Raw genomic sequence first — 57,347 nt, 5'->3', positions numbered from 1 at the left:
CCGCCAGCTCGCGCAGTCCCTTCGCGACCAGCGCCGCAGCCTGGGCCTGGCTCCACTGGCGGCCGCCGGCCTCGTCGACGAGCGTGGCCGCGAGGGCCAGCTCGACGGCGTCCAGCGGATCGGTCCCGGAGTACAGCGTCGCCAGCTCCGCGCCCGCCGTCGTGCCGGACGACAGCGCCGTCACCACGGGGAGCGACTTCTTGCGGTTCTGCAGGTCCGAGTACACCGGCTTGCCCGTCTCGGCGGGGTCGCCCCAGATCCCGAGCAGGTCGTCGACGTGCTGGAACGCCAGCCCGATCGACCGGCCGAACTCGCCGAACCGCGGCACCGCCTCGGGCCGGCCGGCGAGCAGCGCGCCCAGCTCGCAGGACGCGCCGATCAGGGCCGCCGTCTTGCCGCCGGCCATGAGGACGCACTCCGCCGGCGTGACGTCGTCGCGCTGCTCGAAGTCGAGATCGGCCGCCTGGCCTTCCAGCAGTTCGAGGACACCCTGGGACAGCACTCTCGCGCCCTCGGGCGTCAGCTGTTCGAACGCCACGCTCAGCAGCGCGTCCCCGGCGAGCACCGCGGGCCCGGTGCCGAAGACCGTCCACGCGGTCGGCCGGTGCCGCCGGGTGGTGTCGCCGTCCATGACGTCGTCGTGCAGCAGTGAAAAGTTGTGCACGAGCTCGACCGCGACGGCCGCGGGCACGGCGTCCGCGGGGACGCCGCCCGCGGCCTCCGCGCACAGCAGGACGAGCGCCGGCCGCAGCGCCTTGCCGCCGTCCGCGGACGACGGCGCGCCCTCGGCGTCTTCCCAGCCGAAGTGGTAGCCGGCGATCCGCCGCATCGCCTCGGGCAGCCGCTCGGCCGCGGCACGCAAAGCCGGGTCGACCAGGCTCTTGCTCCACGCGAGGACGTCGGCGAGCGGGCGGGCGGCGGTCCGGGAGTCCATGGTCGTCATGAGCGGCCGATCTCGACGTCGTCGAGGACGCCGAGCGCGTCCGGGACGAGCACGGCGGCGGAGTGGTAGGCACTGACCAGGTAGGACGTCACGGCGCGGTCGCTGATGCCCATGAACCGGACGTTGAGGCCGGGCTGGTACTCGTCGGGCAGGGACTGCGGGCGCAGGCCGATGACGCCGGCGTCGTCCTCGCCGGTGCGCATGGCCAGGATCGACGTCGTGCCGGTGTCGGTGACGGGGATCTTGTCGCACGGCAGGATCGGGACACCACGCCAGGCCTGGACGCGCTTTCCGTCGAGGAGAGCCGGGGCCGGGTAGACGCGTGCCCGGGTGCATTCGCGCCCGAACGCGGCGATGGCGCGCGGGTGGGCGAGGAAGAACTTCGTCTTGCGGCGCCGGCAGAGCAGGTCGTCCAGGTCCAACGGCGTCGGTGGCCCGCTGCGGGTGGTGAGGCGGTGCTTGAGGTCGACGTTATGCAGCAGCCCGAACTCGGTGTTGTTGACCAGTTCGTGTTCTTGCCGTTCCCGCAACGCTTCCACGGTGAGCCGGAGCTGTTGCTCGAGCTGGTTCATGGGGTTGTTGTAGAGGTCGGTGACGCGGTTGTGGACGCGCAGGACGGTTTGGGCGACGGCGAGGTCGTACTCGCGGGGTGAGGGGTCGTAGTCGACGTAGGTGCCCGACAACATCGGCTCGCCGTCGTGGCCGGCCGACAGGTCGATGCTCGCCTCACCGGCCTTGTTCTGCGGCTTCCGCGGCCGGCCGATCGCCTCGGCGACGTGGGTCCGCAGCGACTCCGACCGGCCGTTGAGCCGTGCGTACGCGGAGGCGGGCAGCACCAGCGCGATGACGCGGGTCGCGGCGCGGGCGGTGAACGTCCACCTCGCGTCGTCGCGGGCGAGGACTTCGGCGCCGAAGTGGTCCCCGTCGGTCGCGGTGCCGAGGGTGACTTCGTCGCCGTACTCGCCGCGGCCGTGCTGCGTCACTTTGCCGTGGGCGATGAGGATCAGCGTGTCGAGCGGCTCGCCGGCCGTGGTGATGGTGGCGCCGGCTTCGTACTCGCGTTGTTCGAAGGCCTCGGCGAGGGCGCTCAACGCCGTCTCGTCGCCGAAGCCGCGCAAGAGTTCGAGTTCGGTGAGTTCGGCCGGCACGACCTGGACGCGGGCGCCCGTGGTGTAGAAGCTGACTTTGCCGTCGCCGATGGTGTAGGTGAGGCGGCGGTTGACGCGGTAGCTGCCCGCCGGGACGTCGACCCAGGGGAGCTGGGAGAGCAGCCAGCGGGTGGTGATGCCGCGCATCTGCGGCAGCGTCTTGGTCGTCGTGGTGAGCGTCCGCGCGGCCTTGACACCCAGGGACAACGGCGGTGACGACGGTTCTTCGGTGACGGTCAAGGGTTCACGCGCCGATCGGGTTCGGGTGCTTCGGGGGGACGGGCGCCCGCGGGCTTGCGCACGACCCGGGCCGCGGCGGTGCCGAGCCCGGTCGGCCCGAAGGCCGACGGCGGCAGGCCGGGCCCGGGGCGCGGCGGTTCCGCGTCGGGCTTGCGGGGCGGGGTCGCGGGCTCCGGCATCACGCCTCCCGGCCGAGTTCGGCGCTTTCCAGCACGGCCAGCGCGTCCGGGACCAGCACGGCCGCGGAGTAGTAGGCCGACACCAGATACGACATGATCGCCTGCTCGGACACGCCCATGAACCGCACGTTGAGCCCGGGCTGGTACTCGTCCGGCAGCCCGGTCTGGTGCAGCCCGACCACGCCTTGGGCCTGTTCGCCGGTGCGCATCAGCAGGATGGAGCTGGTGCGGGTGTCGGTCACGGGGATCTTGTTGCAGGGCAGGATCGGGACGCCGCGCCAGGCGGGGACGTGGTGGCCGCCGACGTCGACGGCGTCGGGGTAGACGCCGGCTTTGGTGCATTCCCGGCCGAACGCGGCGATGGTCTTGGGGTGGGCGAGGAAGAACCCGGGGTCCTTCCACACCAGCGCGAGCAGTTCGTCGAGGTCGTCGGGGGTGGGTGGGCCGGTGCGGGTGGGGATGCGCTGGGCGAAGTCGGCGTTGTGCAGGAGCCCGAAGTCGGTGTTGTTGATCAGTTCGTGTTCTTGGCGTTCCCGTAGCGCTTCGACGGTCAGCCGGAGCTGTTGTTCGATCTGGTTCATCGGCTGGTTGTAGAGGTCGGCGACGCGGGAGTGAACCCGCAGGACGGTCTGGGCGACCGAGAGTTCGTATTCGCGGGGTCGGGCGTCGTAGTCGGCGAAGGTGCCGGGGAGTGCGGGTTCGCCGTCGTGGCCGGAGGCGAGGGCGATTTCGGCTTCGCCGTGGTCGTTGCGGGCACTCGAGCCGCCGGCGGTGAACGCGTCGAGGTGGGCTTGGAGGGTTTCCGAGCGGGACAGCACGTCCTCGAACACCGGCCTGGGCAGGGCGAGGACGGTGCAGGTGGTGACGGCTTTGGCGGTGTATTCCCAGATCGCGTCGCTGCGGATGAGGGTGGTTTCGCCGAAGTAGTCGCCGTCGGCGAGGGTGCCCAGGACGGTCTGGTCGCCGTAGGCGCCGGTGCCGACTTTGGTGATCTTGCCGTGGGCGATGAGGAACACCTGGTCGGCCCGGGACCCGAACTCGACGAGGGCGTCGCCGGGCTGGTACTCGTGCTGGGAGAAGCGGGAGGCCAGTTCGGCGAGGACCTCCTCGTCGTCGTAGCCGCGTAGCGGCGCCAGCTCGCCCAGCTCCGGCGGGATCACCCGCACCTCGGCGCCGGTGGTGGTGAAGGTGACCCGGCCGTCGCCGACGGCGTAGGAGAGGCGGCGGTTGACGCGGTAGGCGCCGCCGGAAACCTCTACCCAGGGCAGCAGCTTGAGCAGCCAGCGGGAGGAGATGCCCTGCATCTGCGGGACCGACTTGGTCGTCGTGGCCAAGGTGCGGGCCGCGGCCCGTCCGAGGCTCAGCGGTGCCTGGTCGGAGTCCACCGGGTCGGTGACAGTCACAGAGAACCACCCAATCATTCGGAAGCCGGGAATACCCAAGCTGGCAACGAAGAATCAACATAGCAACGGCGTCCGGCCGCACAATGACACGATCGGGTCGGCGGGACGATCACCTGATTGGTTTCCGGCTATTTCGGGCAGCATCTCCCGTTGGATGGCCGCCGGTCATCACCCGCCGTTCCGGGCCGTCACCCGGTCGGGAACATCCGGGCTCGTAAGGGGAATCCGTCGTCGCAGTGGGGAGCGGTGCGGGCTGCCCCGGGTCCGGTGAACTGCGCCGAACCGGCTATGGTCGCGGCCTGGGTGAGGCCACTCGGATGAATCGAACAATTCTCGGTTGTCCGCCCGGAAATGGGTGACTAACTTGAGCGATCCGGCGGTGCATCCGCCCGGCGGGAAAGGACGTGGATGAACATCTTCGTGGCCGGCGGTCTCTGGGTGGCCGGCGCGGCCCTCGTCGGGGGCGTGATCGCGTATCTCGTCCGCCGCTTCGGCTGGGACGAGGGACGGCCGGACAACAACGACGCCGCGGGCCAGGTGTTCACCATCGTCGGCGGGCTGCACGCGGTGCTGGTGGCGTTCGTGCTCATCTCGCTGTTCGACTCGGTCGGCGCCGCGAGCCAGGACGCGCAGACCGAGGCGGACAGCCTGGTCGCGGTGACGTGGGCGGCCGACGCGCTGCCGGCCGAGACGAAGGACCGGGTGCACCAGCTCGCCATCGCCTACGCGCAGACCGTCGCCCAGCAGGAGTGGCCGCGGCTGTCCGACGGCGGCGAGATCCCCGCCACGGGCTGGACGCAGCTGGACCAGATGCGCCAGGCCGTCGCGGCCGCCGACGTCGACGGCGACTGGCAGATCGACCGCAAGACCGAGGCGAGCAACCAGCTCTGGTCGGTCTACCAGGCCCGTACGCAGCGGCTGAACAACGCCACCGGCGGCGGGGTCGGGGCGGTCGTCTGGTTCGCGCTGATCCTCGGCAGCCTGATCACCGCGATCCTGCTGCCCAACCTCTTCGGCGGCACGCGGCTGGCCGCGCACGTCATCATCGTCTCCACCCTGGCCGGCACGATCACGTTGCTGCTGTTCGCGATCCACCAGCTGCAGAACCCGTTCAGCGGGGGCGCGAAGATCCCGCCGGAGGCGTTCACCGGCGCGCTGGCAAGGCTGGCTTGACCGGCAGGCGGGCCCGCTGGGCGGCGATGCTCGGCGTGGCCGCGGCGGTCTCGGCCGTGCTGGCGGCGACGGGCTGGCTCGCGCCCGCGTCCACCCGCCACCCGGCGGCGGCCCCGGCCCCGGACGGCTGCACGATCCTGCAGGCGGAGAACGAACGCTACGGCGCGCCGACGACGTTGCGGCTGCTGTCCCTGCCCGACGGAGCGACGAAGCGCCTGACCCAGGCGGGGTACTGGATCAACGCGATGGGCTACTCGGCTTCGCAGGGCGTCGTCTACGGCGTCGCCGACGGAACGCGCCGCGGCCGGTACGAGCACGGTGCGCACGCGGTGCGGATCGACGCGTCGGGGTCGGTGACGGACCTCGGCGTGGTCGGCCGGGCGGGCGCGCGGCGTCCGGTGTGGAGCCAGGTCACCGGGGCGACGGCGGGCGCGATCGCCGGGAACCGCTGGTACGTGCGGCAGAACAGCGATCTGTACACAGTGGACATCGACCCGGCTTCCGCGGACTACGTGCGGGTGGTGCACCGGACGGCGTTGCGGCCGGTGTCGCTCGCGGTGGGGGTCGACGACTTCGCGTACGACTCGTCGTCCGGCCTGCTCTACGGGGTCTCGGCGTCTTCGCGTGGGGACAGTTCGGTGGTGACGCTGGATCCGTCGACGGGGAAGGTCATGGTGGTGCCGGGGCTGCGGTTCCCGCCCGGGGGCGCGTACGGGTCGGTGGTGCTCGGGCCGGGGACGATCTACGCGACGGCGAACCGGGACGCGCGCCGGAGCGTGACTTACCGGCTGGCCCGGGACGGTTCGGGCCCGGCGGTCGAGGTGTCGACCGGGCCGGCGCTGGTGAGCGGGGACGCGGCCGGGTGTTTCGCCGAGGCCGCTCCGCCGCCGCCCCCGCCGAACCCGCCCACGACGATCTCGGAGTCCCCGACCTCGGCTCCTCCTTCTCCGCCGCCGAACTCGCCACCGCCCAATTCACCGCCGCCCAATCCGACGCCACCTCCTTCGACGACGCCGACCACGCCGACGACGCCGGCGCCGGAGCCCCCACCGCCGTCGCAGCCGCCGCCGGTGGAGCAGCCGGCGGCGGTGGTCTCGACCCCGACGCCCACCCCGACCTCGGTCGTCACGCCGACGCCGAGGGCCGTGGAGCCGGTACCGCCACCGTCGAAGCGGCACGCGCAGCCGACGGAGAAACCGGAGCCGGTGGTCGAGGGCACAGCGGTGAAGACGCAGGAGAAACGCCGTTGGGGTCTGACGGCGTTGATCCTGGTCCTGGGCGGCGGAGCCGCGGTCGGCCACGTCCGCCGGCACCGCTGACGTGGTGCGGCAAACCCACTGGCCCGACCGTTAACGCCCCGGCCTTCTCGAAGCCGGCCGATGTCCACTTCGGCCACGAAGACTCCTCCTCCGGCGCCGTCTACGCGCCGGAGGAGGAGAAACGGGATGAAGCGGGTAACGATCGCCCTGGTCGCCGGGGTGCTGGCGCTGCCACTGGCCGCCGGTCCGGCGGAGGCGCACGACCACGGGCCGCGGGCGAAGGACGACCACCTCCGCACCCACACCGGGCGGACCCTGACCGCCGGCCTGCTCGGCAACGACCGCGCCACCGCCGTCGTCCGGCACACCGCCGCCGCGCACGGGACCGTCGACGTCGCCGCCGACGGCACGCTCCGGTACACCCCCGCGCCCGGCTTCACCGGCCGGGATTCCTTCACCTACACCGTTTCCGACGCGGTGAAGCTCTACCCGACCACACTCAAGCCCCTCGCCACCATCGGCGGCGTGCCGATCAAGGGCGGCGCGTACGGCTCCGCGCTCACCCCCGTGCCCGGCGGGAAGAACGAGTTCTACGGCCTCACCGACCGCGGCCCGAACGTCGACGCCCCCGACGGCGGCAAGATCGAGCCGCTGCCCGCGTTCACCCCCGCGATCGGGAAGTTCCGGCTCCGCGACGGCAAGGCCGTGCTGGAAAAGGCCATCCCGCTGCGCGCCCAGGACGGCACGCCCTACAACGGCCAGGTCAGCCCGCTCGCGGACACCGGCGAAAAGATCGTCGACCTCAACGGGAACGTCCTGCCGAAGTCGGCGAACGGCTACGACTCCGAAGGCCTGGTCGCGCAGAAGGACGGCACCTTCTGGGTCTCCGACGAGTACGGCCCCTTCATCACCCACTTCGGCCGCGACGGCCGGGCGATCGAGCGCCTCTCGCCGTTCGACGGCTCGCTGCCCGCCGAGCTGAAGTACCGCGTGCCCAACAAGGGTATGGAAGGCCTCGCGCTGACCCCGGACGGCCGGGCGCTCGTCGGCGTCATGCAGTCGGCGCTGCAGCAGCCGGACCTGACGAAGAAGCCGGGCAACGTCACCACGCTGCGGATCGTCACCGTCGACCTGCGCACCCGCGCCACGCACGAGTACCTCTACCTGCTCGACGACCCGGACACCACCGGCACCGCGGTCAGCGAGATCACCGCGCTCTCGGCGACGCGTTTCCTGGTCGACGAGCGCGACGGCAAGATGGAGCCGGGCGCGTACAAGAAGCTGTTCGAGATCGACCTGACCGGCGCCACCGACGTCGGCCCGCGGGCCGCTGGGTACGACGCCGTCAAGGGCGGCCTGCTCGTCGGCGGGAAGAGCATCGACGCCTACGTCGGCAAGGACACCACGGCCGACGCGACGAAGGACCTCGCCGCCGCCGGGATCAGGCCGGTGAGCAAGAAGCTGTACCTGGACCTGGGCGCGCTCGTGAGCGGGCTCGACCCGAGCGGTGGCTTCTTCGGGCACGACAAGGTCGAAGGGGTCGCGACGACCGACGGTGGCCGGACCCTCGTGATCAGCAACGACAACGACTTCGGCATCGACGGCGTGACGAACGCGGCCCCGCCGTACGCGCTGCACCCGAAGACGCTGCCGGACGGCCGCCAGGACGACGGCGAGTACCTCGCGGTCGACACGGCGAAGCTCCCGGCGGCGACGAGCACCGCGACGGTCACGATCGACGTGCGGTAGCCGTCAGTACTTGAACTGGTCGACGTTGTCGGCGGTGATGAGCAGCGGATCGCCCAGCAGGACGGTCTTCGACGCGGCGTCGTACTTCACCGCCGGCAACTCCAGGCTCACCTTGTTGACGGCCTGGAGTGGCTTGCCGTCGGCGATCTGCTTCGCCGTCCACGCGGTCAGCCAGCCGAGCGATTCGACGTTCCACAGCACCGACTGGGAGCACGAGCCGTCGAGCAGGAACGGCTTGATCGACTGCGGCGTCCCGACGCCGACGGTGAACACCTGGCCGATCTTCTGCTGCTCGCGGACGGCCTTCGCGACGCCGGGCGCGGACGTCGTGCACTCGCCGACCATGCCGTCGAGGTCGGGGTGGCGAGCCATCAGCTCCTTGGCGAGGTTCGTCGCGTTGTCCTGGTCTTCGCCCGCGTACACGGTCTCGACGATCTGCGCCTTCGGGTAGTGCGCGGCCGTGTAGGCCTTCTGGACCGAGATCCAGGTGTTGAGGTTTGCCGCGGCCGGGCCGCACGAGACGATCGCGTACTTGCCCGCGTCGCCGGTCCGTTTCATCAGCGCGTCGGTGAGGGCGGCGCCGATGCCCTCGGCGCTGGCCTGGTTGACGAACACCTCGCGCTGCGTGCCGGGCGCGTCGGTGTCCGAGGTGAGCACGTGGATGCCCTTCGCCCGCGCCTCGGCGATGGCCGGGGCGAGCGCGGCGGGGTCGTTCGGCGCGACGACGATGACGTCGACCTTCTTCGCGATCAGGTCACGCACGATGCCGACCTGTTCGGCGGGGTCGACGGTCTTCGGACCGACCGTCGACCACTGCACGCCCAGCTGCTTCGCCGCCTCGAGGCCGCCGGTGTTCATCGCCTGGAAGTACGGGATGTCGGCGACCTTGGGCACGAACGCGATCCGCGTCGCCGCCGGCGCGGGGCCGCCGCCGCTGCCCAGCTGCTCCGAGCAGCCCCCGAGCGCGAGCGCCGCACCCAGGAGCAGCGTCGCGACCAGCCGGGACTTCTTCGTCGGCCCTCGCATCCCCACCCAATCCTCAGGACTTCCGAACGGTCTGCGCGCGGTGGAGACCAAGGGGGAAGGTAGGGCCCCGCGTAACTGTGGTCAACGGGATGTGCGCAAAGGGTTACGGAAGCGAGTTCTACCTGGTGGGTTTCTGGCGGGGATTCGCCTGGTCGGCGGCTTTGGACACGATGAGTGACGACAAATCATCGAAGTGTCACCCGGCGCTGTGTTTGTGGCACGCGAGACAGGCACCTTGATACCCCATGGGGGTATAGTGACGGCATGAGCGAACAGCACGGAGCTTCGTGGACGACAGCGATCCAGGCGACCCTGCACTGCCTGACCGGCTGTGCGATCGGCGAGGTGCTCGGCATGATCCTCGGCACGGCGTTCGGCTGGCACAACGCGGCGACCGTCGTCCTGTCGATCGTCCTCGCGTTCGTCTTCGGCTACGGCCTGACCATGCGGGGCGTCCTGAAGTCGGGGCTGAGCCCGGCGGCGGCGTTCAAGGTCGCGCTGGCCGCGGACACCGTGTCGATCGCCGTCATGGAGCTGATCGACAACACCGTCGTCGTGGCGATCCCGGGGGCGATGGACGCCGGCCTGGCCAGCGTCCTGTTCTGGCTGGCGCTGGCGGTTTCGCTGGCCATCGCGTTCGTGGTCACGGTGCCGGTGAACAAGTGGATGATCGGGCGCGGCCTCGGCCACGCGAAGGTGCACGCGCACCACCAGCACTGACGCGTCCGGGGAGGTGGCGGCCTCCCCGGCGGGTCAGACGCTGGACAGGTCGACGGCGCGGTCGACCTTCCGCCGGTCGAGCACCCGCAGGATGCCTTCCAGCAGGTAGTAGTCGGCGTAGGGGAGTGACACCTCGATGCCGTCCTCGGCCGGCCGGTTGCGGGTGCAGCGCGCGACGCTCGCCTCGGCCCGGGTGGACTTCGTCGTCAGGCACGTCTGCGAGATCGCCGAGAGGATCCGCAGGGCGCTGTCCCGGTACTGCGAGCGGTGCGTGATCTCCGCGAGGTCGAGCAGGCCACAGGCCATGATCACCCCGGCGGAGGCGTCCTTGACGTCGTTCGGTGCCTGCGGCGCGAGGTAGTCCCACACCGGCACGTGGTCGGACGTCAGGTGCGACAGCGCGAATTCCGCGAGGCGCCGGGCCGTGGTCAGGAACTCCTTGTCACCGGTGCGGCGGTAGATCGTCGTGAACCCGTAGACGCCCCACGCCTGCCCGCGCGACCAGCACGACGTGGGGCTGTAGCCCTGCACCGTGTTGGGCCCGATCGGCGCGCCGGTGACCGGGTCGAAGTCGAAGACGTGCGGGGTCGACCCGTCCGGGCGGACGAAGTTCTTCTGCGCGGTCTTCGCGTGGGCCACGGCGATTTCGAGGTACTGCGGATCCCCGGTCTGCTTGCTCGCGAAGGCCAGCAGGTCGAGGTTCATCATCGTGTCCATGATGACGCGGCCCGCGTCCTTCGGGTCGGTCAGCGAACCCCAGGCGCGGATGAACTTCCCCGCCGGGTTGTAGCGCTTGCTCAGCGACGACGCGGCCTGCACCGCGCCCGCCTTCCACTTGTCGTCGCCGGTGAGCCGCCACGCGGTCACCCACGACGGGTAGAAGAGGAACCCGAGGTCGTGCGTGCCGGTGTCGTTCTGGCGCGGCGCGAGTTTCTCCGCGGACGCCAGTGCGAGGGTCTTGAATTGCTCGTCGCCGCTGTGCAGCCAGGCCAGCCACAACTGGCCGGGCCAGAATCCGCCGACCCAGTCGCCATTCTGCGAATAGGTCCATTTCTCGAACTTCGTGCCGACCGGAAACGCGGTGACGCCGGGGGCCACCGCACGGAGCTTGGCCACTGCGTAATCGGCCGCTTGGCGGAGCGTCCGGGTGACCGATGCCTGGTCGGAGGCATCGAGGGAGGCCGCGGAAGCGGCCGTGGAGGTGGTGGCCGTCGCCGCCACCGCGGCACCGGCCGCGGTGGTCAGCAGGGTTCTCCGGGTAACGCTCACAGGTGCCCGCCATTCCGTGTGGGGAAATGCTCCAGGTGCCCGGAAGTTTTTCACAATCGCCACCGCGTGTACAGCGGGCGGACAGTTGTTCAGGAACGTGAATGATGGACCGGTGAGTGGGATATCCGAAAGGGCGAAGGCCCGGCGGGGGACGCCGGGCCTTCGCTTCTCTCGCGGGGGTGAGGGCAGTCAACCACGCGATACTCGGGGCTCGATCGAGCCGCGGTTCAGCACAGGGGCGCGACCGGTTCGTCGGAGCCGGTCTGCAGGTAGGTGTCCGAGACGTAGTTGTTCGGGCCGATCCGGTCCCAGATGGTGCTGGTGCCGAACGTGCCGGTGACGCTGTCGCCCAGGACGTAGCACTCGATGTTGACCTTGGCGTAGTTCGCCGCGAGGCCCTTGACGGCGGCCGACGTGCTGGCGCTCGCCCGGACGTTCATCGGGTCGCCCGCGGTCTTCACCGTGCCGGTCGGGCCGGTGCCGGTCCACAGGTAGGTGACGTTCACGTAGCCGTTGTCCGACATACCGAGACCGTCCCAGAAGACGCCGTCGGCGAGGTCGATGCCGGCCGGGTTCTGCACCGTGCGGCCGGAGTCGTCCTTCTTGCCGTTGTAGCCCTGCAGGTACGCGGCCTGCGCTTCGGGCGTGCCCTGCGGCAGGTCCTTGAACTCCGAGCGGACCGACGCCGGGTTCCAGTAGTCGTCGCGCTCGTTCCACGGGCCGATCTCCCACACCGGCGCGTACTCGCACTTGCTGCCGTCGGTGCGGCACACCTTGGCGGTGTAGTTGCCGGTTCCCTTGGGGGACACGGACTTGCCGGACGGGAACGAGACGAAGTGGTCGTGGCTGACGATCTTGTGGCCGTTGGCGGTGGTGCCGCCGACGAGTCCTTCGCGGGTGCCGTACACCTTGTAGGTCAGCGCGGTCGTGGCGGCCAGCGCGTTCACCTGCGGGACGCTGTCGGCGCTGAGCGAGAGGCCCCGCACGGCCGGCCGGATGCCGTCGGTGTCGCTGTGCAGGCTGATGCGCGCCTGCACAGCGCTGACGGTGGTCCTGAACGCGGTACCGGCGGGCGTCCACTCGGTCCAGGCGTCCGCCCCGGTGCGGCCGCGGACGTCGACCTCGACCGCGGTGCCCTTCGGGGTGTCGGCGGAAAGTTGTGCGCTGACGCGGTTCGCCGGGGCGCCGAGGGCGTGCTCGGCGGTGACCAAGCTGCCTTCGCTGCCGGCGAAGACCTGCGCGGTTCTGTGCCACGCGGCGTCGGCCAGGGTCAGGGTTCCGCCCGCGCCGGTGACGTTGACGTCGTCGTAGTCCACAGTGGACAGCTGTTCCTGCCAGTTCGCGCCGCTCGTGGTCGCGGCCTGGGCGGGTGCTCCGGCCAGCGCCGTCACCGCCCCGGCGGCCAGAACCGCCGCGGTCACGCGGCCGGCTTTCTTGATCCGGATCATCCCCGGTTCTCCTCTCGCACTCTCGTTCACTCGAACGTGGCGAAAGACTGACGGGGCGGCGTACATGATCCGTACAAGCAGAGCGCCGGGTGGTTGTGCGGCGAGCGCCCCAATGTGGCCTTCGGTGCGCTCAACGCACCCAAGGCGGCCTTCGGTGCGTTGAACGCAACCAAGGCCACATTGGGGCGCGTACGTCAGGCCGAAACGATGTGCGGCGGCTTCTCCACCGAGGCCGCAGGCTCCGGCGGCCGCGACGAAAGCTCGCGCCAGATTGCCAGCGCCCGCTCCGAATAGTCGCGAGACCGCTCCGGCTGCGACAACGCCCGGTGCAGCTCACCGAGCAGCTGCGACACCTCGGCCTCCGACCGCCGGTCCCCGTTCCGCCGGTGCACCGAAAGCGAGTTCACCAGCAGCAGTTGCGCGTGCGCGAAGTCGCCACTGTGGAGGCACAGCTCCCCGAGGTTCTGGTTCGCGTACCCGACACAGTGGTCGTCGCCGAGGTCGGTGAAGATCGCGATCGCCCGGTCGACGTGCTCACGGGCCGCCGCCAGGTTGCCCTGGTGCTGGAACAGCAACCCCAGCCGCTTGTACGCGTGCGCCTCGCGGTGCCGGTCGCCGATCGCCGCCGACAGCTCCAGCGCGTCGGTGAACCAGCGCTTCGCCGCCGCGTAACAGCCGCGCGACATCCAGACCGCGCCCGCGCCCAGGCGAGCCACGGCCTCACCGTGGGGATCGTCGGTCTCCGCGAACAGCTTCAGCGCTTCGTGGCAGTGGTCGAGCGCGCCGTCGTCGTCGCCCTCGATGCGCAGGATCGTGGCCAGCCCGGTCAGCGCGATGCCGACCCCCTGCGCGTCGCCGACCTGCTCGAACAGCGCCCTCGACTCGTCGAACGCGACCCGCGACTGGGCGTATTCGTCCTGGTAGAGCAGGTACTGACCGAGGTTGCGCTGCACGATCGCCTCCGCGCGCAGCGACCCCGTCCGGCGGGCCGCGGCCAACGCGAGAGTGTGCGTGCCGTGCCAGTCGTCCTGGTGGCCGCGCAGGTCGAAGTACGGCGTCAGCGCCGACGCCAGCTGCCAGGCCAGGTCGTCGAAGCCGTGCTCGGCGGCCAGCGACACCGCCGCGACGCTCGTGTGCCGTTCGGCCGCGAACCATGCCGCCGGGTCGTCGGGCAGCACGTCGGCGGGCACGGCCGGGCGCGGCAGCTCGTCGTCGCAGTACATGCCGAAGAAGTGCAGCGGCATCCGCCGCGCGGCTTCCAAAGCCAGCGCGAGGTAGCCGGTAAGGACACGCCGAAGCCCGGCACGCGTCTTCCCCGCGTCACTCTGCTCCGCCAGCTCCACCGCGTACACGCGCAACAGGTCGTGAAGCCGGTAGCGCGGCTGCCCGGCCGAGTCGGAGCCGACGAGCTCGACGAGGTGGCCGTCGACCAGCACGTCGAGGACGTCTTCGGCGTCGCGGCGGCCCAGCACGGCCGCGACCGCCCACGCCGGGAAATGGACCGGCCCGAGCAGCCCGAGCCCGCGGAACGCCGTGGCCGCCGACATCGGCAGCAGGTCGTACGACAGCGTCACGCTCGCGCGGACGGCCAAGTCGCCGACGCGCAGCTCGTCGAGCCGGCGGTGCTCGTCGCGCAGCCGGTCGGCCAGCAGCCGCAGCGTCCAGCCCGGCCGGTTCGTCAGCTTCGCGCCGGCCACCCGGATGGCCAGCGGCAGGTGCCCGCACTGGCGCAGGATCGCCGCGGCGCTCTCCGGTTCGGCGGCCACCCGCTCGGCGCCGACGATGCCTTCCAGCAGCCTCGCGCCTTCGGCCTCGGGCAGCAGGTCGACGTCGACCGGAGTCGCCCCGGCCAGCCCGGGCAGCCGCAGCCGGCTGGTCACCAGCACCGCGCACGCGCCGGCGCCGGGCAGCAGCGGCCGCACCTGCGCGGCGCTGCCGGCGTCGTCGAGCACGATGCACATCCGCCGCCCGGCCAGCCGCGACCGCAGCAGCGCCGAGCGTTCGGCCGGCTCCCGCGGCAGGCCGGCGTCCGGGATGCCCAGCGCCCGCAGCAGTTCCCCGAGCACGCCCATCGGCGCCCGCGGCGACGACGACGTGCCGGCCAGGTCGACGTGCAGCTGGCCGTCGGGGAAGTCGTCGCGCACGGCGTGCGCGACCCGGATGGCGACCGCCGACTTCCCGACGCCGGGAGCGCCGGAAAGCACGACCACGGCAGGCGTGCCCGAGTCCGCGCGTTCGCGCATCAGGGCGGCGACCTCGCGGAGCACGTCGTCGCGGCCGGTGAAGTCCGGCAGGTCGAGCGGCAGCTGGCAGACCGGGACGAAGTCCGCCGGGCGCCCGGCGGGCACGCTTTCGGGCACCAGCGTCGCGCGCAGCTCCCGCAGCCGCGCCCCCGGCTCGGCGTCGAGCTCCTCGCGCAGCACCCGCTCGGCCGATTCGTACGCTTCGACGGCGTCCGCGGTCCGGCCGCCGGCGCGCAGCGCGACGATCAGCTGCGCCCACAGCTCTTCGCGCAACGGGTGCTCGGTGACCAGGCCGCGCAGCTCGGCGACGGCTTCACCGCACCGGCCGAGGTCGATCCGCGCGCGCAGGCGCTGCTCCTGCACCGACAGGCGCAGCTCGGCGAGCCGGGCGACGCTCGCGCCCCAGCTGTGGTCGTGGGGGAGTCCTTCAAGGACTTCGCCGCGCCACAACGCGTCGGCGCGGTCGAGCAGCTTGAGAGCGCTCTCGGCGTCGGCACGATCGAGCGCTTCCTGCGCTTCGCCGGCCAAGGCCGTGAACGCGAGGTGGTCCAGTTCCTCGGGCGACGCGGTCAGCAGGTAGCCGGAGGTCCGGCTGCTGATCCGCTCGCCGAGGTCGGGATCGATCTCGGCGAACCGTCTTCGGAGCGAATGGACGTACGTGCGGATGTTCGCCGCGGCCGAGCGCGGGGCCGCCTGGGGCCACAACACCTCGACCAGCACGTCGGCGGACACGACGACGTTCGGCTGCAGCGCCAGCGCGGCCAGCAGCAGCCGGGGCTTCGGCCCGCCCAGCGGGATGACCCGCCCGGAAGCGGTGACCTCCAGCGGACCGAGGACGCGGATGGTAAGCGAGGTGGCCTCAACCTGCCCGATGAGTTCCCCCATAGCCGGATGCTATGGCCCGTTCGACCTCGGGGATAGATCCATTCGGAGGTCCGTGGCCCTTTGTACGGGACGTGTACGGGCCCGGGTCACGCTCCCGCCATGAAGCGTTCGAACCTCCGGCGGATGGCCGGGATAGGACTCGTCCTCGCGACGGTCGGCGCGCTGGCGGTGGGTGGCGCGCTCGAGGCTGGAGCGTTGCCGGTCGCGGCGACCGGCACCGTCAAGACCGCGGGCGACCCCCTCAACGTCCGCCGGGCACCCACCGCGGGTGCCACGGCCGTCAAGACCGTCGCGAACGGCGCGGCGGTGACCATCGACTGTCAGATCACCGGTTCGTCGGTGACCGGGACCTACGGCACGAGCATGTTGTGGGACTACGTGCCCGCGCTCGGCGGGTACATCTCGGACACCTACGTCTACACCGGTTCCGACCAGCGGATCGCGCCGGACTGCGGCGTCGGCTCGGGCAGCGGCCAGTGCGCCGACGCCTGCGCCGGCGAAGGGCAGTACCGCTCGTCCGACTCCCACTTCCTGGTCTACGACACCGATGCCGACGGCTACTCGGCCGTCGTCGCGTACTGGCTCAAGGGCGGCGCCGGGCCGTTCTACGTCTGGAACTCCGGCGGCGAGGGCACGAAGGTCGACAAGGCGGTGAGCGTCCCGCACGGCGGCTGGGTGTTCTACAAGGTCTGCGTCGCCAATTACACGACCGCCAAGCCGGACCTGAAGTCCTGCAGCGACGGCATCACCGACTTCGCGGCCTGACCGCGTCTCCCCTCCCCGAAAGGCATTCCGACATGGTTCAGGTCAACCGGCGCAAGGTGCTCCTCGGCGGGCTCGCCGCGGTCACCGCCACCGCGGCCTCGGCGGCGCTGCCGTCCTGGGCGAACGCCCGCACCACGGCGGCCGCCCCCACCATCCACGACCCCTTCCAGCTCGGCATCGCCTCCGGCGATCCGCTCCCCGACAGCGTGGTGCTCTGGACGAGACTCGCGCCGGCGCCGCTCAACGCCGACGGCTACGGCGGCATGCCGGACGCCACCTACGCGGTCGACTGGGAGATCGCGAACGACGCGGCGTTCAGCTCGATCGTGCAGAGCGGCTCGGTGAACGCGGTCCGCGCGTCCGCCCACAGCGTCCACATCGAACCGGTGGGGCTGCAGCCGGCCCGCGAGTACTTCTACCGCTTCAAGAGCTCCGGCTACATCTCGCCGGTCGGGCGCACGCGCACCGCACCCGCCGCCGGGGCCGCGGTCAACCAGCTCAAGTACTGCTTCACCTCCTGCCAGCACTGGGAGGAGGGCTACTACCACGCGTACAAGGGGGTCGTGGCCGACGATCCGGACCTGGTGCTGTTCCTCGGCGACTACATCTACGAGAAGAAGTCGGGCCGCGTCGCGGCGGAACGCAACCCGCGCAGCCTCGCCGTCGCCGACGACGCGACCACGCTCGCCCTGTACCGCGCCCGCCACGGCCAGCACAAGACCGACGCCGACCTGCAGGCCGCGCACGCGATCGCGCCGTGGATCGTCGTGTTCGACGACCACGAAGTCATGAACAACTGGAACGGCACCACCTCGCCCGCGCCCGCCGCGCGCAAGGCCGCCGGGTTCCAGGCGTTCTACGAGCACACGCCGATCCGCTCCACCGCCAAGCCGAACGGCTCGTCGATCCAGCTCTACCGGCAGCTCGTGTGGGGCAACCTGGCCCGCTTCCACATGCTCGACACGCGTCAGTTCCGCAACGCGCAGGTGGCCGACCCGTCCGGCTCGGCCGGCCCGGCCTGCACGGACATGCGCAACACCTCGCGCAGCATCCTGGGCAGCACCGAGGAGGCGTGGCTGCTCAAGCAGTTCGAGTCGCACCCGGCCACCTGGGACTTCCTCGGTCAGCAGGTCTTCTTCGCCACGCGGGACGGCGACGGCGACAAGGCCACCTGCGAGAGCCCCGACTCCTGGCAGGGTTACGAGGCCTCGCGCGACCGGATCGCGAAGGGCTGGGTCGACCGGAAGGTCGCCAACCCGGTCGTGCTCACCGGCGACGTCCACCGGCACTGGGCCGCCGACCTGCGGCTCGACTACTTCGACCACAGCGACCCGCTCATCGGCTCGGAGCTGGTCACGACGTCGGTGACGAGCAACAGCGACACCGCGACCGCGCCGAGCGCGGTCTGGCTCGCGAACAACCCGCACGTCAAGTACTGCAAGGGCGAGCGCGGCTACGTCCGCGTCACGACCACGCCGGCGCAGATGCGAGCCGACTTCATGACCACGTCCGACACCAGCGTCTACGACCCGGCGTCGGTCGTGATCAAAAACGACCGCAGCTACGTAGTGCAAGCAGGCAAGCCCGGACTCCAGCAGGTCTGAGGCGGTGGCGCTACCCTGCGTGACGTGAGCGAAGAACTGGGTCTGCGGGAGCGCAAGAAGCTCCGCACGCGGGCGGCGATCTCGGCGGCGGCCATCGGGCTCTTCATCGACCGCGGTTTCGACGCCGTCGGGGTCGCCGAGGTGGCACGGGTGGCCGAGGTGTCCAAGCGGACCCTCTTCGCCTACTTCGCGACGAAGGAGGACCTGGTGCTGCACCGGTTCGCCGACCACGAGACCGACGCGGCGGACGTCGTCCGGGCCCGGCGTCCCGGGCAGGGCGCGCTGTCGGCCTTGCGGGAGGCGTTCCTGCGGGGTCTCGAAGAGCGTTCGCCGGTGACGGGCCTGTGCGACGAGCCCGCGGTGCTCGCGGTGTTCCGGCTGGTCACCGGTACGCCGGCGCTCGTCGCGCGGCTCGTGGAGTTCGCGTCCGCGGGGGAGGCGGCGCTGGCGGCCGCGCTCGCCGAGGCCGGTGTCCCGGCGCCCGACGCCGGGCTGGCCGCCGCGCAGATCGCGGCCGTCCGCCGGACGCTGGCCACGGCGAACATGGACGCGGTCGCGGCCGGTGTCCCCGCGGCCCGGCGCCACCCGGAGGCCGCGGCGGCGGCCGAACGGGCGTTCCACCTGCTGGCGTCCGGCGTAGGGTTCGCGTGACCGGCCGGATCGTGCCGAATTCATGGTCCGGACCATGACGGATGCACGGTTTCCCCGGGCTCTTCGAAGGTAGACTGCGAATCCTGAAAGGACGCCGGAGCCGGTGTCTGCACCGCTTTCCGGCCACATCGAACACCGGGGGACCCGCGTCCGACTGGGGGTGGCGCGGGTCCCCCGAGTCTCCCGGGTCTCGCGGGAATGGGCTTTCCCCGCTTTCCCGGCGATCTTGACACCCCGCTCATGGCACTCGTAGGCTGAGTGTTCCGCCGTCATGCCGAGCATTTCTCGATTCCATGACAAGGCGGTTCCATGGTGAAAAGGTTCTTGCTGATCTCCGGCGCGGTCGCGGCATTGGTGGTGGCCGGTGCGGGGGTGTCCGCCGCCGCACCCGGCGGCGTTTACGACGTCAAGGACTACGGCGCCAAGGGGAACGGGTCCACCAGCGATTCCGGCGCCATCGACAAGGCGATCACGGCGGCCAACGCGGCGGGCGGCGGCACCGTCCGGTTCACGTCGGGGAACTACAAGTCGGCCGGCACGGTCCACCTGAAGAGCAACGTGACGATCCAGCTCGATGCGGGCGCGACGATCACCGGGTCCAGTGCGGACAGTTACGACAAGCCCGAGTCGAACCAGTGGGACGACTACCAGGACTACGGCCACAGCCACTTCCACAACGCGATGTTCTACGGCGACAAGCTCACGAACATCGGCTTCACCGGCGCGGGCACGATCGACGGCGGCGGCAACCTCATCACCGGCAACCCGAAGTCCGGCGAGGCCGACAAGATCCTGTCGCTCACCCGCTGTGACGGGCTCACGCTGTCCGGGATCAAGCTGCGCCGCGGCGGCCACTTCGCGGCGCTGATCAACGGCTGCACGAACGTCGTGTCGGACAAGCTGACCATCGACACGGCGAGCGACCGCGACGGCTGGAACATCATCAGCACGACGAACGTCAAGATCACCGATGTCACCATCGCGGCGAACGACGACGCACTCGTGTTCAAGAGCGACTACGCGCTCGGCGCGAAACTGCCGAACGGGAACGTCACGGTGAACAACGCGAAACTGTCGGCGGTCTGCTGCAACGCGCTGATGTTCGGGTCCGAGACGTGCGGTGACTTCACCGGTTACCAGTTCTCGGACATCACGATCACCGGCGCGCACAAATCGGGTATCGGGATCGTTTCGATGGACGGCGCGAAGATCTCGGACGTGCATTATCGCAACATCACGATGTCCGGCACGTACTCGCCGATCACGATGAAGATCGGCACGCGCAAGAGGTGCGGGAACAAGCCGGGTGTCGGTTCGATCAGCGGCATCACGTTCGACAACATCACCGGGACGCACACGGGCACGAACTTCAGCCCGACGCTCTGGGGCGCGGACAGCACCCACCGCGTCTCCGACGTCACGTTCACCGGCGTCCACCTGAACGTCCCGGGCGGCAACGGGACGATGGGGACGGGCGTCCCGAGCAACGACGCGACGGACTACAACCCGAAGAGCATCGGCACGCGGCCGTCGTACGGCTGGTATGTGCACTACGCGGCCGGCATCCGGTTCGTGGACAGCTCGGTGGAGTTCGCGAAGGACGACGGGCGTCCGGCGAGCATCGTGAACAACAGTTCGGACATCACGTTCGACCACTTCACGGCGGAGAAGGGGTCGAAGAGCCCGTTCGACGTCGGGTTCCAGACGGTGGCGGGCTACTGCGTGAAGGACTCGGCGACCACGTCGGGCTCTGCTCTGCGGGTGAACGCTTCGGGTTCCAGTTCGACCTGCTGATCTGCGCGAACGAAGGGGCCCCGGCTGGTGAGCCGGGGCCCCTTCTGCGGCGCGCCTCGAGGTCAGTGCGAGTACTGCTCGTTCATGATCAGGAACGCGCCCAGGCCGTGGAAGTCGTTCGTCTTGCGGGCCCGGCCGTAGTAGTACGACAGATCTCCGACGTTCGTGCCTTCGCAGATGTCGGTGATGTTCGTCAGGCCGTCGGAGCCGACCGACACCTTCTTGAGGACACCGGCGTACCCGCGATCCGCCACCGCCTGGTACGACGCCGGCAGGTAACCGCGCTGGACACCGCGGGCCATCGTGAACGTGTACATCGACGACGCCGACGTCTCCAGCCAGTTCTTCGAATCCCCGCCGCGGTCGACGACCTGGTACCAGCGGCCGGTCGACGCGTCCTGGTAGCGCTGGTAGCCCGCCGCCAGGAACCGGACCATGTCGATCAGCGCCGGCCGGCGCGGGTGGTTCGCGGGGAGCACCTCGAGGATGTCGATGGCCGCCATGCCGAACCAGCCGATCGCGCGGGCCCAGTGGTACTTCGAGTGGTGCCCGGTCCCGGACGACCACGACTCGGAGCCGTCCTCGTCGTACGCGTGGTACAGCAGGCCCTTCGCCGGTTCGCGCAGGTGGCTGAAGTAGACGGCGAGGTTCTTCGCCGACTCCTCGAAGCAGTAGCCGCCGTCGTCGAACGCCGCGCCGTACAGCGCGAGGAACGGCTGGGCCATGTAGACGCCGTCGCCCCACAGCTGGCCGACCTTGCTCGTCGCGTGGAACATGCCGCCGTCGGACGTGCGCGGGTAGGCCGGGAACCGCTTGCGCAGCTGGTCGGCCGCCGTCTTGTACTTCTTGCGGCCCGTCTCCGCGTACAGCAGCGGGAGCATCTGGCACGAGCGCATCGAGTCGAGGTTGGTGAAGCTGTTCGAGATCCCGCTGTCGGTGATGAAGCGGTCGTACCACGCGACGATGTAGTCGAGGTACTTCTTCTCGCCGGTGCGCTTGTAGAAGAGGTACTGGCCGTAGAGGTACAGCCCGAGGGTGTAGCCCCAGCCGCCGATGTTCGCCGGCGTGTAGCGCTTCATCGTCGAGTCGATGACCGCGCGGGACCAGTCCGCCGGCGCCGCCGTGCCGCCGATCGGGGGGAGCCGGTCCGCCGCGCGCGCGACGGGACCCGCCGCGGCGAGGGCGCCCAACGCGCCCAGGGTGCCGGCCAGGACCGCGCGCCGGGTCGGGCGAAGGGGGTGCTCGGACATTCGACGTCCTTTCGTGCACGGGCCCCGGTGGTGCGGGCATTCCCTGAGAGGCACCTTCATGGCTCTTAGGCCGTAAAGGTGCCCCTCAGGGAGAAGGTGGCCGGGATGCCGATCCGCCGTCCGTCGGCATCCCGACCAGCTCTGGGGGGCGCGGCGTGCTGCCCGTGTCGCCGGAGCGGTGGGGGAGAGCCGAAAGCGCTCTCTGGGGAGAACATCTACTCGCCTCCGGGACGTCGAGTCAAGAGAGATCGGATCTCTCGTGTCATATATCAGATATTTAACCCGGTTGGCCGAAGTCGCGATGTACCGGCCGCTGGGACGTCGCGAAAAGGTCGGATCTCAGTATTGACCGCGCCGGGAAGCCAGGAGTACACCACCCAGTGGACCAGACCACTTGGAGGTCGCTGATGTCAGCCAAGTTCCTGCGCCGGGTGCTCGCCGCGTGCGCTTCGATGCTGGTGGTGGCCGGGCTCGTCGCCGCGCCGGCGTCGGCCGACCTGCAGAAGCCGTCCCAGCAGTGGCTGCGTGACAGCCAAGCGGGCCTGTTCCTGCACTGGGGCATGCGCACGTCACCCGGCTACACCAGTTGCAGCGCCTGGGAAAAGGCGATCACCGACGGCGGGTGGAATCCCGCCTACTGGGTCACCGAGGCAAAGAAGCTGCACGCGTCGTACCTCGTGCTCGCCTCGTTCCACAGCCGGCTGGGCTACTCGCGCGCCTGGCCGTCGAAGATCCCCGGCAGTTGCACCACCAAGCGGGACTTCCTCGGCGAACTGATCGCCGCGGCGAAACCCCAGGGCCTCAAGGTCGTCCTCTACATGACCAACGACGCCCAGTGGCACGACGAGGGCGGCCACGAGTGGCTCGACTCCGCCGGCTACTCGAAGTACAAGGGCAAGACCGTGAACCTCGACAGCCAGGACGGCTTCGGCCAGTTCAGCTACGACAACTTCTTCGAGGTCATGAAGAACTACCCGGACCTCGGCGGCTTCTGGATCGACAACGACAACGCCTACTGGGAGTCCCACGACCTCTATAAGCAGATCTACCAGCAACGGCCGGACTACCTGCTGAGCAACAACAACGAAGACACCCCGATCATGGACACGATCAGCAACGAGCAGAAGACCGGCATGTCGCCGTCCTACGACTACCCGCAGGCGACGTACACGGCGATGCCGCGGCTGACGGAGGCGTGCTTCAAGCTGCCCGACACCGGCTCGTGGTGGTACGGCGGCTCGAACTCGGCGGTGAACAAGGCGCTGAACATCGGACGTCTGGTGACGAACTCGGGCTCGTCGATCAAGTCGCTGATGGCCGAGACGGCGATGGTGAACGGCAAGTTCCCGTCGAACCAGGAAGCGTTCAACAACTTCGCCAACACGTATTTGAGCGCGATTTGGGAGTCTCTCGGCGGTACCGAAGGCGCCGGCTACATGTACGGCGGCATGCAGCCGGGCTTCTGGAACGACGGCGCGCACGGCGTCATCACGATCAAGGGGGACGCGCAGTACGTGCACGTCCTGACCAAGCCGTCGGGGAGCACCCTGAAGATCCGCGACAACGGCTACCGCGTCCGCGGCGTCACGAACCTGCGCACCGGCGCGCCGATCTCCTTCACCCAGGGCGGCGGCAGCCTGACGCTGACGGGGCTGTCCGGTTGGGACACCTACGACACGGTGTTCAAGGTCGAGACGGCCGGCCGCACCGGCACGTACGACCCGAAGTCCGTGACGCTCAAGGCGAGCGCGTCCGCGAGTGGCCACAGTGGACAGTCGGCGAGTGACGGCGACTACCTGACGTACTTCGACAACAACAAGACCCTCCCGGTCAACCTGGACTACGACCTCGGCTCGGCGAAGAAGGTCCAGTACCTCGGCGTCAACCAGCGGGAGGACTCGGTCAGCTACGCCCGGTCGGACACGGAGCAGTCCGCGCGGATCAAGGCGTACCAGGTGTTCGTCTCGAGCGACGGCAAGAACTGGGGCAGCGCGGTGAAGTCCGGCACGCTCCCGAGCCACCGCGGCGTCCAGTTCGTCGACCTGTCGGCGGTGACGGCGAGGTACGTCCGCCTCCAGGTGACGAGCACGTACGCGGCGTCGAGCGACAGCACGCGCTACAAGCGGCTCCGGATCGACGAGACCTGGCTGGGTTCGGACTACGCGACTTCGGCGGGCTGAGCCAGGAGGTCCAGGGTGAGCGCCGCGGTCCAGCCGAACGAGCGGGCGCCGTGCCCGGCGCCGGTCAGCGGGTCCGCGTACTCGGCGAAGTCCGTCCGGGACGCCGTCTCGACGAGGTCCGCGGCCAGGCGAGCGGCCAGGGCGTGCTCGCCGTGGCGGAGCAGGCCCTGGCGGACCAGCCAGCCGACGTTGGCCCACGACGGGCCGCGCCAGTAGCGGCCCGCGTCGAACTCCGGCGCGGTCAGGTCGTGGCTCGGGACGCCGTGGACGCGCCCGAGCCCGAACCGCGGCCCGGTGGCCGTCGCCAGCAGGGCCGGGGCGACGGCCAGGTCCGGCAGCAGCAGGGGCAGCAGGCCCGCGCACGTGTGTGCGCGGGTCAGCGAGCCCGTGCGGACGTCGCGAGCGAAGAAGAAGTCGTTGTCCCACAGCGTTTCCTGCATCGCCTTAGCGACGCGCGCGGCGGCTTCGCGGTGCGTGGCGGCGGCCGCGGGCAGGGCGAGCGCCTCGGCGATCTCGGCCAGCGCCAGCTCGGCGTCGGCCAGGATCGCGTTAAAGCCGGGGTCTTCCACGACGAAGTCGCCGAAGTCCTGGTAACCGCTGTCCCGGTAGTCGGCGGCGAGCCGGACGTAGCGGCCGTAGTCCTCGTCGCTCGGCCGGTCGGCGGCGGCGCCGTGCTGCAGGTCGCGGCGGACGAACCCGGCCGACGGCGTGACGCGCGAGAGCGGGCCGTCCCAGGCCGGGCTGTTGTCCATCCCGGACTCCCACGGGTGCACGATCGCCGCGAGCCCGCGCCCGCCGGCGTCCCGGCGCGTCCGCAGGTATTCGTGCCAGGCCCGCAGCTTCGGGTACAGCGTGGCGAGGAACGTGCGGTCGGGCTCGGCCTCGTGCACCGCCAGCACCGCGCGCGCGTGCACCGGCGGCTGGACCAGCCCGGACGTCCGCCCGGCGCGCCAGAAGGACGGCCCGGGGAAGTACGCCTCGGGCGGGGTGCCGGGGTCGAAGAGGATGTGCGGGATCCGGCCGTCGCGCCACTGCGCGGAAAACAGCGTCAGCAGTTCGCGCCTCGCCCGTGCGGGCGAGAGGTGCCGCAGGCCGATCGCGATGAACGCCGAGTCCCAGCTCCACTGGTGCGGGTAGAGCGAGCGCGAGGGCACGGTCGACGAGCCGAGCCAGTTGCCGTCCAGGACAGCCGCGGCCCGGTCCCGTGTTACGTCCATATGTCCAATCTATCTCCGACTTGTGTATTGTCAATGGACAAAAGTCCGAGGGAGCGAGATGACGACCAGCGCCGGCGAGCTGTTGCGGCTGGTCAGGACCGGGCAGGCGACCACGCGAAAAGCCCTGCTCACGCGTAGTGGGCTGTCCCGCACGACGCTCACCGCGCGGCTGGACCGGCTCCAGGACGCCGGCCTGCTCGTCGAAGGCGGCCAGGAGGACTCCACCGGCGGCCGCCCGGCCCGGCAACTGCGGTTCGACGACCGGCACGCCGTCGTCCTCGCCGCGAGCGTCGACACGATGCACGCCGAGGCCGCGCTCACCGACCTGGCGGGACGGCGGCTGGCTCACCGCGCCGGCGACCTGCGGGTCGCCGACGGTCCGGAGCCGGTGCTCGGCCGGATCGCGGAGTGGTTCGAGGAGATGCTGGCCGAGGGGGACCGGCCGGTGTGCGGCGTGGGGATTTCCGTGCCGGGGCCCGTCGAACCCGGGCGCGGCCGCGTCACGCAGCCGCCGATCATGCCCGGCTGGGACGGCTACCCGATCGACGCCCACCTCGAGGCCCGGTTCGAAGCCCCGGTGCTGGTCGACAACGACGCGAACCTGATGGCACTGGGCGAGCACCGCGCCCGGCACCCGGACACGACCGCGCTGGTCGTGGTCAAGGCGTCCACCGGGATCGGCGCCGGCCTGGTCATCGGCGGCGAGGTGTACCGCGGCATCGACGGCGGCGCGGGCGACATCGGGCACGTCCGGCTGCCCGGCCACGAGGACGCGCGCTGCCTGTGCGGCTCGCTCGGCTGCCTGGCCGCGGTCGCCGGCGGCGGCGCGCTGGCCGCCCGGCTGACGGAGCTGGGCCTGCCGACGACGTCGGGTTCGGGCGTCCGCGAGCGGATCCTGGCCGGCGAACCGGCCGCGGTGCGGCTCGCCGAGGCCGCCGGCCGGCAGGTGGGGGAGGTGCTCGCGACGCTGGTCTGCGTGGTCAACCCGGGCGTGCTGGTGATCGCCGGCGACCTCGCCGAACCGCATTTCGTGGCCGGCGTCCGTGAGGTCCTCTACCGGCGGGCGCTGCCGCGTTCGACGCAGAACCTGCGTGTCGAGATCGGCGGCCGCGGCGAAGCGCTCGGCGGGGCGGTGGCGATGGTCGTCGAGGCCGAGTTCGCGCCGGCCGCGGTGGACCGGCGGCTCGAAACGCGGCCCTGACGGCCGAACTACCGTCACCCGCGGACTGTCCCGAGTGGACGGAGCAACCGACTTTCGTAGGTGGTGGGCGCCCCACCCGCGTGTTCCGCAATACGAGCACGAATCGGACTAACCTCTCATCATGGGCTATTCCTCGCGTAATCCGAGTGACAAATCGGATTTCCGTACCACGCGCGGGGACACGTGAATTCGCGACCAGATAACGGTTCCGCAAGTACTTCCCCGCGAGCGGAACACCGATCTAGTCTCGTCCGGTGTTCCAGGCCCATTTCCTGGGGGCCGCTTCGAAGAGGGAGATTTCTGTGCGAAGAAGCTCCACCCTGCTCCTTTCGCTCGCGGTGGTGGGTGGCCTGACCGGCGCCCTGCCGGCGACGGCGTCCGCGCAGGGGCGTCAGGACATTCCGCAGTCGCACCCGTTGTGGGCGAACGCGCAGGCGAAGGTCGCCGACACGGCGCCCGCGTCCAAGCTGAGCTTCCGGGTCTACCTGAACCAGCGCGACAACGCCGGCGCCGAGGCGCTGGCGCAGGCCGTGTCCGACCCGGACAGCAAGACCTACCGGCAGTACCTCAGCACCGACCAGGTGCGTGACCGGTTCGCCGCCAGCGACGCGACGGTGAACGCCGTCAAGGCGTGGCTGACCGGCAGCGGGTTCAGCATCGGGGACGTGCCGTCGAACCGCGCCTACGTCGAAGCCACCGGCTCCGCCGACCAGACGCAGAACGCGTTCGGGGTCAAGCTGGGCAAGTACAAGGTCAAGGGTCAGACCCTGCGTGCCGCCGACAAGAACCTGTCGGTGCCCGCGAACCTGGCGGCCGACGTCCTCGGCGTCGTCGGTGTCGACCAGGCGACCAACCTGTTCAAGCCGGACCACGACACGGGTTCCGCGTCGCCGTCCGACGTCGCCCCCGGCCCCGGGTTCCGCAACGCGCGGCCGTGCAGCGCGTACTACGGCGAGAAGATCGACACCACCGATCCCGCCTACAACGGCAAGCACCTGCCGTACGCGCCCTGCGGCTACACCCCGGCGCAGCTGCGCTCGGCCTACGGCGTCGACAAGGTCGGCGCGGACGGCAAGGGCACCACGATCGCCATCGTGGACGCGTTCGCCTCGCCGACCATCTACTCCGACGCGAGCACGTACGCCAAGAAGAACGACCCGCAGCACCCGCTGAAGCAGAGCCAGTTCAAGCAGCACGTCTTCCCGGCGAACCCGGTTCTCGAGCCGCCGGACCAGTGCGACGCGGCGGGCTGGTACGGCGAGGAGACCCTCGACGTCGAGGCCGCCCACGGTCTCGCGCCGGGCGCCGACATCCTGTACGTCGGCGGCGAGTCCTGCGAGGACAACGCCCTCGACGAGGCACTGAACTACGTGATCGCCGGCCACAAGGCCGACATCGTGTCGAACTCCTACGGCGACACCGGCGAAGACATCCCGGCCGACGAGGTCAAGGTGTTCAACCAGATCTCGCTGCAGGCGGTGCTCGAGGGCATCGGCGTCTACTTCTCCTCGGGTGACAACGGTGACGAGGTCGCGCGCCTCGGCACGCCGTCGCCGGACTTCTCCGCCTCGGCGCCGTGGATCACCGCGGTCGGCGGCACGTCCATCGCGATCGGCAAGGACGGCAAGCGGATCTTCGAGACCGGCTGGGAGACCAGCAAGTCTTCGCTGACCAACGGCGTCTACGGTCCGGCCGCCTACACCACCGGTTCCGGTGGCGGTACGAGCCGGTTGTTCGCGCAGCCCTTCTACCAGAAGGGTGTCGTGCCGGACGCGCTGGCGAAGAAGAACCAGACCGGGAACAACAAGGGCCGGGTCGTCCCGGACATCTCGGCGATCGGTGACCCGAACACCGGCTTCCTGGTCGGCCAGACGCAGACCTTCCCGGACGGCGCCTACTACGACCAGTACCGGATCGGCGGCACGAGCCTCGCGTCGCCGGTGTTCGCCGGCATCATGGCCGTGGCCGACAGCCGCGACCACTTCCACCACGGCTTCATCAACCCCGTGATCTACAAGCTGACTTCGCGCACGCCGGCGATCAGCGACGTGAAGCACGTGGACGCCGCGGTGGAGCGGGTCGACTACGCGAACTCGGTCGACGCTTCGGACGGCCTGCTCACCTCGGTGCGCACGCTCGACTACCAGGGTCTGACCATCCACACGACCCCGGGTTACGACGACGTGACGGGTCTCGGTACGCCCAACGGGCTGCTGTTCCTGCTGCTCGTCTAGTTTCCAGTCCGTGAAGGCCCCCTTACCGGCGCAAGAAGCCGGTAAGGGGGCCTTCACGGCGTTCCGGGGGCCTCGGCGAGGGGGATGACCGCGCGGACCGTCGTCCCGCCGGTGCCGCTGCGCACCTCGAGCTCCCCGCCCAGCGCCTGCACCCGGTCCCGCAGGCCCGCCAGGCCCGTCCCGCCCTCGACGTCCGCGCCGCCGACGCCCGGGTCGGTCACCTCGACCCGCAGTTCCGCCCCCTCGACCGCGATCCGCACGTCCACCGAATCGGTCTCGGCGTGCTTCAGCGCGTTCGTCAGCGCCTCCGACGTCACGAAGTACGCCGTCGCCTCGACCGCCGAGTCCAGACGCGGCACCTCGCCGACCGTCAAGGCGACCTCCATCGGGATCCGGTCGGCCAGCGAGCGCACCGCCGCGGCCAGCCCCGCCTCCGTCAGGATCGCCGGGCGGATGCCGCGGGCCAGTTCGCGCAGCTCGGTGATCGCCCGCTGCAGCTCGTCGACCGTGCCGGACAGCAGCGCCCGGACCTCCGCCGGCAGCGCACCGCCGTGGCGCCGGTCGGCCATCCGCAGCAGCAGCACCACGCTGACCAGCCGCTGCTGGGCGCCGTCGTGCAGGTCGCGCTCCAGGCGGCGGCGCTCCTCGTCACCCGCCGCGACGAGCCGGGCCCGCGACGCCCGCACCTCGGCCAGCCGCTGCTCCAGCTCCGCCGTCAGCCGCTGGTTGTCCAGCACCAGCCCGGCCGCCGCGTTCAGGCCGTCGATCGACCGGCTGTCCTTCCACACCTCGTCGTCCTGCACCAGCGCCGCCAGCCCGGTGCCGTCGCGCTCAAGCAGCAGCCGGATCATCTCGGCGTTGCCGACGCGGGCGCGCAGCCCGCCGGCCAGGAACGCCAGCGGCCACAGGCAGAACAGGATCCGGTACCCCTGCAGCATCGGCTCCGACAGCGGGTGCCCGTCACCGAGCGCCGTGCCGGCACCCGACGCGAGCGCGCCGGACAGCGCGATGGCGATCACCGGCGACAGCAGCCGCCGCTGCGGCAGCCGGCCGGTCAGCCACCGGTAGAGCAGCACGACGATCACCCCGGCGCTGATCGCCGTGGCGGCGAGCTCCAGCACGCGGTCGGCGACGCTGCTGCCGGCGTGGCCGGCGGAGACCGCCAGCAGGTCGCGCGGGTCGTCGTTGAACAGGACGCCGAGCAGGCCCAGGCCGAACACCACCAGGTAGGACGCGGCGACGAGCAGCCGTTCCCACCGCGACCGGAGCCTGCCGTGCGGGAAGGCGAGCACGAGGTGCGCGATCACCGGGCTGGACGCGGCGCGCAGCGGCAAGGCGATCGTGTACAGCACCGGGTCCGGGGTGAACTGCAGGTCTTCGAGGAACACCGCGACGCCGGCGAGCGCGATGAGCACGCCGATCGGGTTGGCCGGGCGCCGGACGTGCGCGACCGCGCCGGCGAGCAGGAACAGGAACCCCGTGGCGGTGCTGAGGGCCGTGTCGAGCGCGGAGTGGGAGCCCTCGTTCGCTTTCAGCGTCAACGCGACGACCCCGAGCGCGAAACCGGCGGTGAGCAGGCCGGTCATCGCGAACGTCCGCGGGTGCTGCACCACGCAACCCTCCCGGTGCGCCTCGCCGGGTGATCTTGGCGGGAGTGTGAAGCGGTCCGGCAACGGCTAACCGTGATTCGCCCGTTCGGGCCGTCGCGTTACACCACGCGGGCGCGCTTTAGGGTGATCCGGAACGGGAGGCAGCACATGAGCGGACTGGATGCCGAGGTCTTCGGCGGGCGGATGCCCACCGGAGGTCGTGACCTGGCGATCGAGACCCACGGCATCGCACCGGTGCCGGAGGGCAACCGGTTCGGGCGGCCGTGGCGCCTGTTCAGCGTGTGGTTCGCGCCGAACCTGACCATGACGGCGGTGTTCACCGGCACGCTGGCCGCGTCGTACGGCCTCGGGTTCTGGACGGGCGTGGCCGCGATGCTCGCCGGCACCGTGCTCGGGTCGCTGCCGGTGGCGTACCTGTCCACTTGGGGACCGCGCACCGGCACCGGCCAGCTGCCGCTCGCCCGGCTGCCGTTCGGCGGCGGCGTCGTGCTGCCGGGGCTGGTCCAGTGGCTCGGCTCGATCGCCTGGGACGCGCTGGTCGGCCTGTTCGGCGGCGACGCACTGACCGAGCTGACCGGGCTGCCGTTCTGGGCCGCGGTGCTGATCGTGCTGGTGCTGCAGTGCGCGCTCGGCGTGTTCGGCTACGCCCTGATCCACCGCGTGCAGGCGGTGATGAGCGTGCTGCTGGTGCTCGCGTTCGCCGCGCTCGCCGTGAAGGTCCTTTCCGGACACTCGATCGCGACCGCCGACACCGCTTCGGGCGCCGACCTGGCGGGCAATGTCGTGCTGTTCACGACGATCACGTTGTCGCTGGCGATCTCCTGGGCGCCCTACGCCTCGGACTTCAGCCGCTACCTCCCGGCCGGGACGTCGTCGCGGTCGGTCTTCTGGGCGACGTTGCTCGGCCTGACGGCGTCGTACGCGATCGGCGAAGGCCTCGGGCTCGCTTTGGGTTCGTCGCTGGGCGACCAGACCGCGCACGGGGTCGCCGGCCTGCTCGGTGGCGGGTTCCTGGGCGCGCTGGCGCTCGCCGTGATCGCGCTGGCGGCGGTGTCGTCGAACGCGATGAACGACTACAGCGGCTCACTGGCCCTGCAGACCGTCGGCGTCCGGCTGCGGCGCCCGGTTTCGGCCGTGGTCGTCACGGTGCTCGCGTTCGCGTTGATCCTTTGGATGCACAGCGGCGAACTGGCGGCCAAGTTCCAGAACGTGCTGCTGTTCGTCAGCTACTGGATCCCGCCGTTCCTCGGCGTCGTCATCCCCGACTGGCTCGCGCGGACCCGCGGCGGGCGGCGCGTGGACGTCCTGGCTTCGACCTCCGTGCGTCCGTGGGCCGCGCTCGTGGCGTTCGTGGTGGGATTCGGGGCGGCGGTGCCGTTCATGAACACGTCCCTCTACACCGGACCGGTCGCGTCGGCGCTGCACGGCGCGGATCTCGCGTACTACGTCGGGCTCGTCGTTTCGCTGGCAGCGTACTTCCTGCTCCGGCGCCGTCTTGACCTCAAGTAATGTAGAGGTCTGACGATGGTGTGGTACCCCTCGAAGGAGGAACCATGCCAACCGCACTCGTCACCGGTGCATCCGCGGGCCTGGGCCGCGCCCTCGCCGCCGCACTGGTGAGTCGCAAGTGGACAGTCATCGGCGACGGCCGGGATCCGGCCGTGCTTTCGGCTGCTGCCCGGGAGATCGGCTTCACGGCCGTCCCCGGCGACGTCGCCGACCCTGTCCACCGCGCTTCGCTCGCCGACGCCTGTCCGTCCCTTGATCTGCTCGTCAACAACGCCAGCTCCTTGGGCGTCAGCCCGTTGCCATCGCTGGGACGCTATCCCTTGGCGGAACTGGAGGACGTCTACCGCGTGAACGTGTTCGCGCCGCTCGCTCTGACGCAGTTGCTGCTGCCCGCGTTGACTCTTGCCCGGGGCACGATCATCGACGTCAGCTCGGACGCCGCCGTCGAAGCGTACGAAGGCTGGGGTGGCTACGGCTCCGCGAAGGCGGCGCTCGACCAGGTCACGGCCGTGCTCGGCGCGGAGAACCCGGACCTGGCGGTGTACGCGGTCGACCCGGGCGACCTGCGCACGGCGATGCACCAGCGCGCGTTCCCGGGTGAGGACATCTCGGACCGGCCGCTGCCGGAGACGGCCGTCCCGGCGTTCCTGCGGCTGCTCGACGAACGTCCACCCAGCGGCCGCTACCGGGCCGCCGACCTGCTGGTGAGCGCATGAACATCCGGTTCGACCTGCCGGGCGAGCTGTCGGCGTCGGCCCCACCGGAGGCACGTGGCCTCGCGCGCGACGAAGTCCGCCTGCTGGTCGCGTCGCCCGCGGGTGTCCACCACACGGTGTTCTCCTCACTGGGGTCGCACCTTCGCCCCGGGGACCTGCTGGTGGTGAACACGTCGGGAACGCTGCCGGCGGCGGTCGACGCTGTGCGAGGGGGCCGTCCGGTGGTCGTCCACTTCTCGACGGCGCTGGACGACGGCTCGTGGGTCGTCGAGCTGCGTGCGCCGGGCGGACCGCTGCTCGACGGCCGGCCGGGGGAGCGTCTGGAGTTGCCGAGGGGCGCGTCGCTGACGTTGCTGGCCCCGGCGGCTTTCGGTGACTCGCGACTGTGGCGGGCGGCGGTGTCGGTGGAGGGTTCGGTCACGGGGTTCCTGGCCGTGGCGGGCCGTCCGATCCGCTACGGGTACGTGCCGCGGGCGTGGCCGCTTTCGGACTACCAGACGGTGTTCGCCCGCGAGCCGGGCAGCGCGGAGATGCCCTCGGCGGCTCGGCCGTTCACGGAGTCACTGGTGACACGCCTGGTCACGGACGGCGTGCTGTTCGCGCCGCTGGTGCTGCACACGGGGGTGTCCTCACCGGAGGCGGGCGAGCCACCCCAGGCGGAGCGGTTCCGGGTACCGCCGACGACCGCGGCGCTGGTTTCGTGGGTGCGTTCGCGAGGCGGCCGGGTGATCGCGGTGGGGACGACGGCGGCCCGGGCGTTGGAGTCGTCACTGCCCGACGGGGTGGCCGAGGGCTGGACGGACTTGGTACTGGGCCCGGACCGCCCGGCGCGAGTGGTGGACGGAATCGTGACGGGCTTGCACGCACCGGACGCGTCGCACCTGCTGCTGCTGGAGGCGGTGGTGGGTCGCGAGCTGGTCCAGCGCGCGTACGACGCGGCGGTCGAGCGCCGGTACCTGTGGCACGAGTTCGGCGACGTGTCCCTGCTGCTGCGCCGCTGACCGAGGCCCTCAAGCAGGGCCCACCCTCCCTGGGGGACCGTCCCGCTTCCAGCGTATCGAGGCCGTCCGACGAAAAGCCGGAACCGCCCCGGCCCGGGCCTGGTTGTCCACATCACGCCCGGGCTGTGGGCACCTCGGACCACCGGCGGCGCACCTTACGCCACTTTGGGTGCGTGGGATGCACCGAGCGCCACTTTGGGTGCGGGGCGGCGCACCGAACGCCACATCCGCTCGCTAGTGGCGCACCGGCTCCTCGCGCCGCCGCGAGCGGAGCACCCCGGCCAGCGACACCACCGCGATCCCGAGCCCGACGCCGGTGACGATCGACGCCACCAGGCTCGCCTCGCCCGTGACCAGGCCGAACGCTCCGCCCAGGTACACCGGGATGCTCACCGCCACCGGCAGCCAGTTCCGCAGCGCGAACGCGCGGTCCGAGGCCAGCCACAGCACCAGCGTCACCGCCGCCCCGGTGAAGACCGGGATCGCCCAGACCACCAAGCTCGTCACCGAGTCCATCCCGAGTGACCTGAACCACTCGAACGTCGCCTGGCCCATCCCGATGAACAGCACGACCAGCGCCACGCGGACGCCGGTGGCTCCCTGGCCCCGTCGGCTCGTCATGTTTCCTCCCGAGTTCGTCGTCACCTCTACCACGTTCAGGTGACGTCGGAGGTTGCCTCGGTGCGCCGGACGGTCCGCCACCGCACGGCGGCGACCAGCAGGAAGATCAGCAACGGCACGGTCATGAAGACGAGCACGAACGTGTGACCGCGGGTCACCGATCCGGTGACCAGGCCGGACAGCCCGAGGACGGTGGCCGGGGCGGCCGCACCGATCAACGGGGCCGTCCGGCGGGCCGGGAGCTTCCCCGTGAGCCGCCAGAACAGGTAGCCGCCGGCCAGGCCGGGTGCGCACAGGGTGGCCACCAGCACCACGGCCGTCCACTCGCCCACGCCGAGGGCGGTCAGCCAGTCGGCTCCGATCGGCCCGAGCGCGCAGCCCGCCCACACCGCGAGTGTCACCAGGACCATCAGCCGGATCTCCGCGACCGTCTTCATCCATCCCCCTCGAAGTCGTCGTCGAGAGCACCACGCGCGAGCGGGCCGGATGGTTGCCGTAGAGGCGTGCCTCGCCGATGTCAAGGAATCTCAGCGGATTTCCCGGGATGCGGATGCCTATGCGCCCTAGTGGGTGACCGTGCGAACCTCGCCCCGACACCGACCCCGCGAAAGGCGACGCCGACGTGCGCACCCACCACAGAACCCGCTTCCTGGCCTCGGCGCTGGCCGCCCTGACCGTCGTGGGCGTGCTCGCGGGCTGTTCCCGCGCCGCGGAGACCACCGCGGCCCCGGCCGCGAACGCCGGCGCCGCCACCGAGGTGCGCCTCGGGTTCTTCCCGAACGTCACCCACGCGCCCGCGCTGATCGGCGTCAAGAAGGACTTCTTCAAGCAGGAGTTGGGCTCGACGAAGCTCACCACCCAGACCTTCAACGCCGGCCCCGAAGAGGTCAACGCGCTGCTCGGCGGCTCGCTCGACATCGCCTACCTCGGCTCCGGCCCGGCGATCAACGCCTTCACCAAGTCCAAGGGCACCATCCAGCTGATCTCGGGCGCCGTCTCGGGCGGCGCGCAGCTGGTCGTCAAGCCGGACATCACCAGTGTCGACCAGCTCAAGGGCAAGACGATCGCCACGCCGCAGCTGGCCAACACCCAGGACGTCGCGCTCAAGAAGTTCCTCGCCGGCAAGCAGCTGGCCGACCAGGTCAAGATCACCAACCTGGACAACTCCAAGACGCTCGACGCCTTCAAGAAGGGCGAGCTCGACGGTGGCTGGCTGCCCGAGCCGTGGTCGTCGCGGCTGGTGCTCGACGCCGGCGCGAAGGTCCTGGTCGACGAGAAGACCCTGTGGCCGGACGGCCGGTTCCCCACCACTGTCGTCATCGTGCGCGGCGAGTTCCTGCAGCAGCACCCGGACACCGTCAAGGCGGTGCTCAAGGGCCAGCTCGCCGCGATCGACTGGGCGAAGGCCAACCCCGCGGACGCGAAGACCGTCGTCAACGGCGCCCTCAAGGAGCTCGCCGGCAGCAGCCTCAGCCAGGGCGTCATCGACCGCGCGTTCTCCGGCATCGAGCTGACCACCGACCCGATCCCGGCCGAGTTCCCGCAGCTCGCGCAGGACTCGGTGACGGCGGGCGTGGTCAAATCGGCCGTCGCGTTGAAGGGCTTCGCCGACTTCGGCCCGCTGAACGCCGTCCTCGAGGAGACGAACCAGCCCGCCGTGAACGCGCCCGAACTCGCCAAGTGATCCCGAGAGGCAGCCAGCGATGACCACGACCCTCCCGACCGGCCGGAGCAGCTTCACCGGCGCGACCGCGGTCCGGCTCGACGGCGTCCGCAAGGCGTTCGGCCCGGCCGGCCGAGCGGTCGTCGCGCTCGACGGTGTGGACCTCACGGTCGCGCCCGGCGAGTTCGTCTGCCTGCTCGGCGCGTCGGGCTGCGGCAAGAGCACGCTGCTGAACCTGGTCGCCGGGCTGGACGCGCCGTCGGCGGGGGAGATCACGTTAAACACGTCGCGGCCCGCGGTCATGTTCCAGGAAGCCGCGCTGATGCCGTGGCTGACCGCGGCCCGCAACGTCGAGCTGCCGCTGCGGCTGGCCGGCTTCGGCCGCGCCGAGCGCCGCGAAAAGGCCGCCGAGCTGCTGGAGCTCGTCCGGTTGAACGGCGCGGGCGCCAAGCGGCCGCACGAGCTGTCCGGCGGGATGCGGCAGCGGGTCGCGCTCGCCCGCGCGCTGGCCGCGACGCTGCGCGTCGGCGGCGACCCGGAGCAGGCGCTGCTGCTGATGGACGAGCCGTTCGCCGCCCTCGACGCCATCACCCGCGACGTCCTGCAGGGCGAGCTGCTGCGCGTTTACCGCAGCACCGGCACGTCGGTGCTGTTCGTGACCCACGACGTGCGCGAAGCGGTCCGGCTCGGACAGCGCGTCGTGCTGCTGTCGTCGCGGCCGGGCAAGGTCGTGCGCGAGTGGGCGGACGTGCCGCTGGCCGACGCCGAGGAGCTCACCGAAGAGATCACCGGGCACCTGCGAGAGGTGATCAGCACCCATGCCGCAGCTTGACCGGTCCGAAGTGGACGCCGAGGCCGATCTCGACGCGGTCGGCGCCGGACTGGACTCGCTCGACGCGCCGGTCGGCGAACGCCGCCCGAGCTTCTGGAAGCGGTTCGCCTGGGGTTTCCTGCCGCCGGTGCTCGCGCTCGTCCTCCTGATCGTCGTCTGGCAGGTCCTCTGGGCGGCGGCGTTCTGGTCGGAGGCCCAGCTGCCCGCGCCGCTCGCGGTCTGGTCCGAGTTCTGGGGCCGCGTCGTCACCGGCGAGGTGTTCGGCTTCGTCTGGACGTCGGTCCACCGCGCCGCGCTCGGCTTCCTCGCCGGGGTGCTCATCGGCACGCCGCTCGGCTTGGTCGTGGCCAAGGTCCGCGTGGTGCGGGCGGCGATCGGGCCGCTGCTCTCCGGGCTGCAGAGCCTGCCGTCGGTGGCGTGGGTGCCGGCCGCGATCCTGTGGTTCGGCATCAACGACGGCGCGATCTACTTCGTCGTCCTGCTCGGCTCGGTGCCGTCGATCGCCAACGGCCTGGTGTCCGGCATCGACCAGATCCCGCCGATCCTGCCGCGCGTCGGCCAGGTGATGGGCGCGAACCGGCTCTCGTCGGCCCGGTACATCCTGCTGCCGGCCGCGCTGCCGGGCTTCCTGGCGGGGCTCAAGCAGGGCTGGGCGTTTTCGTGGCGTTCGCTGATGGCGGCCGAGCTGATCGCGCTGTCGCCGCAGCTGGGCGTCGGGCTGGGCGCGTACCTCAACCAGGGGTCGTCGCTGAACAGCATCGAGACGGTGATCGCGGCGATCTTCCTGATCCTGCTGGTCGGCGTCGGGATCGAGCTGCTGGTGTTCCGTCCGCTGGAGCGCGCGGTGCTGCGGGCTCGGGGGCTGACTTCCTCGCTCTAGTTCGTCCACGGATGTCGAAGCGGGATTCGCGGCTTCGACGTTTCCTTCGCTAGCGTTCCTCAAGCGAAGGAGACTTTCGTGGTTGAAGTGGTGCTGGACGGAATCGCGTTCGGCGAGTCGCCGCGCTGGCACGACGGGCGCCTGTGGTTCGCCGACTGGCTCGCGCGCGAAATCGTCGCGGTCACCCCGGCCGGCCGACGCGAGGTCGTGTTCCGCGCGGACTTCCCGACGATGCCGATGTGCTTCGACTTCCTCGACGGGCAGCCGCTGGTCGTGTCGTCTTCGGACGGCCTGCTGTTGCGGCTCACGCCGTCCGGGCCGGTCACCCACGCCGACCTGGGCGGCAGCGGCTTCAACGAGATCGTCGTCGCTCGCGACGGAGGCTGCTACGTCAACGGCGGCGGCTTCGACCTGATGGCGGGCGAGGAGTACCGCCCTGGGCCGATCCTGCACGTCAGCCCGGCCGGTGACGTCCGCGAAGTGGCGGACGGCATCGCCTTCGGCAACGGCATGGCCCTGACTCCCGACGGCGGGACGCTGATCGTCGCGGAGTCGTACGCGAACCGGCTGACGGCGTTCTCAGTGCTCCAGGACGGCGGGCTGGCCGACCGCCGGGTGTGGGCGGACCTCGGCAACGGCGTCCCGGATGGCATCGCGCTCGACGCCTCAGGCGCGGTCTGGGTGTCCGACGTGCCGGGACGCTCGTGCACCCGGGTCCGCGAGGGCGGCGAGGTCCTGGAGCGGCTGGCGCTGGACCACGGCTGTTTCGCGTGCGCGCTCAGCGAGGACACGCTGTACCTGGTGACGCAGGAGTGGCGCGGGCTGCAAGGAGTCGGGGAGGCGGACCGGACCGGCCGGATCCTGACCCACCCGGTCGCCACCGGCCGCGCTCACTCCACCGCGACCTCGAGGGAAAGCTGCTGAAGGAGCTGCAGGACGTCGGGTCCGGGCTGGTCCTCTTCGTAGGCTTCGACGACCTTGACGAACCCCAGCAGCAGACCGCGCAGGACCGCTTCCTGCCGGCGGGCCAGCTCGTCGACGGCCTGCTTGACGACGTCCTGGACCTCGTCGGCGTACTCCGGCGGCACGGCGGACTCGGCGGTCAGCGTGAAGTCGAGGGCTCCTTCGAGCAGCTCGGGGTAGCCGCTCGAGCCGGCTTCGTCGCCTTCGCCCTGCAGGTTCAAGCGAAGCCGGTAGACCGAGGCCAGCAGGCCGATGCCGGTCTGCACCAGGTCGGTGTCGTCCATCACGAGAGCATCGCACGCGATTCGCGGAAGCGCCGCCTGCCGAGACGACAGAACCCCGGACGGAGGCCCGGGGTTCTGTCAGTTCAGCTGAGTCGCTCAGCGGCCTCGGCGGGCTCCCGCGCGGGTGCCCGAAGAGAAAGCGGCCGCGCCACCGGAGCCCGAACGGCGGTTGGCCGCCGCCGGAGCGCCCGAGCGGCCCGAGCCACCCGAAGCGGCCGGCGCACCGGAGCGCCGGGACCCGCCCGAGGCGGCCGCGGCACCGGAGCGTCGCGAACCGCCCGAAGCGGCTCCCGACCGGCGGCCGCCGGACTTCTCGGCGGCGGCCGAGCGTGCCTCCTGGCCGTTGGCGCGAGACCGCTGTCCGCCCCGGTTGTCCTTCGGGGTGACGGGAGCGCCGCGACGGCCGCGGCCGCCACCCGGCGCCTCGCCGGTCGCCGAAACCTTCTTCGGCCGGTTGTCCACCGGCGGCCGCTTCGGCGACGCCGTGAACGAACGCTCACCCGGGGCCAGCTCCGCCAGCAGCGGGTGACCCGGGCCGAGCTGGGTCGTCGTCGGCTTGATGCCGGCCTTGCGGGTCAGGTCGCGCACGTCGCGGACCTGCGCGTCCGTCATCAGCGTCACGACCGTGCCCGACGCGCCCGCGCGTGCCGTGCGGCCCGAGCGGTGCAGGTACGCCTTGTGCTCGACCGGCGGGTCCGCGTGGATGACCAGCCGGACGTCGTCGACGTGGATGCCGCGGGCCGCGATGTCCGTCGCGACCAGCGTCTTCGCGGCGCCGGAGGAGAACGCCTCGAGGTTGCGCGTGCGGGCGTTCTGGCCGAGGTTGCCGTGCAGCTCCACCGCCGGGACGCCGGAGGCCACGAGCTTGCGCGTCAGCGCCTTCGCGCGGCTCTTCGTCCGGGTGAACACCAGGGTGCGGCCCGGCGCGGCGGTCAGGTCGACCAGCACCGGCAGCCGGTGGGTCTCCTCGAGGTGCAGGACGTGGTGCTCCATCGTCGAGACCGGCGACTGTGCCGAGTCGACGCTGTGCGTGATCGGGTCGGTCATGAAGCGCTTGACCAGCACGTCGACGCCGTTGTCCAGGGTCGCGGAGAACAGCATTCGCTGCCCGCGCGACGGCGTCTGGTCCATGATCCGCCGCACCTCGGGCAGGAAGCCCAGGTCGGCCATGTGGTCGGCCTCGTCGAGGACGGTGATCTCGATCGCGTCGAGCTTCACGTGCCCGGAACGCATGTGGTCGGCGAGCCGGCCGGGGCAGGCGACGACGATGTCGACGCCGTCGCGCAGCCGCGTGATCTGCGGGTTCGCGGAGACGCCGCCGAAGATGGTGGTCGTCTTGAGGCCCAGCGGCTTCGCCAGCGGCAGGATCGAGGCCTCGATCTGGGTCGCGAGCTCACGGGTCGGCGCCAGGATCAGCGCGCGCGGACGGCCCGGCTTGCGCCGCGTCGGACCCGCCGAGAGGCGGGCCAGCAGGGGCAGCACGAAGCCGTAGGTCTTGCCGGAGCCGGTCCGGCCGCGGCCGAGCACGTCGCGCCCGGCGAGGGTGTGCGGCAGGGTCGCCGCCTGGATGGGGAAGGGCTCGGTGACGCCCTGAGCGGCCAGCGCGTCCACGAGGGTGGCGGGCAGGCCGAGTTCAGCAAAAGTGCTCATAAGTGCGTGTGGGCGCGCTCGACGCCCTGGTCTCCATAACCTCGAGAAGGGTTGTCCTGCCCGGCGCAGACCTACGTATGGCCGCGGCGCGTGGTAGTCGACAACAACAGCGGGCCGAGGCAGAACTGAGCGGCCCGCATGATCAGTGTACCGAACGGGAGTGACGTACCCCCAGTGAGATTGCCCGCACTCTAGGGGGCTTGCTAAGTTACCCGTCAGTAATCGATGAGGAGCGTCCATGCTGCTGAACCCGCACGAGTACGACCCGGCCCACTTCGACGCCGAAACGCGCCGGCTGCTCCGGGCGACCATCGACTGGTTCGAGCAGCGCGGGAAGGCCAAGCTCGTCGAGGACTACCACGACCGCACCTTCTACGCGGACTTCCTGGAGTTCGCCGGCAAGGAAGGCCTGTTCTCGACCTTCCTGACGCCGGCCGCGAACGCCGGCGGCCACCCCGACAAGCGCTGGGACACCGCCCGCGTCGCCGCGCTGTCGGAAATCCTCGGCTTCTACGGCTTGAACTACTGGTACCCGTGGCAGGTCACGATCCTCGGCCTCGGCCCGGTGTGGCAGAGCGGCAACGACGTCGCCCGCAAGCGCGCCGCGGACGCCCTCGACGCGGGCGGCGTCGGCGCGTTCGGTCTGTCCGAAAAGGACCACGGCGCCGACATCTACTCGTCCGACATGGTGCTCACGCGCGATGGCGACGGCTACCGCGCCACCGGCTCGAAGTACTACATCGGCAACGGAAACTGCGCGCGCACGGTGTCGGTCTTCGGCCGCATCGACGGCGTCGAAGGCCCGGACCAGTACGTCTTCTTCTACGCCGACGCCGAGCACCCGAACTACCACGTCGTCAAGAACGTCGTGCCGTCGCAGATGTACGTCGCCGAGTTCCGGCTCGAGGACTACCCGGTGCACGCCGACGACATCCTGCACGTCGGCGCCGAGGCCTTCAGCGCCGCGCTGAACACCGTCAACATCGGCAAGTTCAACCTCTGCTTCGGCGGCATCGGCATGGCGACGCACTCGCTGTACGAGGCCATCACGCACGCGCACAACCGCGTCCTCTACGGCAAGCCCGTGACGAACTTCCCGCACGTGCGCCGCGAGTTCGTCGAGGCCTACGCGCGGCTGACCGCGATGAAGCTGTTCTCCGACCGCGCCGTCGACTACTTCCGCAGCGCGAACCCGGACGACCGTCGCTACCTGCTGTTCAACCCGATCACCAAGATGAAGGTGACGACCGAGGCGCAGAAGGTGATCGGCCTGGTCGCCGACGTCGTGGCGGCCAAGGGTTTCGAGGCCGACACGTACCTGGCGATGTCCAAGAACGACATCGACGGCCTCCCGAAGCTCGAAGGCACGGTTGCCGTGAACCTCGCGCTGATCGCGAAGTTCATGCCCGCGTACCTCTTCGCGCCGCAGGAGTACGCGCCGGTCGGCACGCGCACCGACGCCGCGGACGACGAGTTCCTCTTCCGCCAGGGCCCGGCGCGCGGCCTGTCGAAGGTCCGCTTCCACGACTGGAAGACCGCGTACGCGCAAGCCCGGCACATCCCGAACGTCGCGCTGTTCACCGAACAGACCGGCTACCTGGTCAAGCTCCTCACGGAGGCCGCGCCCGACGAGGCGCAGCAGGCCGATCTCGACTTCGGGCTCGCGCTCACCGAGCTGTTCACGCTCATCGTGTACGGCCAGCTGGTGCTGGAGCAGGCCGGGATCACCGGCCTGGACACGGAGGTCGTCGACCAGATCTTCGCGGTGCTGGTGCAGGACTTCAGCGCCGCGGCGGTCGACCTCAACGGCAAGGCGAGCTCGACCGACGCCCAGCAGGCGATCGCGCTGGCCGCGCTGCGCAAGCCGGTGGTGGACACCGGGCGCTTCGAGAACGTCTGGGCGCGGGTGCGTGACCTCTCCGGGGTCTACGCTATGCACCCGTGATGGCCAGGAAGTACCGGCTCGGCGTGACGCGGAAAGCCGCGAACGTGCTCGTCAAGGCGTTGCTGGAACGCGGGATCCCGATCACCGGGGGCACCGGGTTCCTGCTGACCACCCGAGGACGCAAGACCGGCGCGGATCGGACCACGCCGGTCAACGTCCTCGAGGTCGGCGGTGACCGCTGGCTCGTCTCGCCGTACGGGCAGGTCGGCTGGGTGCACAACCTGCGCGCCGACGCCACCGCCCGGCTGAGGCGCGGCCGCCGGCGCGAGACGTGGACGGTCGAAGAGGCCGACGCCGCGACGGCCGGCCCGGTGCTGCGCACGTACGTCCGCAAGATCCCCGTGACGGCGCCGTTCTTCGACGCGAAGCTCAGTGATCCGGCCGAAGCCTTCGCGGCGGAAGCCGATCGACACCCGGTCTTCCGGTTGGCAAGATCACGAGGGTGAACCGAGAGCGGGCGGCGGAACTCATCTGGGATGCGTGGCAGACCGGAAAACGCCTCGACGGTCTTCCCGACGACGCCCGCCCGCGCGACCTCGCCGAGGGCATGGCCGCGCAGGCGGCGCTCGCCGAGCTGGCCGGGCCGGTGTCCGGCTGGAAGATCGCCGCGACGACCGTCTACGCCCGGCAGTACCTCGACGTCCCCGGCCCGCTGCCGGGCGTGATGTTCGAGCGGTACCGCCACGCCGAGGGCGAGCCGGTGCCGGCCGACACCATGACGATGGGCGTCGCCGAACCCGAGTTCGCGTTCCGGCTCAAGGCCGACCCGGGGTTGTCGCCGTCGCTGACCGCGGTGCTCGACGCCGTCGACACGATGGTTCTCGCGCTGGAGATGCCGGACAGCCGCTACACCGACCACCAGCACGCGGGTGGCCCGCAGCTGCTGGCCGACGTCGCGTGCGCGGGCCGGTTCGTCGAGGGGCGGGCGGTGCCGGGCTGGCGCGACCTCGACCTGCCGCGACAGACGGTCGTCCTGCACGCCGACGGCGAAGAGTTCTCGCGCGGCAGCGGCAGCCTGGTGCTCGGCGACCCGCGGCTGGCGCTGCACTGGCTGGCGATGGAGCTGCCCCGCCACGGCCGGTCGTTGCGTCCGGGCGACATCGTGACGACGGGAACGGCGACCTCACCGTGCCCGATCCACGCCGGCGGGCACGTGGTCGCCGACTTCGGCGCGCTGGGCAGCGTGGAAGCGCGGTTCGCCGGGGGAGGGTAATTCGGCGGATCCGGGGCTATCGTCGGCGCGTGGGCGAGCGCGGCAGGCCACGGCACCCCGACCGGCTGACCCCCGCCGAGTGGCGGGTGGTCGACGCGGTCCGCCACGGCCTGACGAACCGCGAAATCGCGCGGCGGCGCGGCACGAGCCGGGACGCCGTCAAGTTCCACGTCGGCAACGCCGTCCGCAAGCTCGGCCTGACCGGGCGGGCCGAGCTGCGCGCGTGGCGCGGCGCCCCGGCGGACAGCGCGCTCGCCGGCCGGGCGGGTGAGGAGGCGGCGGTGCTGGGACCGATCGGGCAGGTTTCGCGGACCGTGGCGGACCTCGGCCGGGCGAAGGCGTTCTACGGCGACGTGCTCGGGCTGGAGCACCTCTACACCTTCGGCGACCTGGCGTTCTTCGACTGCGACGGCGTCCGGCTGTTCCTGACCGCCGGGGAACCGACGGGCACGGAGTCGGTGCTGTATTTCAGCGTCCCAGACATCAACGCCGCCTACGACGCGCTGCGCTCACGGGGGGTCGAGTTGCTCGGCGCGCCGCACCTGATCTTCCGGCACGAGTCCGGGGTCGAGGAGTGGATGGCGTTCTTCACCGACCCCGACGGCCACACGACCGCGATCATGAGCCAGGTCCCGCCTCGCTAGAGTCATCGGGTGCTGACGTTCCGTGCCGGGTTCCTGGCGCTCGCCGCGGTCGTGGCGGCGCTCGACGCGGGGTTCTGGTGGTTCGCGCACGCCCAGCACCAGACGACCGCGCGGATCGGTTTCCTCGTCGCGTTCGTGCTGCTGCTGGCATTGCTCGCGGTGTCCGCGGGACTGGTCCGGTGGGAGGTCGCGGCGCCCCTGGGGGTGGCGTCGACATCGGGCCTGTTCTTCGTCGGCGCGACGGCGATCTTCAGCGTCGGCTTCGGGTTCCTGCTGGCCGCGGTCGTGGAGGCGGCGCTGGTGCGCCGGCTGGTCCTCGACGCGTCCCCGGCCGGCTGGCGCGGCGGGATCGGGCTGATCAGCTCGGCGGCCGCAGTGGTGCCGGCGGTGCTGTTCGTGGTGGGCCTGGTAGCGCTGCGCTGAGCCGGTTTTGTCGGTGCCCGCTGCCAGGATGTCCCGGTGACGTCATGGAGAGATCGACTCAGCACCCTCGCCCACGAGCGGTTGCCCGCCGAGGTCGCGGCGAAGTGGACCGCGCTGTTCCGGCCGAGCATCCGGTTGGTTTCCGCCGGTGCGGGCCCGCGCGTGGGATGGATCGGCGGGGCTCCGGTCATGCCCGCGGAGGCGGAGTGGCCCGAGTGGCCGGGGCGGGGACCGCTCGACTTCGTCGCCGCGGTGGAGTGCGCGGCGCTGCCGCGTGAGTTCTCTCCGCTGCCCGAGGCGGGCACGCTGTTGTTCTTCTCCTTCGACGGACACCGCCGCGGCGCCGACGAGGATCCGCGGCTCGAAGACATCGAAGGCAGCAGGGTGCTCTTCGTCCCGGCGGGGGTGCCGGTCGCCGAACGGGCCGCGCCCGAAGGGGTCGTGCCCTACCCGGCGCGGGACCTCTTCGGCGAGGTCGTGGCCACGGCCCCGGAGCGTGAGCACGTCCTGCTCGACCAGACCAGGATTTCGAGCGGGGAATCCCTCGCCGAGGCCGCTGAGGACGACCCCTCCGGCACCGATGTTTTCGGCGAGCTGATCGAGGAAGCGCGTGGGCCGGGCCCGGAGCACCAGGTCGGTGGGTTCGCCCTGCCCGTTCAGGGCGCGGTGGAGAACGAGATCGCCGCCGAGGTACTCGGGAGCTACCAGGACCCGCGGCTGGCCGAGGAAGCGGCCCGCTGGGTGCTGCTCGCCCAGATCGACAGCGACGACAAAGCCGGCATGACCTGGGGCGACGCCGGAATGCTGTACTGGATGATCCGGACCGACGACCTCGAGGCGGGGCGCTTCGACCGCGCGCGGTGCACGATGCAGTGCGGCTGACGCCTCTGTCTGTGCCTGATCGCAGAGGATGCTTTGCAGAGAACTCTCTGAACTGCTGCAGGCGGATGGCCCCGCCACCGCGACCGGACTGGGAAAGCGGGTCGGCGAAAGCTCCGGGACCACCAGCTGGCACCTGCGCCAGCTGGCCGAGGCCGGCCTGGTCGAAGAGGACACCGAACGCGGCAACAAACGCGAACGCTGGTGGCGCTCGGCGCAGAAGACGACGCGCATGCGGGCCGCCGACTTCATCGACGACCCGGACCTCGCCGGCCCCTTGGACACCTACCTGCGATCGGTGATCGAACACCGCTACCAGGCGGAGTCGCGGTTCGTCAGCGAACTCCCGCGGTGGGTGGGGGAGTGGTACGACAAAGCCGTTTTCAACGACGCGAGGCTGTCCCTCACGCCCGAGGAAGCGGCCGCGATGAGTGCCGAGGTCGAAGAGGTGGTCGAGCGCTACCGACGGGACGCGCGACCGGGCGACCACAACGTGATCGCGCACTGGTCGGCGTTCCCCCGGCAAGCGCGACCGGAGGAATCCGACGACTCGAAGTCCGGCTGAGGGGGACGAACGTGGTGCACTTTCTGATGGCGGAAGACCTGGTCCGCGAACGGGAAACGGAGCTGAAACGGGGCACGGCCCATCGGCAACCCCGCCGGCGGAACGGAACGCACCGGCAACGCCTCGGGTGGCTCCTCGTCGAAACAGGCCTGCGGCTGGTGGCGAGCCGGGACCGGACGCGCCCCCGCCACTCCCAGGGGGGACGTCCCGGCTCCAGTCTATCGTCGCCCGCTGACGAAACCCGCTGGAAAGCCGTCGGCCGGCGGAGTTGTCCACAACTCCGCCGGCCTGTGGGTAACTGAGGTCCTACTTGCCGAACCCGGCCCGCCGCAGCGCGTCCGCCATGGAGCCGCTGCCGCCAGAGCCGGAGCCGGAACCGCCGCCGGAGTTGCCACCCCGGCCGCCGCCACCACCGCCACCGCCGCCGGAGCCGCTGCGCTGACCGCCGCCGCCCGAACCGCCGCGGCGCTGACCGCCGCCGCCCTGCTGACCCCGGTCACGGCCGCCACCGCCGCCGCCGCGGTTGCCCGAGGGCGCACCCGGCTCGTCGTCCAGCCGCAGCGTCAGCGAAATCCGCTTCCGCGGCACGTCGACGTCGAGCACCTTCACCTTCACTATGTCGCCGGGCTTCACGACTTCGCGCGGGTCCTTCACGAAGTTCTTCGACAGGGCCGAAACGTGCGCGAGCCCGTCCTGGTGCACGCCGACGTCGATGAACGCCCCGAACGCCGCCACGTTCGTGACCACACCCTCCAGGCGCATCCCCGGCTTGAGGTCGCCGATCTTGTCCACGCCCTCGGCGAACGTCGCCGTCTTGAACGCCGGGCGCGGGTCGCGGCCCGGCTTGTCGAGCTCGGCCAGGATGTCCGTCACCGTCGGGAGGCCGAACGTGTCGTCGACGAACTGCGAAGGCTGCAATGAGGTGAGCGTCCGCGTGTTGCCGATCAGCGCACGTAGGTCCGTGCCGGTCGCCGACAGGATGCGCCGCACCACCGGGTAGGCCTCCGGGTGCACCGACGACGAGTCGAGCGGGTCGTCGCCGTCCGGGATGCGCAGGAAGCCCGCGCACTGCTCGAACGCCTTCGGGCCGAGCCGCGCGACCTCCTTCAGCGCCGTCCGGGAGCGGAACGGCCCGTTCGTGTCGCGGTGGGAGACGATGTTCTCCGCCAGCCCGGTCGTGATGCCCGAGACGCGGGTCAGCAGGGGAGCCGACGCGGTGTTGACGTCGACGCCGACCGCGTTCACGCAGTCTTCGACCACCGCGTCGAGCGAGCGCGACAGCGAGACCTCGGACAGGTCGTGCTGGTACTGCCCGACACCGATCGACTTCGGGTCGATCTTCACCAGCTCCGCGAGCGGGTCCTGCAGCCGCCGCGCGATCGAGACCGCGCCGCGCAGCGAGACGTCCATGTTCGGCAGTTCCGCCGAGGCGAACGCCGACGCCGAGTACACCGACGCGCCCGCCTCGGACACGATCGCCTTCGTCAGCTTCAGCTCGGGGTGCTTCTTGATGAGCTCGATCGCGAGCTTGTCCGTCTCGCGCGACGCCGTCCCGTTGCCGATCGAGATCAGGTCGACCTTGTGCCGCGCCGCGAGGGCAGCGAGCTCGGCGATCGACTGGTCCCACTTGTTCGCCGGCTGGTGCGGGTAGATGACGTGGGTGTCGACGACCTTGCCGGTCGCGTCCACGACGGCCACCTTGACGCCGGTGCGGAAGCCCGGGTCGAGGCCCATCGTGGCGCGGGTGCCGGCCGGCGCGGCCAGCAGCAGGTCACGCAGGTTGGCCGCGAACACGCGCACGGCGTCGTCCTCGGCCGCTTGGCGCAGCCGCATCCGCAGGTCGATGCCCAGGTGCAGGAGGATCTTGGTGCGCCACGCCCAGCGCACGGTGTCGCCGAGCCACTTGTCGCCGGGGCGGCCCTGCTGCGTGATGCCGAACTTCGCGGCGATGCGCGTCTCGTAGTCGGTCGGGCCGACCTGCGGCTCGTCGGTGGGCTCGTCCGGCGACATCGTGAGGTCGAGGACCTCTTCCTTCTCGCCGCGCAGCATCGCGAGGATCCGGTGCGAGGGGAGCTTGGTGTAGGGCTCGGAGAAGTCGAAGTAGTCGGAGAACTTCGCGCCTTCTTCCTCCTTGCCGGAGCGGACCTTGGCGACCAGGTGGCCCTGGCTCCACATCTTCTCGCGCAGGTCACCGATGAGGTCGGCGTCTTCGGCGAAGCGCTCGACGAGGATCGAGCGGGCGCCGTCGAGGGCCGCCTGCGCGTCCGCGACGCCCTTGTCCGCGTCGACGAACACGGCGGCCGCGGCCTGCGGATCCGTGGAAGGGTCGTTCAGCAGGCCGTCGGCCAGCGGCTCGAGCCCCGCTTCGCGCGCGATCATGGCCTTCGTGCGGCGCTTCGGCTTGTACGGGAGGTAGATGTCCTCCAGCCGCGACTTCGTGTCCGCGGCGAGGATCGAGGCCTCGAGGGCCTCGTCGAGCTTGCCCTGGCTGCGGATGGATTCGAGCACGGCGAGCCGGCGCTCGTCGAGTTCCCGCAGGTAGCGCAGCCGCTCTTCGAGCGTGCGCAGCTGCGCGTCGTCGAGCATGCCGGTGACTTCCTTGCGGTACCGCGCGATGAAGGGCACGGTCGAGCCGCCGTCGAGCAGGTCGACGGCGGCCTTGACCTGCCCTTCGCGCACGCCCAGTTCTTCGGCGATCTTCTGCTCGACCGACACGCTCACTGCTACACGCTCCTGCTTCGCCTGGATCCGATCCTCACCATTCTGCCGTTTCCGCCACCCCGACTTTCGGATGGGGCTCCTTGACAATCATATTGGTCTAGTCCATTTTGTGGTGACCTGCCTCACCACCTTCGCGGAGGTCGCCCGTGGTCCCCAAGGTCCGGCTAGCCCTGCTTTCACTACTTTCCGTGGTCACGTTGAGTCTCGGCGTGACGTTCGTCCTCGCCGGCAACGCCGCGGCGGCGAACATCCTGGCCAACCCCGGCTTCGAAGCCGGGACCTCGGGCTGGACGTGCACCTCCACTCCGACCGCCGTGAGCACGCCGGTCCACAGCGGGAGCCGGGCCCTCAACGCGACGCCGACGTCGTCGGACAACGCGCAGTGCTCGCAGACGCTCACCGTCTCGGCGAACACGGCGTACAAGCTGTCGGCCTGGGTGCAGGGCAGCTACGTCTACCTGGGCGTTTCCGGCTCGGCGACGACCAGCACGTGGACCCCGGGCACCAACGGCTACCAGCAGCTGTCGCTGAGCTTCACGACCGGCTCGAGCACGTCGCTGACGGTGTACCTGCACGGCTGGTACGGCCAGCCGACGTACTACGCCGACGACGTCAACCTCGACGGCCCGGGCACCCCGCCGCCGACGACGCCGACCACGCCCACGACTCCCACCACCCCGCCGACCACCACGACCCCGCCGACGACGACCACGCCGCCGCCCACCCAGGGTGACCTGCCGAAGCACGTCCTGACCGGCTACTGGCAGAACTTCTACAACGGCGCCAAGGCGCTGAAGCTGGCCGACGTCCCGACGAAGTACACCATCATCGCGGTGTCGTTCGCGGACGCGACGGGCACGCCGGGCGCCGTGAGCTTCACGCTCGACTCGGGCCTCTCCTCGCAGCTCGGCGGCTACACGGACGCGCAGTTCAAGGCGGACATCAAGACGGTCCAGGCGCGCGGCCAGAAGGTCATCATCTCGGTCGGCGGCCAGAACGGCACGATCAGCGTCAGCGATTCGTCGTCGGCGAACAACTTCGCGAACAGCGTCAAGTCGCTGATCTCGAACTACGGCTTCGACGGCGTCGACATCGACCTCGAGAACGGCATCAACGCGACGTACATGGGCCAGGCGCTGCGCAGCATCTACAACGGCGGCGGCAAGGTCCTCACGATGGCGCCGCAGACGATCGACATGCAGTCCACGCAGGGTGGCTACTTCCAGCTCGCGCTGGGCATCAAGGACATCCTGACGGTCGTCAACATGCAGTACTACAACTCCGGCACGATGCTCGGCTGCAACGGCAGCGTGTACGCCCAGGGCACGGTCGACTTCCTGACGGCGCTGGCCTGCATCCAGCTCCAGGGCGGCCTGCGCGCGGACCAGGTGGGTCTGGGTCTCCCGGCATCGTCCCAGGCGGCAGGCGGCGGCTACCAGTCACCGTCGAACACGGTGTCGGCGCTGAACTGCCTGGCCCGCGGAACATCCTGCGGCTCGTTCAAGCCGTCGACGACGTACCCGGCCATCCGCGGCGCGATGACGTGGTCGATCAACTGGGACGCGTCGAACGGCTACGCGTTCGCCAACACGGTGTCGGCCGGGCTCGCGGGCCTGCCGTAACCGTGCGCTGAATGGCCCTCCCGGAAGCGCGGTCCGGGAGGGCCTTCTCGCGTTGGAGTCGCGGTTGCAAGTGGTTGACGTTCCAGCCGCTGGAGCCGGGGGCTCGCCGAGCCTGGGTCCGGCTCGGTAGCCCGGACCAAAGGTCTTGAATGACTCATTCAAGACCTCCGAAGACCTGAATGAGTCATTCAAGACGTTCGCACTCGCCGCCGCGCGGGCAACGAACCTGGGACGCGCGAAACAAGCCTCGCCGGACTCTGGCTACATCGGCTGTCGACGACTCGGCGCGCGCGAGTTCTCGCCGGCGCGATCCTTGACAGCGGCCAGAGGCGGTTGTCAAAAATCGGTGCCGAGGCTGACTTGTAGTCGTCGAACCTCCTCACTTGGGCACCACCGGCAGCCGCAGGGCTCCCGAGGCCTCCGCCGGGACCACCGGCTTGTGAGGCGCCACCGCCGCCACCCGCCGATACGGCTCACCCAGCGAAGGCCGCGGATCCACCTCCCCCCGATTAGGCCAAAAAGCCATCGCCCGCTCAGCCTGCGCCGTGATCGTCAGCGACGGGTTCACCCCGAGGTTCGCCGAAATCGCCGACCCGTCCACCACATGCAGCCCCGGATACCCGTACACCCGCTGGTACGGATCCACGACCCCGGTGGAAGCCGAGTCCCCGATCACGCACCCGCCGATGAAATGCCCCGTGATCGGAATATTGGCCATATCCGTCCACGCCCCCTGCGGCAGCCCGCCGATCTTCGCGGCCACCCGGCGCGTCACCTCGTGCCCCGCCGGGATCCACGACGGCGACGGCTGGCCAGCCCCCTGGCGCGTCGTCATCCGGCGTCCGAACAACCCACGCTTCGTGTACGTCGTCACGGAATTGTCGAGCGTCTGCATCACCAGCAGCCCGATCATCCGCTCCGACCACCGCCGCGGGTTGTGGATGCGCAGCAGGTCGCGGCGAGAACGCCACAGCTCCCGCAACCCCAGCACCCAGCGGCGACGCCCGGGCGAACCGTCCACCAGCACCGTCGCCATCAGGCCCATCACGTTGCTGCCGCGCCCGTACCGCACCGGCTCCACGTGCGTCACCTCGTCGGGGTGGATAGACGACGTGATCGCGACACCCCGCGTGTAGTCCGTGTCCGAGCGCAACGACCGGGCCGCCAGCACCGCCTCCGAGTTCGTCCGCGCCAGCAGTCCCAGCCGGGGCGAAATAGAAGGCAAATTACCGGTGTCGCGCATGCGGTGCAGGAGGCGCTGCGTCCCCAGGGAAGCCGCCGAGAACACCACCTGCGACGCGGTGAACGTCCGGCCGGAACGGCGGCCGGTGCGCCGCGTGTCCACCGCGTACCCGCCGGGGATCGGCCGCACCGTGACCGCGGTCGTCAGCGGGTGCACCACCGCGCCCGCCTGCTCGGCCAGGTACAGGTAGTTCTTCACGGTCGTGTTCTTCGCCCCGACCCGGCAGCCGGTCATGCACTCGCCGCACAGGGTGCAGGAGGACCGCAGGGGACCGGCGCCGCCGAAGAACGGGTCCACGCCGGACTGTCCGAAGTAGACGCCGACCGGCGTGCGGCGGTAGGTGTGCCCGATGCCCATGTCTTCGGCGACCTCGAGCAGCACCCGGTCCGCGGCCGTCGTCGCCGGGTTCTCGACCACGCCCAGCATCCGCTTCGCCTGGTCATAGTACGGCGCGAGCTCGTCCTTCCAGTCCGTGATGTGCGCCCACTGCGGGTCGGCGTAGAACTTGTCCGGCGGCTCGTACAGCGTGTTCGCGTACACCAGCGAACCGCCGCCGACGCCGGAGCCGCTCATCACGAACGTGTTCTTCAGCAGCGTCAGCCGCTGGATGCCGAAACACCCCAGCGCGGGCGCCCACAGGTACTTCCGCAGCCGCCACGACGTCTTCGCGAATTCGTCGTCGGCGAACCGGCGCCCGGTCTCCAGCACGCCGACGCGGTAGCCCTTCTCGGTCAGCCGCAGCGCCGTGACGCTCCCGCCGAACCCCGATCCGATCACCAGGACGTCGTAGTCCATCACGCCATCACCCGGAAGTCGCCCGGGTCGAGCCGCCGGGTCCGGCGGTCGTACTCGGTGACCAGGCCCGGCCAGTTGGTCGTCACGCGGCCGTCGGCCTGCCGGTACCAGCTCGTGCACTCGCTCCACACGCTCTGGCCCAGCCGCCGCTGCACCTCCCGGTCGTAGCGCTCCTCGACCTCCGGCTTGACGTCCACATAGGACACGCCGGGCCGCGCGAGCTGTTCGACCGCCTGGCGGATGTAACGCGCCTGCCGCTCGATCATGTAGATGATGGACCCGGCGCCGAGGTTGGTGTTGGGCCCGTAGACGCAGAACATGTTCGGGAACCCGGGCACGGTCATGCCCAGGTAGGCCCGCGCGCCGCCGGCCCACTCGTCCTGCAGCGACCGGCCGCCGAGGCCGAGCACCTTCATCCGGCCGAGGAACTCCGTCGCGGCGAACCCGGTGCCGTAGACCAGGACGTCCGCCTCGAGCTCGGTCCCGTCCTCGACCCGCACGCCACGCGGCGTGATCGAAGAGATCCGCCGCGCCTCGACGTCGACGTTCGGCTGGGCCAGCGCGGGCAGGTACTCGTTGGTGAACAGGATCCGCTTGCAGCCCAGGGGATAGGCCGGCTTCAGCTTCGCGCGCAGCTCCGGGTCCTTGATGTGCCGGCGCCGCAGCTGCGCCGTCCGCAGCTCGAACATCTTCGCCAGCACCGGGTGCTTGGTCATCGCGTACGTCGCGTACTCGGCGAGCAGGAAGATCCGCAGCCGGCCGAGCAGCTGCGTGGGCGGCAGGTGCTCGAACAGCCAGTGCTGCCAGCGCCGGTAGGCCGGGTCGGACTTCGCCATGACGTACGGCGGCGTGCGCTGGAAGACCGTGACGTGCTTCGCGTGCTTGCGCAGCTCCGGCACGAACTGGACGGCGCTCGCCCCGGTCCCGATGACGGCGACGCGTTTGCCGGCCAGCTCGACGTCGTGGTCCCAGCGCGCCGAGTGGAACGCGTCGCCGGCGAAGCTCTCCCGGTTCGGGATGTCCGGCAGCGCCGGCCGCGAGAGCTGGCCGACGGCGGGGACGAAAACGTTTGCTTCGTACGTCTCGCCGCTCTGCGTCTCGACCCGCCAGACGCCGCGCTCCTCGTCGAACGCCGCTCCGGTGACCTCGGTCCGGTACCGGATGTGCGGCTCGAGCCCGTACTTCGTGATGACGCGCCGCAGGTAGGCCAGGATGTCCGGCTGGTAGGAGAACCGCTTCGGCCACCGCGGGTTCGGCTCGAACGAGTACGAATAGAGCGGCGACGGGATGTCGCACGCGGCACCGGGGTAGGTGTTGTCCCGCCAGACGCCGCCGGGCTCGGCCGCGCTCTCCAAGATGGTGAAGTCGGTGAACCCGGCGCGCTTCAGCTCGATCGCCGTCCCGATACCGCCGAACCCGGTGCCCACGATCAGCACCGACGGGCCCTTCGCCGAACTACTCATGCGAAAAAGCTACGCAGCGGACGCCTGTGACAACAGGCCACGAACGGTCACCCGATCGAGAATTCCGGCCAGCCGTCACGTCGGCGCGTGGGTGCGCACCTCCCGGGTCTCCGCGGCCGGTTCCGCCCAGTCCAGCAGCCGCCCGGCGGCGCTCTCCAACGCCGTCAGATCGCGCTTCGGCAGCTTCTCGAACGGCGACAGCTCGACGATCGCCGCCTTCTTCGTCTTCGTGATCTCCCAGAGGCCCCGCACCTGCCCGTCGACCAGCAGCGTGCCCTTGACCAGGCCGTTCTGGGTGATGACGCGCTTGCGGTAGTCGTCCGAGATCACCCGCGTCCGGTCCGCGTAGGAGAGGATCATCTGGTCGAACGGCCCGAGCAGCCGGGGCGGCGCCGGGACGTCCTCATCCGGCACGGACAGCTCCGGCAGGTCCAGCAGCTCCCGGCCGTCCTGGTCGCGATACCGCCGCAGGTCCATCGAAGAAGCCACCTCGCCGAGGCGCGTGATGCCCGCCCATGCCTGCACGTCCGCCACCGACGCCGGCCCGAACGCGCGCAGGTACCGCGCGATCAGGTCCGCCGGCGAGGGCGGGGCGAGCGGTGCGCCCACCCACTCGTCGAGGCACGCGTACGTCGTCTGCCCGGCCTTGCCCCAGATGCCCCGCGGCGGAACCTGCACCAGCGGCAAGCGGCCCCGGGCGAGGTGGGTGAGCGACGCCTTGGCGCGGTCCGGCCAGCGCCGCGCCAGCTCGGCACCCAGCGCCGTGCTGGACAAAGCCGAAGAAGACAGCAGCTCCCGAGCCGCCGAGGCGACCTCGGAATGGTCCAGCTCGGCCAGCTCGCGTGCGTGCAGCGTGTTCGTCTTCAGGTCGCGGTCGTAGAGCACCTGCACCACCGGCCGCCACGCCAGCGCGTCCGCCGCCGTGACCAGGTGGACCGTGCCGCGCATCAAGGCGATCCTGACCACCTGACGCTCTTCGAGCAGTGAAGCCAGCTCCTGCGGCCGGAACCCGTCCAGGCGCGACCACAACGCGTAGTACGGCGGGAACGGCGCCTGCGCCTGCAGTCCGGCCAGGTGCTCGACGGCATCGAGAGCGGACATCCTCGCGGGCCGCAGCAGCAGCTGGCGCTCCAGTGTCGCGCGGTTCACGGCCCGCCGGCTCAAGGTCTCCACGCCGTCACCCTAACGATCACCCCGGACAGTTCCGGTCCTCGATTCGACGCGCGAACGGCCGTCATCCATACTTCCGGCCATGGCCGAGCTCGCCGCGCCCGCCGTCGGGGACTGGGACTTCCCGCGCGGCACCGCGAGCATCGAGCTGATGACCCGGTTCGCCGCCGACCGCGGCCTGCCCGCGGAGCACCTCCTGTCCGCGACCACGCTCTCGCCGGAGCTCCTCGCCGACCCGTCGGTGCAGGTCGACGCGCGCCAGGAGCTGGCCGTCGTCCGCGCGCTGGCCGAGCTGGACGGCTCGGACGCGACGGCCTTGGAGCTCGGGCGCCGCTACCGCGTCACCACCTTCGGCATCTTCGGGTTCGCCTGCATCAGCAGCCCGACGCTGCAGGACGCGATGCTGTTCGCCCTCCGCTACTTCGACCTCAGCTTCGCCTTCTGCATCCCGCACGTCGAGCTGGAGAGCGGCCGGCTGACGCTGGAGCTCGACGACAGCCGCGTGCCCGCCGACGTCGCCCGTTTCCTCGTGCTGCGCGACCTGGCCGCGATCTTCTCGGTGATGCGCGACCTGCTGCCGGAGATCGTGCTGGAAGACCTGAGCTTCCGGCACGACGAGTCCACAGTGGACCCTTACCGGGTCGCGTTCGGCGTGGTGCCGCGATTCGGCGCCGACGCCTGCCGCGCGACGCTCGACCCCGCGCTGCTGATGCTGCCGCTGCCGCAGGCCAACGACCAGACCGTCGCCTTGTGCGCCGCGCAGTGCGAAGCGCTCGTCGCGCGCAAACGCCGGCGTTCGGGCATCTCGCAGCAGGTCCGGGAGCGTCTGGTCCGGCTCGGCGGCGTCGACGCCGGGATGGACGAGATCGCCCGCCAGCTGACGCTCAGCACGCGCACGCTGCGGCGGCGCCTGTCCGAGTCCGGCACCAGCTACCGCGCGCTGGTCGACGAGGTCCGCCAGGCGCTGGCCGAGGAGCTGCTCGACACCGGCGTCCTGTCGGTCGAGGACGTCGCGTACCGGCTCGGGTACGCCGAGGCGTCGAGCTTCATCTACGCGTTCAAGCGCTGGACCGGGATGACGCCGGCGGCGTTCGCCCGGCGCTTCCGGGCCGCCCGGCAAGCACCGCCGGGTAGGTGAGCTTGAGCAGGTTCAGGATCGAATCGGTGAGAAAGGTGCGCAGGGACGCGCGGTCGAGCGTGCCGCGGATCAGCCATTCGCGCGACGCGGCCCGCAGCAGCCCGCCGAACGACCGGATCATCGCGCGCAGCTCGTCGCGGCCGTCGGTGACGTCGGTCATCAGCGCGGCTTCCAGCACCCGGTCGGCGGCGATCTCGTCGGCCTCCAGCATGATCCGCTCGATCTCGGGGTCGCGGCCCGCGGACTCGGGGCCGATCACGGTCAGCCAGGCGTCGCGGTTGCGGTCCACGACGTCGATCCACCGCTCGACACCGATCGCCAGCCGCTCCTCCATCGTCGTGTCCGGCAGCGCTTCGGTGACCGGCGCCGGCACGATCATCAGCTGCCGCACCACTTCCAGGTACAGCTCGCGCTTGCCGCCGAAGTAGTGGTTGATCAGCGGGCGCGCCACCCCGGCGGCCTCGGCGATGTCCGAAGTGGACACCGACGCGTAGCTGCCCGCACCGAACAGGTGCCGGGCGGCGGCGAGGATCTCCGCGCGCCGTTCGGCCGGTTCGAGGCGCCGCCGCCGCGGCCGCGTCCCACTGGTCATCCGCTCAGCCTCGCGGGGGAGCGGCACGCTGTCAACAAGTAGTTGACCCATCGTCAAAAGAGTGGCTCCGGTGGCGGGCAACGGGTGTTTCGAGCAAACCTTTGTCGTTACGCAACCGGAACAACCCGCCGGTAACTTCCCGGCGCCCGGATGCGACGAGACGGCAGAGGCCAGCGACCGGGGGTAGGAGCCAGATGACCGAGGAAGGCGCGCCGATCCGGCCGGCCGGACGCTGGGTGAGCGTCCGCCTGCAGCATCGTCACGTCAGCTTCGACGAGGGCTTCGAAGCGGACGAGCCCCTGCCCGACGGCGATTGCGCGGACGAAGAGTCCTTGTCGTACTCGGGAATAGTGATCACGGGCTACGACGAAGGGTCGAAGGTGTCCGAGCGCTGGATCCCGCTGGGCGTCGACCCGTCCGAAGCGGACGACGAGCGGTTGATCGAGCAGCTGCGCGGGGCCCTTCTCTGGCAAGCGGGGCGCCCGCCCCAGGTCGCCGACGACTGACCGGTCGTGAGTGAGAAACAGTGTTCTAACCAAAAACGTCTCGACGACCGAGAAGCCGACGTACGAAGGCCTCGCGTCGGAGAGCACGGGACGCACTCGCGACCACGCGCCGTCCGCG

General features: G+C 70.7%; 48 protein-coding genes (1 of these 48 running past the window's edge). 28 read left to right on the top strand and 20 right to left on the bottom strand.

Annotation, left to right across the window (positions count from 1 at the left end; all coding sequences use genetic code 11):
* The 4 genes in view from AB0M59_RS46630 to AB0M59_RS46615 are tightly spaced (each overlapping or abutting the next) and all read right to left on the bottom strand, a layout consistent with a single transcriptional unit that may run on beyond the window.
* Positions 1-943, bottom strand: the 5' portion of a protein-coding gene (locus AB0M59_RS46630; protein WP_364628547.1) for a family 2 encapsulin nanocompartment cargo protein polyprenyl transferase. 74 nt of this gene lie to the left of the window's left edge; 943 of the gene's 1,017 nt are visible here — the first part of the coding sequence; the start codon lies at positions 941-943; its stop codon lies beyond the left edge, outside the window.
* Positions 940-2,331, bottom strand: a complete 1,392-nt coding sequence (locus AB0M59_RS46625; RefSeq protein ID WP_364628545.1) for a family 2B encapsulin nanocompartment shell protein — start codon at positions 2,329-2,331, stop codon at positions 940-942. The genes AB0M59_RS46630 and AB0M59_RS46625 overlap by 4 nt, the downstream gene beginning before the upstream one ends.
* Positions 2,328-2,510, bottom strand: coding sequence for a hypothetical protein (locus tag AB0M59_RS46620; RefSeq protein ID WP_364628544.1), 183 nt, complete (start codon positions 2,508-2,510; stop codon positions 2,328-2,330). The genes AB0M59_RS46625 and AB0M59_RS46620 overlap by 4 nt, the downstream gene beginning before the upstream one ends.
* Positions 2,510-3,913: a family 2B encapsulin nanocompartment shell protein gene (locus AB0M59_RS46615; RefSeq protein ID WP_364628542.1), complete on the bottom strand. Its 1,404-nt coding sequence runs from the start codon at positions 3,911-3,913 to the stop codon at positions 2,510-2,512. The genes AB0M59_RS46620 and AB0M59_RS46615 overlap by 1 nt, the downstream gene beginning before the upstream one ends.
* 408 nt (positions 3,914-4,321) lie before the next feature.
* Between AB0M59_RS46615 and AB0M59_RS46610 the strand changes: the two genes are divergently transcribed.
* The 3 genes from AB0M59_RS46610 (at position 4,322) to AB0M59_RS46600 (ending at position 8,094) form a co-directional block, all read left to right on the top strand.
* Positions 4,322-5,086: a hypothetical protein gene (locus AB0M59_RS46610; RefSeq protein WP_364628541.1), complete on the top strand. Its 765-nt coding sequence runs from the start codon at positions 4,322-4,324 to the stop codon at positions 5,084-5,086.
* Positions 5,083-6,405, top strand: a complete 1,323-nt coding sequence (locus AB0M59_RS46605) for a hypothetical protein (protein WP_364628539.1) — start codon at positions 5,083-5,085, stop codon at positions 6,403-6,405. The genes AB0M59_RS46610 and AB0M59_RS46605 overlap by 4 nt, the downstream gene beginning before the upstream one ends.
* Positions 6,406-6,531: 126 nt before the next feature.
* Entirely contained in the window at positions 6,532-8,094 is a 1,563-nt protein-coding gene (locus tag AB0M59_RS46600; RefSeq protein ID WP_364628538.1) for an esterase-like activity of phytase family protein, read from the top strand.
* 3 nt (positions 8,095-8,097) lie between these two features.
* Here the strand turns inward: AB0M59_RS46600 and AB0M59_RS46595 are convergent, their stop codons facing one another.
* Positions 8,098-9,120 (bottom strand): autoinducer 2 ABC transporter substrate-binding protein, encoded by a 1,023-nt coding sequence (locus AB0M59_RS46595; RefSeq protein WP_364628536.1) that lies wholly within the window; start codon positions 9,118-9,120, stop codon positions 8,098-8,100.
* Between the two features lie 264 nt (positions 9,121-9,384).
* Here AB0M59_RS46595 and AB0M59_RS46590 point away from each other — a divergent pair, with 264 nt between their 5' ends.
* Positions 9,385-9,840, top strand: coding sequence for a DUF4396 domain-containing protein (locus AB0M59_RS46590; RefSeq protein ID WP_364628534.1), 456 nt, complete (start codon positions 9,385-9,387; stop codon positions 9,838-9,840).
* Positions 9,841-9,873: 33 nt separating this feature from the next.
* Here AB0M59_RS46590 and AB0M59_RS46585 read toward each other — a convergent pair whose 3' ends face one another.
* From AB0M59_RS46585 to AB0M59_RS46575, 3 genes are all read right to left on the bottom strand, one after another.
* A complete protein-coding gene (locus AB0M59_RS46585; RefSeq protein ID WP_364628533.1) occupies positions 9,874-11,109 on the bottom strand; it encodes a glucuronyl hydrolase in 1,236 nt (411 codons plus the stop codon).
* Between the two features lie 227 nt (positions 11,110-11,336).
* The gene (locus tag AB0M59_RS46580; protein WP_364628531.1) at positions 11,337-12,557 is read right to left on the bottom strand and encodes a hypothetical protein; all 1,221 of its coding nucleotides are present in this window, start codon (positions 12,555-12,557) and stop codon (positions 11,337-11,339) included.
* Between the two features lie 194 nt (positions 12,558-12,751).
* A complete protein-coding gene (locus AB0M59_RS46575; RefSeq protein ID WP_364628530.1) occupies positions 12,752-15,685 on the bottom strand; it encodes a BTAD domain-containing putative transcriptional regulator in 2,934 nt (977 codons plus the stop codon).
* Positions 15,686-15,784: 99 nt separating this feature from the next.
* Between AB0M59_RS46575 and AB0M59_RS46570 the strand changes: the two genes are divergently transcribed.
* The 4 genes from AB0M59_RS46570 to AB0M59_RS46555 all read left to right on the top strand — a co-directional run bounded on the left by AB0M59_RS46570 (position 15,785) and on the right by AB0M59_RS46555 (position 20,499).
* Positions 15,785-16,450 (top strand): hypothetical protein, encoded by a 666-nt coding sequence (locus AB0M59_RS46570; protein WP_364628528.1) that lies wholly within the window; start codon positions 15,785-15,787, stop codon positions 16,448-16,450.
* A gap of 32 nt (positions 16,451-16,482) precedes the next feature.
* The gene (locus AB0M59_RS46565; RefSeq protein WP_364628527.1) at positions 16,483-18,054 is read left to right on the top strand and encodes an alkaline phosphatase D family protein; all 1,572 of its coding nucleotides are present in this window, start codon (positions 16,483-16,485) and stop codon (positions 18,052-18,054) included.
* 24 nt (positions 18,055-18,078) lie between these two features.
* Positions 18,079-18,705 carry a helix-turn-helix domain-containing protein gene (locus AB0M59_RS46560; protein WP_364628526.1) on the top strand — a complete coding sequence of 209 codons (627 nt, stop codon included), beginning with the start codon at positions 18,079-18,081 and terminating at the stop codon, positions 18,703-18,705.
* A gap of 309 nt (positions 18,706-19,014) precedes the next feature.
* Positions 19,015-20,499: a glycosyl hydrolase family 28 protein gene (locus AB0M59_RS46555; RefSeq protein WP_364628525.1), complete on the top strand. Its 1,485-nt coding sequence runs from the start codon at positions 19,015-19,017 to the stop codon at positions 20,497-20,499.
* Positions 20,500-20,561: 62 nt separating this feature from the next.
* Here AB0M59_RS46555 and AB0M59_RS46550 read toward each other — a convergent pair whose 3' ends face one another.
* Entirely contained in the window at positions 20,562-21,749 is a 1,188-nt protein-coding gene (locus AB0M59_RS46550; protein WP_364628523.1) for a glycoside hydrolase family 88 protein, read from the bottom strand.
* Positions 21,750-22,156: 407 nt separating this feature from the next.
* Here AB0M59_RS46550 and AB0M59_RS46545 point away from each other — a divergent pair, with 407 nt between their 5' ends.
* Positions 22,157-23,929: an alpha-L-fucosidase gene (locus AB0M59_RS46545; protein WP_364628522.1), complete on the top strand. Its 1,773-nt coding sequence runs from the start codon at positions 22,157-22,159 to the stop codon at positions 23,927-23,929.
* On the opposite strand, the gene AB0M59_RS46540 is transcribed toward AB0M59_RS46545, so the two are convergent.
* Positions 23,908-25,146 carry a trehalase family glycosidase gene (locus AB0M59_RS46540; RefSeq protein ID WP_364628521.1) on the bottom strand — a complete coding sequence of 413 codons (1,239 nt, stop codon included), beginning with the start codon at positions 25,144-25,146 and terminating at the stop codon, positions 23,908-23,910. The two genes, AB0M59_RS46545 and AB0M59_RS46540, sit on opposite strands and share 22 nt — an antisense overlap.
* Positions 25,147-25,204: 58 nt before the next feature.
* Between AB0M59_RS46540 and AB0M59_RS46535 the strand changes: the two genes are divergently transcribed.
* The gene (locus tag AB0M59_RS46535; RefSeq protein ID WP_364628519.1) at positions 25,205-26,347 is read left to right on the top strand and encodes an ROK family protein; all 1,143 of its coding nucleotides are present in this window, start codon (positions 25,205-25,207) and stop codon (positions 26,345-26,347) included.
* 302 nt (positions 26,348-26,649) lie between these two features.
* Positions 26,650-28,581 (top strand): S53 family peptidase, encoded by a 1,932-nt coding sequence (locus AB0M59_RS46530; RefSeq protein ID WP_364628517.1) that lies wholly within the window; start codon positions 26,650-26,652, stop codon positions 28,579-28,581.
* Positions 28,582-28,634: 53 nt separating this feature from the next.
* On the opposite strand, the gene AB0M59_RS46525 is transcribed toward AB0M59_RS46530, so the two are convergent.
* Positions 28,635-30,167, bottom strand: coding sequence for a sensor histidine kinase (locus tag AB0M59_RS46525; protein ID WP_364628553.1), 1,533 nt, complete (start codon positions 30,165-30,167; stop codon positions 28,635-28,637).
* Between the two features lie 171 nt (positions 30,168-30,338).
* Between AB0M59_RS46525 and AB0M59_RS46520 the strand changes: the two genes are divergently transcribed.
* Genes AB0M59_RS46520 through AB0M59_RS46510 form a run of 3 tightly spaced genes read left to right on the top strand, consistent with a single transcriptional unit; the run spans position 30,339 to position 33,417 of the window.
* Positions 30,339-31,700, top strand: coding sequence for a cytosine permease (locus AB0M59_RS46520; RefSeq protein ID WP_364628516.1), 1,362 nt, complete (start codon positions 30,339-30,341; stop codon positions 31,698-31,700).
* 44 nt (positions 31,701-31,744) lie between these two features.
* Entirely contained in the window at positions 31,745-32,416 is a 672-nt protein-coding gene (locus AB0M59_RS46515; protein WP_364628514.1) for an SDR family NAD(P)-dependent oxidoreductase, read from the top strand.
* Complete coding sequence (locus AB0M59_RS46510) at positions 32,413-33,417, top strand: S-adenosylmethionine:tRNA ribosyltransferase-isomerase (protein ID WP_364628512.1); 1,005 nt, start codon at positions 32,413-32,415, stop codon at positions 33,415-33,417. Before AB0M59_RS46515 ends, AB0M59_RS46510 begins: the two co-directional genes overlap by 4 nt.
* A gap of 234 nt (positions 33,418-33,651) precedes the next feature.
* On the opposite strand, the gene AB0M59_RS46505 is transcribed toward AB0M59_RS46510, so the two are convergent.
* Positions 33,652-34,038 (bottom strand): hypothetical protein, encoded by a 387-nt coding sequence (locus tag AB0M59_RS46505; protein WP_364628510.1) that lies wholly within the window; start codon positions 34,036-34,038, stop codon positions 33,652-33,654.
* Positions 34,039-34,073: 35 nt separating this feature from the next.
* Positions 34,074-34,475, bottom strand: a complete 402-nt coding sequence (locus AB0M59_RS46500) for a hypothetical protein (protein ID WP_364628508.1) — start codon at positions 34,473-34,475, stop codon at positions 34,074-34,076.
* Between the two features lie 185 nt (positions 34,476-34,660).
* On the opposite strand from AB0M59_RS46500, the gene AB0M59_RS46495 reads away from it, so the two are divergent.
* The 4 genes from AB0M59_RS46495 to AB0M59_RS46480 all read left to right on the top strand — a co-directional run bounded on the left by AB0M59_RS46495 (position 34,661) and on the right by AB0M59_RS46480 (position 38,337).
* A complete protein-coding gene (locus tag AB0M59_RS46495) occupies positions 34,661-35,722 on the top strand; it encodes an ABC transporter substrate-binding protein (protein WP_364628506.1) in 1,062 nt (353 codons plus the stop codon).
* Between the two features lie 19 nt (positions 35,723-35,741).
* On the top strand, positions 35,742-36,533 hold the full coding sequence (locus AB0M59_RS46490) for an ABC transporter ATP-binding protein (RefSeq protein WP_364628504.1): 792 nt from the start codon (positions 35,742-35,744) through the stop codon (positions 36,531-36,533).
* A complete protein-coding gene (locus tag AB0M59_RS46485; RefSeq protein WP_364628502.1) occupies positions 36,520-37,413 on the top strand; it encodes an ABC transporter permease in 894 nt (297 codons plus the stop codon). The genes AB0M59_RS46490 and AB0M59_RS46485 overlap by 14 nt, the downstream gene beginning before the upstream one ends.
* A gap of 78 nt (positions 37,414-37,491) precedes the next feature.
* Positions 37,492-38,337, top strand: coding sequence for an SMP-30/gluconolactonase/LRE family protein (locus tag AB0M59_RS46480; protein WP_364628500.1), 846 nt, complete (start codon positions 37,492-37,494; stop codon positions 38,335-38,337).
* Here AB0M59_RS46480 and AB0M59_RS46475 read toward each other — a convergent pair.
* Positions 38,304-38,660, bottom strand: coding sequence for a hypothetical protein (locus AB0M59_RS46475; RefSeq protein ID WP_364628498.1), 357 nt, complete (start codon positions 38,658-38,660; stop codon positions 38,304-38,306). The two genes, AB0M59_RS46480 and AB0M59_RS46475, sit on opposite strands and share 34 nt — an antisense overlap.
* 96 nt (positions 38,661-38,756) lie before the next feature.
* Positions 38,757-40,310, bottom strand: coding sequence for a DEAD/DEAH box helicase (locus AB0M59_RS46470; RefSeq protein WP_364628496.1), 1,554 nt, complete (start codon positions 40,308-40,310; stop codon positions 38,757-38,759).
* 238 nt (positions 40,311-40,548) lie between these two features.
* On the opposite strand from AB0M59_RS46470, the gene AB0M59_RS46465 reads away from it, so the two are divergent.
* From AB0M59_RS46465 to AB0M59_RS46435, 7 genes are read left to right on the top strand one after another with little or no spacing between them, the layout of a single operon-like run.
* The gene (locus AB0M59_RS46465; protein ID WP_364628495.1) at positions 40,549-42,255 is read left to right on the top strand and encodes an acyl-CoA dehydrogenase; all 1,707 of its coding nucleotides are present in this window, start codon (positions 40,549-40,551) and stop codon (positions 42,253-42,255) included.
* The gene (locus AB0M59_RS46460; RefSeq protein ID WP_364628493.1) at positions 42,255-42,701 is read left to right on the top strand and encodes a nitroreductase family deazaflavin-dependent oxidoreductase; all 447 of its coding nucleotides are present in this window, start codon (positions 42,255-42,257) and stop codon (positions 42,699-42,701) included. Before AB0M59_RS46465 ends, AB0M59_RS46460 begins: the two co-directional genes overlap by 1 nt.
* Complete coding sequence (locus AB0M59_RS46455) at positions 42,698-43,468, top strand: fumarylacetoacetate hydrolase family protein (protein ID WP_364628491.1); 771 nt, start codon at positions 42,698-42,700, stop codon at positions 43,466-43,468. The genes AB0M59_RS46460 and AB0M59_RS46455 overlap by 4 nt, the downstream gene beginning before the upstream one ends.
* Before the next feature lie 29 nt (positions 43,469-43,497).
* Positions 43,498-44,112, top strand: a complete 615-nt coding sequence (locus tag AB0M59_RS46450) for a VOC family protein (RefSeq protein WP_364628489.1) — start codon at positions 43,498-43,500, stop codon at positions 44,110-44,112.
* 9 nt (positions 44,113-44,121) lie between these two features.
* Positions 44,122-44,535, top strand: a complete 414-nt coding sequence (locus tag AB0M59_RS46445) for a hypothetical protein (RefSeq protein ID WP_364628487.1) — start codon at positions 44,122-44,124, stop codon at positions 44,533-44,535.
* A gap of 36 nt (positions 44,536-44,571) precedes the next feature.
* Entirely contained in the window at positions 44,572-45,417 is an 846-nt protein-coding gene (locus tag AB0M59_RS46440; RefSeq protein WP_364628485.1) for a YwqG family protein, read from the top strand.
* Between the two features lie 28 nt (positions 45,418-45,445).
* Complete coding sequence (locus AB0M59_RS46435; protein ID WP_364628483.1) at positions 45,446-45,979, top strand: helix-turn-helix domain-containing protein; 534 nt, start codon at positions 45,446-45,448, stop codon at positions 45,977-45,979.
* Between the two features lie 306 nt (positions 45,980-46,285).
* On the opposite strand, the gene AB0M59_RS46430 is transcribed toward AB0M59_RS46435, so the two are convergent.
* Complete coding sequence (locus AB0M59_RS46430) at positions 46,286-48,700, bottom strand: Tex family protein (protein ID WP_364628481.1); 2,415 nt, start codon at positions 48,698-48,700, stop codon at positions 46,286-46,288.
* A gap of 146 nt (positions 48,701-48,846) precedes the next feature.
* Between AB0M59_RS46430 and AB0M59_RS46425 the strand changes: the two genes are divergently transcribed.
* Positions 48,847-50,322, top strand: coding sequence for a glycosyl hydrolase family 18 protein (locus tag AB0M59_RS46425; RefSeq protein WP_364628479.1), 1,476 nt, complete (start codon positions 48,847-48,849; stop codon positions 50,320-50,322).
* Positions 50,323-50,701: 379 nt separating this feature from the next.
* On the opposite strand, the gene AB0M59_RS46420 is transcribed toward AB0M59_RS46425, so the two are convergent.
* The 3 genes from AB0M59_RS46420 to AB0M59_RS46410 all read right to left on the bottom strand — a co-directional run bounded on the left by AB0M59_RS46420 (position 50,702) and on the right by AB0M59_RS46410 (position 54,996).
* Positions 50,702-52,360 carry a GMC family oxidoreductase gene (locus AB0M59_RS46420; protein WP_364628477.1) on the bottom strand — a complete coding sequence of 553 codons (1,659 nt, stop codon included), beginning with the start codon at positions 52,358-52,360 and terminating at the stop codon, positions 50,702-50,704.
* Positions 52,360-53,823, bottom strand: coding sequence for an NAD(P)/FAD-dependent oxidoreductase (locus tag AB0M59_RS46415; protein ID WP_364628476.1), 1,464 nt, complete (start codon positions 53,821-53,823; stop codon positions 52,360-52,362). The genes AB0M59_RS46420 and AB0M59_RS46415 overlap by 1 nt, the downstream gene beginning before the upstream one ends.
* A gap of 75 nt (positions 53,824-53,898) precedes the next feature.
* Positions 53,899-54,996, bottom strand: coding sequence for a winged helix DNA-binding domain-containing protein (locus tag AB0M59_RS46410; protein ID WP_364628474.1), 1,098 nt, complete (start codon positions 54,994-54,996; stop codon positions 53,899-53,901).
* Between the two features lie 79 nt (positions 54,997-55,075).
* On the opposite strand from AB0M59_RS46410, the gene AB0M59_RS46405 reads away from it, so the two are divergent.
* The gene (locus AB0M59_RS46405; RefSeq protein ID WP_364628472.1) at positions 55,076-56,131 is read left to right on the top strand and encodes an AraC family transcriptional regulator; all 1,056 of its coding nucleotides are present in this window, start codon (positions 55,076-55,078) and stop codon (positions 56,129-56,131) included.
* On the opposite strand, the gene AB0M59_RS46400 is transcribed toward AB0M59_RS46405, so the two are convergent.
* Positions 56,052-56,723 (bottom strand): TetR/AcrR family transcriptional regulator, encoded by a 672-nt coding sequence (locus tag AB0M59_RS46400; protein ID WP_364628470.1) that lies wholly within the window; start codon positions 56,721-56,723, stop codon positions 56,052-56,054. The genes AB0M59_RS46405 and AB0M59_RS46400 overlap by 80 nt on opposite strands.
* A 194-nt stretch (positions 56,724-56,917) precedes the next feature.
* Here AB0M59_RS46400 and AB0M59_RS46395 point away from each other — a divergent pair, with 194 nt between their 5' ends.
* The gene (locus AB0M59_RS46395; RefSeq protein ID WP_364628468.1) at positions 56,918-57,229 is read left to right on the top strand and encodes a hypothetical protein; all 312 of its coding nucleotides are present in this window, start codon (positions 56,918-56,920) and stop codon (positions 57,227-57,229) included.
* Positions 57,230-57,347 lie beyond the last annotated feature (118 nt).

Origin of the sequence: Amycolatopsis sp. NPDC051371 (assembly GCF_040682155.1) — a bacterium.
Classification (GTDB): domain Bacteria; phylum Actinomycetota; class Actinomycetes; order Mycobacteriales; family Pseudonocardiaceae; genus Amycolatopsis.
This window is presented reverse-complemented; position numbering and strand designations above follow the sequence as displayed.

Coding starts and splice junctions, on each gene's coding strand:
- AB0M59_RS46485 (WP_364628502.1), top strand. CDS start 36,520: ATGCCGCAGCTTGACCGGTCCGAAGTGGACGCCGAGGCCGATCTCGAC.
- AB0M59_RS46520 (WP_364628516.1), top strand. CDS start 30,339: ATGAGCGGACTGGATGCCGAGGTCTTCGGCGGGCGGATGCCCACCGGA.
- AB0M59_RS46575 (WP_364628530.1), bottom strand. CDS start 15,685: ATGGGGGAACTCATCGGGCAGGTTGAGGCCACCTCGCTTACCATCCGC.
- AB0M59_RS46490 (WP_364628504.1), top strand. CDS start 35,742: ATGACCACGACCCTCCCGACCGGCCGGAGCAGCTTCACCGGCGCGACC.
- AB0M59_RS46525 (WP_364628553.1), bottom strand. CDS start 30,167: ATGACCGGCCTGCTCACCGCCGGTTTCGCGCTCGGGGTCGTCGCGTTG.
- AB0M59_RS46400 (WP_364628470.1), bottom strand. CDS start 56,723: ATGACCAGTGGGACGCGGCCGCGGCGGCGGCGCCTCGAACCGGCCGAA.
- AB0M59_RS46510 (WP_364628512.1), top strand. CDS start 32,413: ATGAACATCCGGTTCGACCTGCCGGGCGAGCTGTCGGCGTCGGCCCCA.
- AB0M59_RS46420 (WP_364628477.1), bottom strand. CDS start 52,360: ATGGACTACGACGTCCTGGTGATCGGATCGGGGTTCGGCGGGAGCGTC.
- AB0M59_RS46470 (WP_364628496.1), bottom strand. CDS start 40,310: ATGAGCACTTTTGCTGAACTCGGCCTGCCCGCCACCCTCGTGGACGCG.
- AB0M59_RS46570 (WP_364628528.1), top strand. CDS start 15,785: ATGAAGCGTTCGAACCTCCGGCGGATGGCCGGGATAGGACTCGTCCTC.
- AB0M59_RS46550 (WP_364628523.1), bottom strand. CDS start 21,749: ATGTCCGAGCACCCCCTTCGCCCGACCCGGCGCGCGGTCCTGGCCGGC.
- AB0M59_RS46505 (WP_364628510.1), bottom strand. CDS start 34,038: ATGACGAGCCGACGGGGCCAGGGAGCCACCGGCGTCCGCGTGGCGCTG.
- AB0M59_RS46545 (WP_364628522.1), top strand. CDS start 22,157: ATGTCAGCCAAGTTCCTGCGCCGGGTGCTCGCCGCGTGCGCTTCGATG.
- AB0M59_RS46460 (WP_364628493.1), top strand. CDS start 42,255: ATGGCCAGGAAGTACCGGCTCGGCGTGACGCGGAAAGCCGCGAACGTG.
- AB0M59_RS46600 (WP_364628538.1), top strand. CDS start 6,532: ATGAAGCGGGTAACGATCGCCCTGGTCGCCGGGGTGCTGGCGCTGCCA.
- AB0M59_RS46595 (WP_364628536.1), bottom strand. CDS start 9,120: ATGCGAGGGCCGACGAAGAAGTCCCGGCTGGTCGCGACGCTGCTCCTG.
- AB0M59_RS46415 (WP_364628476.1), bottom strand. CDS start 53,823: ATGAGTAGTTCGGCGAAGGGCCCGTCGGTGCTGATCGTGGGCACCGGG.
- AB0M59_RS46435 (WP_364628483.1), top strand. CDS start 45,446: ATGCTTTGCAGAGAACTCTCTGAACTGCTGCAGGCGGATGGCCCCGCC.
- AB0M59_RS46610 (WP_364628541.1), top strand. CDS start 4,322: ATGAACATCTTCGTGGCCGGCGGTCTCTGGGTGGCCGGCGCGGCCCTC.
- AB0M59_RS46535 (WP_364628519.1), top strand. CDS start 25,205: ATGACGACCAGCGCCGGCGAGCTGTTGCGGCTGGTCAGGACCGGGCAG.
- AB0M59_RS46465 (WP_364628495.1), top strand. CDS start 40,549: ATGCTGCTGAACCCGCACGAGTACGACCCGGCCCACTTCGACGCCGAA.
- AB0M59_RS46580 (WP_364628531.1), bottom strand. CDS start 12,557: ATGATCCGGATCAAGAAAGCCGGCCGCGTGACCGCGGCGGTTCTGGCC.
- AB0M59_RS46515 (WP_364628514.1), top strand. CDS start 31,745: ATGCCAACCGCACTCGTCACCGGTGCATCCGCGGGCCTGGGCCGCGCC.
- AB0M59_RS46540 (WP_364628521.1), bottom strand. CDS start 25,146: ATGGACGTAACACGGGACCGGGCCGCGGCTGTCCTGGACGGCAACTGG.
- AB0M59_RS46590 (WP_364628534.1), top strand. CDS start 9,385: ATGAGCGAACAGCACGGAGCTTCGTGGACGACAGCGATCCAGGCGACC.
- AB0M59_RS46395 (WP_364628468.1), top strand. CDS start 56,918: ATGACCGAGGAAGGCGCGCCGATCCGGCCGGCCGGACGCTGGGTGAGC.
- AB0M59_RS46555 (WP_364628525.1), top strand. CDS start 19,015: ATGGTGAAAAGGTTCTTGCTGATCTCCGGCGCGGTCGCGGCATTGGTG.
- AB0M59_RS46405 (WP_364628472.1), top strand. CDS start 55,076: ATGGCCGAGCTCGCCGCGCCCGCCGTCGGGGACTGGGACTTCCCGCGC.
- AB0M59_RS46620 (WP_364628544.1), bottom strand. CDS start 2,510: ATGCCGGAGCCCGCGACCCCGCCCCGCAAGCCCGACGCGGAACCGCCG.
- AB0M59_RS46475 (WP_364628498.1), bottom strand. CDS start 38,660: ATGGACGACACCGACCTGGTGCAGACCGGCATCGGCCTGCTGGCCTCG.
- AB0M59_RS46500 (WP_364628508.1), bottom strand. CDS start 34,475: ATGAAGACGGTCGCGGAGATCCGGCTGATGGTCCTGGTGACACTCGCG.
- AB0M59_RS46565 (WP_364628527.1), top strand. CDS start 16,483: ATGGTTCAGGTCAACCGGCGCAAGGTGCTCCTCGGCGGGCTCGCCGCG.